Annotated in this window: 42 protein-coding genes (1 of these 42 cut by a window edge); 3 read left to right on the top strand and 39 right to left on the bottom strand. The window is 33.2% G+C overall.

The features are described from left to right. The 10 genes from rho to EV214_RS04985 all read right to left on the bottom strand — a co-directional run. A protein-coding gene (gene rho, locus EV214_RS05030; RefSeq protein WP_132243346.1) for a transcription termination factor Rho crosses the window boundary here: on the bottom strand, positions 1–162 show its start. Its footprint begins 1,191 nt before the window's first position; 162 of the gene's 1,353 nt are visible here — the first part of the coding sequence; the start codon lies at positions 160–162; the stop codon falls past the left edge of the window. Between the two features lie 157 nt (positions 163–319). Further along, positions 320–1,288 (bottom strand): class II fructose-bisphosphatase, encoded by a 969-nt coding sequence (glpX, locus tag EV214_RS05025; protein WP_132243344.1) that lies wholly within the window; start codon positions 1,286–1,288, stop codon positions 320–322. A gap of 14 nt (positions 1,289–1,302) precedes the next feature. Continuing rightward, positions 1,303–2,298 carry a class II fructose-bisphosphatase gene (glpX, locus tag EV214_RS05020; protein WP_132243342.1) on the bottom strand — a complete coding sequence of 332 codons (996 nt, stop codon included), beginning with the start codon at positions 2,296–2,298 and terminating at the stop codon, positions 1,303–1,305. Positions 2,299–2,403: 105 nt separating this feature from the next. Beyond that, positions 2,404–3,042, bottom strand: coding sequence for a fructose-6-phosphate aldolase (gene fsa, locus EV214_RS05015; RefSeq protein WP_132243340.1), 639 nt, complete (start codon positions 3,040–3,042; stop codon positions 2,404–2,406). A 112-nt stretch (positions 3,043–3,154) separates the two neighbouring features. Further along, on the bottom strand, positions 3,155–4,003 hold the full coding sequence (gene kce / locus EV214_RS05010; RefSeq protein ID WP_132243338.1) for a 3-keto-5-aminohexanoate cleavage enzyme: 849 nt from the start codon (positions 4,001–4,003) through the stop codon (positions 3,155–3,157). 41 nt (positions 4,004–4,044) lie between these two features. Next, positions 4,045–4,437, bottom strand: a complete 393-nt coding sequence (gene kal / locus EV214_RS05005) for a 3-aminobutyryl-CoA ammonia lyase (protein WP_330571258.1) — start codon at positions 4,435–4,437, stop codon at positions 4,045–4,047. A gap of 202 nt (positions 4,438–4,639) precedes the next feature. Continuing rightward, positions 4,640–6,754 carry an S-layer homology domain-containing protein gene (locus EV214_RS05000; RefSeq protein WP_132243336.1) on the bottom strand — a complete coding sequence of 705 codons (2,115 nt, stop codon included), beginning with the start codon at positions 6,752–6,754 and terminating at the stop codon, positions 4,640–4,642. Positions 6,755–6,957: 203 nt separating this feature from the next. After that, the gene (locus EV214_RS04995) at positions 6,958–8,490 is read right to left on the bottom strand and encodes a stalk domain-containing protein (protein ID WP_132243334.1); all 1,533 of its coding nucleotides are present in this window, start codon (positions 8,488–8,490) and stop codon (positions 6,958–6,960) included. 133 nt (positions 8,491–8,623) lie between these two features. After that, positions 8,624–11,026, bottom strand: a complete 2,403-nt coding sequence (locus tag EV214_RS04990) for a copper amine oxidase N-terminal domain-containing protein (RefSeq protein WP_132243332.1) — start codon at positions 11,024–11,026, stop codon at positions 8,624–8,626. 378 nt (positions 11,027–11,404) lie between these two features. Beyond that, positions 11,405–13,540 (bottom strand): copper amine oxidase N-terminal domain-containing protein, encoded by a 2,136-nt coding sequence (locus tag EV214_RS04985; protein ID WP_132243330.1) that lies wholly within the window; start codon positions 13,538–13,540, stop codon positions 11,405–11,407. A gap of 293 nt (positions 13,541–13,833) precedes the next feature. On the opposite strand from EV214_RS04985, the gene EV214_RS04980 reads away from it, so the two are divergent. Next, a complete protein-coding gene (locus tag EV214_RS04980; RefSeq protein ID WP_132243328.1) occupies positions 13,834–14,697 on the top strand; it encodes a decaprenyl-phosphate phosphoribosyltransferase in 864 nt (287 codons plus the stop codon). 280 nt (positions 14,698–14,977) lie between these two features. On the opposite strand, the gene EV214_RS19060 is transcribed toward EV214_RS04980, so the two are convergent. Further along, positions 14,978–15,271 (bottom strand): hypothetical protein, encoded by a 294-nt coding sequence (locus tag EV214_RS19060; protein ID WP_243116553.1) that lies wholly within the window; start codon positions 15,269–15,271, stop codon positions 14,978–14,980. 73 nt (positions 15,272–15,344) lie between these two features. Beyond that, positions 15,345–16,706, bottom strand: a complete 1,362-nt coding sequence (locus tag EV214_RS04970; RefSeq protein ID WP_132243324.1) for an ArnT family glycosyltransferase — start codon at positions 16,704–16,706, stop codon at positions 15,345–15,347. A 179-nt stretch (positions 16,707–16,885) separates the two neighbouring features. Here EV214_RS04970 and EV214_RS04965 point away from each other — a divergent pair, with 179 nt between their 5' ends. Beyond that, positions 16,886–17,188, top strand: a complete 303-nt coding sequence (locus EV214_RS04965) for a hypothetical protein (protein WP_132243322.1) — start codon at positions 16,886–16,888, stop codon at positions 17,186–17,188. Between the two features lie 53 nt (positions 17,189–17,241). On the opposite strand, the gene EV214_RS04960 is transcribed toward EV214_RS04965, so the two are convergent. The 6 genes from EV214_RS04960 to EV214_RS04935 all read right to left on the bottom strand — a co-directional run bounded on the left by EV214_RS04960 (position 17,242) and on the right by EV214_RS04935 (position 32,800). Continuing rightward, complete coding sequence (locus tag EV214_RS04960) at positions 17,242–18,843, bottom strand: CTP synthase (RefSeq protein WP_132243320.1); 1,602 nt, start codon at positions 18,841–18,843, stop codon at positions 17,242–17,244. A 213-nt stretch (positions 18,844–19,056) separates the two neighbouring features. After that, positions 19,057–20,484: a S41 family peptidase gene (locus EV214_RS04955; protein WP_132243318.1), complete on the bottom strand. Its 1,428-nt coding sequence runs from the start codon at positions 20,482–20,484 to the stop codon at positions 19,057–19,059. Between the two features lie 199 nt (positions 20,485–20,683). Then, positions 20,684–22,192, bottom strand: a complete 1,509-nt coding sequence (locus EV214_RS04950) for an S-layer homology domain-containing protein (RefSeq protein ID WP_132243316.1) — start codon at positions 22,190–22,192, stop codon at positions 20,684–20,686. 32 nt (positions 22,193–22,224) lie between these two features. Beyond that, positions 22,225–23,895: a S1 domain-containing protein gene (locus EV214_RS04945; protein ID WP_207669625.1), complete on the bottom strand. Its 1,671-nt coding sequence runs from the start codon at positions 23,893–23,895 to the stop codon at positions 22,225–22,227. 2 nt (positions 23,896–23,897) lie between these two features. Then, the gene (locus EV214_RS04940) at positions 23,898–30,140 is read right to left on the bottom strand and encodes an IPT/TIG domain-containing protein (RefSeq protein WP_132243314.1); all 6,243 of its coding nucleotides are present in this window, start codon (positions 30,138–30,140) and stop codon (positions 23,898–23,900) included. Between the two features lie 14 nt (positions 30,141–30,154). Then, positions 30,155–32,800, bottom strand: coding sequence for an IPT/TIG domain-containing protein (locus tag EV214_RS04935; RefSeq protein WP_132243312.1), 2,646 nt, complete (start codon positions 32,798–32,800; stop codon positions 30,155–30,157). 362 nt (positions 32,801–33,162) lie between these two features. Here EV214_RS04935 and EV214_RS04930 point away from each other — a divergent pair, with 362 nt between their 5' ends. Further along, the gene (locus EV214_RS04930; RefSeq protein WP_132243310.1) at positions 33,163–34,284 is read left to right on the top strand and encodes a stalk domain-containing protein; all 1,122 of its coding nucleotides are present in this window, start codon (positions 33,163–33,165) and stop codon (positions 34,282–34,284) included. 35 nt (positions 34,285–34,319) lie between these two features. On the opposite strand, the gene EV214_RS04925 is transcribed toward EV214_RS04930, so the two are convergent. From EV214_RS04925 to EV214_RS19625, 21 genes are all read right to left on the bottom strand, one after another. After that, positions 34,320–35,483: an S-layer homology domain-containing protein gene (locus tag EV214_RS04925; protein ID WP_165916246.1), complete on the bottom strand. Its 1,164-nt coding sequence runs from the start codon at positions 35,481–35,483 to the stop codon at positions 34,320–34,322. A gap of 79 nt (positions 35,484–35,562) precedes the next feature. Next, complete coding sequence (locus EV214_RS04920; protein ID WP_132243306.1) at positions 35,563–36,267, bottom strand: cohesin domain-containing protein; 705 nt, start codon at positions 36,265–36,267, stop codon at positions 35,563–35,565. 54 nt (positions 36,268–36,321) lie between these two features. Beyond that, the gene (locus EV214_RS04915) at positions 36,322–37,281 is read right to left on the bottom strand and encodes a carboxypeptidase regulatory-like domain-containing protein (protein WP_132243304.1); all 960 of its coding nucleotides are present in this window, start codon (positions 37,279–37,281) and stop codon (positions 36,322–36,324) included. Between the two features lie 38 nt (positions 37,282–37,319). Beyond that, entirely contained in the window at positions 37,320–38,459 is a 1,140-nt protein-coding gene (locus EV214_RS04910; RefSeq protein ID WP_165916245.1) for a hypothetical protein, read from the bottom strand. Positions 38,460–38,554: 95 nt separating this feature from the next. Further along, positions 38,555–39,322 carry a lysine 5,6-aminomutase subunit beta gene (kamE, locus tag EV214_RS04905; RefSeq protein WP_132243300.1) on the bottom strand — a complete coding sequence of 256 codons (768 nt, stop codon included), beginning with the start codon at positions 39,320–39,322 and terminating at the stop codon, positions 38,555–38,557. Beyond that, positions 39,322–40,878 (bottom strand): lysine 5,6-aminomutase subunit alpha, encoded by a 1,557-nt coding sequence (gene kamD, locus EV214_RS04900; protein ID WP_132243298.1) that lies wholly within the window; start codon positions 40,876–40,878, stop codon positions 39,322–39,324. Before kamD ends, kamE begins: the two co-directional genes overlap by 1 nt. Positions 40,879–41,057: 179 nt before the next feature. Further along, complete coding sequence (kamC, locus tag EV214_RS04895; RefSeq protein ID WP_132243296.1) at positions 41,058–42,680, bottom strand: lysine 5,6-aminomutase reactivase ATPase KamC; 1,623 nt, start codon at positions 42,678–42,680, stop codon at positions 41,058–41,060. A gap of 2 nt (positions 42,681–42,682) precedes the next feature. Then, positions 42,683–43,717, bottom strand: a complete 1,035-nt coding sequence (gene kamB, locus EV214_RS04890; RefSeq protein WP_132243294.1) for a lysine 5,6-aminomutase reactivase subunit KamB — start codon at positions 43,715–43,717, stop codon at positions 42,683–42,685. Between the two features lie 29 nt (positions 43,718–43,746). Continuing rightward, positions 43,747–45,000 (bottom strand): lysine 2,3-aminomutase, encoded by a 1,254-nt coding sequence (kamA, locus tag EV214_RS04885; RefSeq protein WP_132243292.1) that lies wholly within the window; start codon positions 44,998–45,000, stop codon positions 43,747–43,749. A 159-nt stretch (positions 45,001–45,159) separates the two neighbouring features. Continuing rightward, positions 45,160–46,197 carry an L-erythro-3,5-diaminohexanoate dehydrogenase gene (kdd, locus tag EV214_RS04880; protein WP_132243290.1) on the bottom strand — a complete coding sequence of 346 codons (1,038 nt, stop codon included), beginning with the start codon at positions 46,195–46,197 and terminating at the stop codon, positions 45,160–45,162. A 246-nt stretch (positions 46,198–46,443) separates the two neighbouring features. Next, a complete protein-coding gene (locus EV214_RS04875; RefSeq protein WP_243116552.1) occupies positions 46,444–47,826 on the bottom strand; it encodes a sigma-54 interaction domain-containing protein in 1,383 nt (460 codons plus the stop codon). Positions 47,827–47,945: 119 nt separating this feature from the next. After that, positions 47,946–48,713 carry a DALR anticodon-binding domain-containing protein gene (locus EV214_RS04870; RefSeq protein WP_132243288.1) on the bottom strand — a complete coding sequence of 256 codons (768 nt, stop codon included), beginning with the start codon at positions 48,711–48,713 and terminating at the stop codon, positions 47,946–47,948. A gap of 15 nt (positions 48,714–48,728) precedes the next feature. Beyond that, a complete protein-coding gene (locus EV214_RS04865; protein WP_132243286.1) occupies positions 48,729–49,145 on the bottom strand; it encodes a DUF1934 domain-containing protein in 417 nt (138 codons plus the stop codon). Positions 49,146–49,160: 15 nt separating this feature from the next. Further along, positions 49,161–50,243: a D-alanine--D-alanine ligase gene (locus EV214_RS04860; protein WP_132243284.1), complete on the bottom strand. Its 1,083-nt coding sequence runs from the start codon at positions 50,241–50,243 to the stop codon at positions 49,161–49,163. 141 nt (positions 50,244–50,384) lie between these two features. Further along, complete coding sequence (gene ypeB / locus EV214_RS04855) at positions 50,385–51,749, bottom strand: germination protein YpeB (protein WP_132243282.1); 1,365 nt, start codon at positions 51,747–51,749, stop codon at positions 50,385–50,387. Positions 51,750–51,762: 13 nt separating this feature from the next. Beyond that, positions 51,763–52,470: a spore cortex-lytic enzyme gene (gene sleB, locus EV214_RS04850; RefSeq protein WP_132243280.1), complete on the bottom strand. Its 708-nt coding sequence runs from the start codon at positions 52,468–52,470 to the stop codon at positions 51,763–51,765. A gap of 223 nt (positions 52,471–52,693) precedes the next feature. Next, positions 52,694–53,389 carry a stage II sporulation protein R gene (spoIIR, locus tag EV214_RS04845; protein ID WP_207669624.1) on the bottom strand — a complete coding sequence of 232 codons (696 nt, stop codon included), beginning with the start codon at positions 53,387–53,389 and terminating at the stop codon, positions 52,694–52,696. A gap of 93 nt (positions 53,390–53,482) precedes the next feature. Further along, positions 53,483–54,655: a Ger(x)C family spore germination protein gene (locus tag EV214_RS04840; RefSeq protein ID WP_132243278.1), complete on the bottom strand. Its 1,173-nt coding sequence runs from the start codon at positions 54,653–54,655 to the stop codon at positions 53,483–53,485. Next, a complete protein-coding gene (locus EV214_RS04835) occupies positions 54,648–55,754 on the bottom strand; it encodes a GerAB/ArcD/ProY family transporter (protein ID WP_132243276.1) in 1,107 nt (368 codons plus the stop codon). Before EV214_RS04835 ends, EV214_RS04840 begins: the two co-directional genes overlap by 8 nt. Further along, entirely contained in the window at positions 55,741–57,330 is a 1,590-nt protein-coding gene (locus EV214_RS04830; RefSeq protein ID WP_132243274.1) for a spore germination protein, read from the bottom strand. Before EV214_RS04830 ends, EV214_RS04835 begins: the two co-directional genes overlap by 14 nt. Before the next feature lie 50 nt (positions 57,331–57,380). Continuing rightward, positions 57,381–57,587 carry a CLC_0170 family protein gene (locus EV214_RS19625; protein WP_408631296.1) on the bottom strand — a complete coding sequence of 69 codons (207 nt, stop codon included), beginning with the start codon at positions 57,585–57,587 and terminating at the stop codon, positions 57,381–57,383. Between the last annotated feature and the right edge of the window lie 84 nt (positions 57,588–57,671).

Here is a 57,671-nt window from a genome sequence, read left to right as displayed (position 1 = left end):
TTCTTTTTTCGAAGTGGCCATCACTAGTTCTATTAGTTCATGTTTTTTATACTTCGTGATATTTTTTATATGAAGCTTTTTTGCCATCTCTCTCAGCTCGTCCAACTTCTTTTTTTCTATTTCAAGCAAATCCAAAACCACACCTCCGTTTATGTCTATCATAACCAAGCGATTCGCACAAAATTAATAATTTTGGCTATCTGCTTATACTTGAAGGTTGTATATACAACCTTCAAGTCATCATTCAAAATTTATTTTTTCTAGAACTTCAATCCTTACAATTCTATATGGCATCGTTTTTATTGTCAAGTCCTTGCTATTATTTTGCATACTCTGGTTTTTGATCCAATTTGTGAACAGTTTCTATAAATCTGATTGTGCCTGTTTCTGCACGCATGACAACAGAATGGGTTCTTGCCATATTGTTTCCATAATAGGTAACCCCTTTTAATAAATCCCCATCAGATATCCCAGTAGACGCAAATAACACTTCATCTCCCTTTACCAAATCTTCCATCAGCAATACCGTATCTGTAGGTACGCCCATTCTTTCACATCTTTCTTTTTCTTCTTCTTCGAAAGGAACTAACTTCCCTTGAAATTCTCCCCCTAAACATTTTAGGGCAGCTGCAGCAATAACCCCCTCTGGTGCACCCCCAATGCCAAGCATGATATCTACGCCTCGATCTTCAAAGCATGTAGCAATAGCCGCAGCCACATCTCCTTCTTGGAACAATTTTATTCTTACTCCTAATTCTCTACATTCTTTCATGATTTTTTCATGTCTCTCTCGATCAAGCATTGTCACTGTAAGGTCTGTAATGTTTTTATTAAGTGCTTTTGCAACATTTATCAGATTTTCTTTTACGGGTGCATCCAGAGAAACCACACCTTTTGCTTTAGGACCTACTGCAATTTTGTCCATATACATATCGGGTGCATTTAAAAGATGTCCTTTGGGTGCTATCGCTACTACAGCTACAGCATTTGGAAGTCCCTTTGCAACACAATTCGTTCCATCTACAGGATCTACAGCAATATCTACCTTTATAGATCCTTCTACAGACTTTCCTATCTGCTCCCCAATATAAAGCATGGGTGCTTCATCCATTTCTCCTTCACCAATCACGACTGTTCCATCTATGTTTAATGTATCTAGCATACTTCTCATGCCATCAACAGCTGCTTGGTCCGCGATATTTTTATCGCCTCTCCCCATATATTTTGCAGCACCTAATGCTGCTGCCTCCGTAACTCTCGCTAAGTTTAATGCCAGATTTCTATCCATAAAAATATGCCCCCTTATTTATGTTTCGCCATCGTTTCTATTAATATATCATTCTTATCTAACTTATGAATTGCATCTACAAATCGAATCGTTCCAGTACTCCCTCTCATCACTACAGAGTGCGTTCTTGCTCTATTATTCTCCAAATAAGTAACCCCTTTTAATAATTCCCCATCAGATACGCCCGTTGCTACAAATAATACATCATCAGAGCTTACCAAATCATCTAAAGTAAGTAATTTCGCTCTTTTCTCTTTTGTCCATCCTAACTCCTCACACCTAGCTTTATCTTCCTCATAAAGCGGTATGATTTTTCCTTGCATTTCTCCACCCATGCATTTGATCGCTGCTGCTGCAATCACACCTTCTGGCGCACCACCAATTCCCATAAATATATCAATTCCTGTATCTTCAAAGCACGTAGCAATTGCTGTCGCTACATCCCCATCACTAAATAGTTTGATTCGACATCCAGCAATTCTTGCTTCTTTAATAATTTCTTTATGTCTTTCTCGATCTTGAATCATTAAGGTTAAATCCTGCATCTCTTTATTTAAAGCCTTTGCAACTGCTTTTAAGTTTTTTTCAACAGAATCTTCTAAGTTGATACATCCTTTTGCCTTCGGTCCTACTGCAATCTTTTTCATATATGTATCCGGTGCATGTAATAATGTACCCTTTGGTGCCATAGCAAGTACTGCAATAGCATTTGGAAGTCCCTTGGCAATCAAGTTTGTTCCTTCTAGTGGATCTACTGCAATATCCACTTCTTTATCTAGTTCTTTACACGTTCCTACTTCTTCTCCTATATAGAGCATCGGGGCTTCATCAAGTTCCCCTTCGCCAATCACTACCGTTCCTTTAATCGATACATGCGAAAATGCTTTCCTCATCCCATCTACCGCCGCTTGATCTGCAGCTTCCTTATCTCCTCTACCCATATATCTCGCACTCGCTAGTGCAGCTGTTTCTGTAACCCTTACAATTTCTAAAGCTAAATTTCTATCCATTTTTTTACCTCCAATAAACTGTATGTACGTCATATTAATAAAAGCACAATACTTCCTTTTATCAATATTAATATATCACTTTATATCATTATAACATACTTTTTTCTATCTATTATTCCAATCCGCCTTAAATCTTTCGATTCCTTTATCTGTAAGTGGATGATTTAGCATTTGGTTAAATACCTTGTAAGGGATAGTTGCAATATGTGCGCCTGCTAATGCGGACTCCATCACATGTGCTGTATGACGAATACTTGCTGAAATAATTTCTGTCTCTATGCCATGTAGTTCAAAAATATTTGCAATATCACGTATCAAATCCATGCCAATATTGCCTATATCATCCATTCTTCCTACAAAAGGACTGACAAAACTTGCCCCAGCACGTGCTGCAAGCAATGCTTGGTTTGCAGAAAATATCAAAGTCACATTGGTCTTAATTCCTTTTTGTTTCAATGCCTTTACTGCTTTTAAGCCTTCTGCATTCATCGGAATTTTAATCACGATATTTTTATGTAGTTTGGATAATTCTTTTCCTTCTTTTACCATTTGTTCAGCAGTTTCTCCCATTACTTCTGCACTGATAGGTCCATCTACAATTTCTGTTATTTCTTTGATCACTGTTTCAAAATCTCTTCCTTCCTTTGCGATAAGACTTGGATTCGTAGTTACCCCTGCTAATACTCCCCACATGCCAATTTCTCTAATCTCCTCTACATTTGCTGTATCAATAAATAATTTCATTTTTATTCCTCCCTTATTCTTTTTCCTATTCCTATTATATACAAAATCATTACATGTTAAAAGTATAAAAAAGAACCCCTAAAAAATGGAGTTCTTTTTTGCCTATTTATTTTTAGCTATTTAAAGGTTTTAATCCTAGGATCTCTCTTGCTTCAGTGGGTGTTGCGATTTGTCTACCTAATTCTTTGGCGATTCTAACCACTTTTTCAACAGACTCTCCATTGCTTTTTGCTGCAACCCCTTTTTCAATATAAACATTGTCTTCAAACCCTACTCTTACATGTCCACCCATCGCGATCGCAATAGCTGCCATTTGAAATTGGCTTTTGCCAACTCCTGCTACTGTCCATGTAGAACCTACTGGTATACTATCTACCATAAATGCTAAATCTCTTGCAGTGGCACTCATTTGAACCCCTAGTACAAAATCAAAGTGCATTGGTGTTTTTATGTAGCCTTTTTTATGCATCTTGATCGCAATGTCAATCATTCCCTTATCGAATACTTCAATTTCAGGTTTCACGCCTCTTTCAATCATAATCTTCCCAAAGTTTTTGATCGTATTATCTGTATTTACAAATACTTCATCTCCACCAAAGTTGCAAGTACCACAATCAAGCGTTGCCATTTCAGGATGCTTTAGTCCTAATGCTAATTCTTCAACTTCTGTAGACTGAAGTCTCTCAAGGTCCGTCATCCCTACAGCGCCACCTGTTGAAGGCTGAATGATTGCATCTGGACAAATTTTTCTAATGGCATCGATGCATGCTTTAAATCTGTTTTTATCTTGTGTGGGTGTGCCGTCATCTTCTCTTACGTGTAAGTGAATAATGCTCGCTCCTGCTTTATAAGCAGTATGTGCTTCTCTTGCTATTTCTTCTACTGTATAAGGAACATTTGGATTGTGTTCTTTTGTTACCTCTGCGCCACATATTGCAGCTGTAATAATTAATTTTTCCATGCTTGTGTCCACTCCTCATCTTAAATTTTTTTTCTTCTAACTTATTTTCTTTGAGAATCCTTTGGTGTAACACAAGTTCCAATCGCTGTACAAACAACGATTGGCTCATCTAATACATCCGCTGCCGACGCACTGATATCTTTTCTTGAAATCACTACTTTTCTTGCTTCAAACTTCATTTTTCTTGAAGTATTTCCTTCTTTGATGATTTCTCCAACGACTTCAATATAGTCTCCTGCATAAACAGGTGCTAAAAATTTAATTTCTTCGTATCCTGCAAATAACCCCTCGTCTCCATCACGCATGATTAATAGCTCTGTCGCCAAATCTCCAAATAAATGTACCATATGCGCGCCATCTACTAATTCTCCACCGTAATGTGCGTCCTTTGCACTCATTCTCAATCTTAATGATGTTTTGATTGTTTTTTCCATTTTATATTCCTCCTAATATCTTTATGTTTTTTATAAAGATATTGAAAGCCTTGCCCAAAAGTAAATCATGCCCATATCATTATATCATTAAATGGGAGGTTGGGACAATGTGTAAATACAAAAAAGAAACCTAACTAGGGTATTTTCCTAGTCGGGTTTCAAATATACTTTTACTATATTTTAGAAATATTAGCCATAAAAACTAATCAATTACCACAATTCTACTTGCCTTAAACATATCCTCATCTTCAAAACGCCCATTCATCATAATCTCATCATCTTCATCTAAATTTTTTAATCTTGTCTCTTTCCCATCTGAACCAATAATCTTTGCATCATCCTCTAAAAATACAGAAATTTTATCGTCTTCACGATCTTTTACATTGAAAAGTCTTACGCTAATAATACTACCATAGATCCTTATAATCTCTCCTGTAATTCTATCTGTACTCGCCTTTCCTTCTGCTTCAATCTTATTAACCTTTCCGTTATCAAGACGAAGTCTCACCTCATAGCCAATTTCTAAGTCTTTTAATTCTTTATTCTTATCTTTTTTACCATCTTTATCTTTTATTTCAACCGTTATCCCCCTTTTTATTTCATATTTTAAGGTTTCTTTATCATCTGTTTTAATAGTGATACTTGAAGGATCACCCCGCGTAATTTGTTTAATAACCCCATCTACTTTACTTCTTTTATCTGTACGTTCTATGGCTGTAATTTCTGTCACTTTTCCATACTCAACTTTTATCGTAACAATATCTCCTTCTTCTAGTAAATCTAATTTATCATCTCCATCACGATCAATATCTACATCATCATCTACTGTAAATTCTTTAACATCGCCACTGTTCATTTGCAATTTTAAAATTGGTTCTTTTTTAAATAGTATTCTTGAATCCAAAATTCCTTGATACGTCTTATCTTCCTCGTCTATTTCTATTTTTATAGCACGGTCTCCTACATATTTGATATAAATATCCATGCCTTTTACTAGTTTATCTGCATCTACATCGTCTCTATCATATTCAATCTCTGTATCTTTATCAATTTTCAATTCTTTTTTTATAATTAAATTAGTTCTATCTCGGGCCATTAATAAATACGTCTTATCATATTTATCAATTTCTTTTAAGCTTTCTACACGACCTTCCATACTTGTTACTGTATCATCTACTTGGATTTCATCAAGTTCTCCTTTGTTATCAAAAATAAGCTTGATGCCATCCCCTTTATTTAAGTCATCAATATCTTTTGATCTTCCACCAATTTTGATACGAACCCCTTTTAAATTATAAACTTCAGATTTGCTTTTTTTATTTTTTACAATAAGTAATTTTGCATCTTCATCAATATAATCAATAATTCTTGTTTTATCATCTGATCCCGTTGTAGCATTTGAAGATACTTTTACCTCTATTCCTTGCACATCACCACTTGTGTTAAATGTTAATTTTACAGTATCTCCTTGTTTTAGATCATTTAAAGTAATATATTTACCATCTTTTCTAACATATGTAGTTTTTAATGTATAAGACTTTTTATCACCTTTCGTATCTTTTACAATAAGCATTTTTGCATCTGATGACACATAATCGATGGTTCCTTCTAGGTCACTTAATACAGGTGTACTTGGTGATACAACTACAGTTGATTCCTTTACTATTAGATCATAAGTATTTGAACACATAGTCGCCATTACTGCTCTATTTATAATGCTATTTGGATTAAATTTATTTTGTGTATCTCCATCAACAATTTTATTTTTTTTCAAAAGATCTACATATGGAAGCGCTGCTGTTTTTATGGTTTCAGCATCTACAAAATTAAGTACTGGAAGGGCTTCAAGTTTCATCTCCAAAGATTTCCCAATGAATACAGCTACATCTACCTTTTTTGCATATACCGGATTTCCATTTTTTACAAATGCCTTTACTTCATCTTGATGCAAAATACCATACTCTACGCCATAAGCTACTGCTTCATGTGCCCAAGTAGGTATTTTATTTGCATTTAATGCTGCTGCATATTTCGTTGCAAGTCCTGTAGTAGACTTTAGCTTATTTGCTGCTTTTAACGTATTGTAAATCATTTGCATTGCTTCTATGTAACTTACACTTTTGTCTGGTTTAAAGGTAGCCTTTAAGGTATAATCATCAAAATACCCACTAATAATTTTTTTATCTGCCATCTTTGTAATAAAATCCTTTGCCCAATGGTTGCTTGGTACATCCGAAAAAGATACCGCTGCAAAACTACTAATGGTACTCAATACAAACATCCACACAACAAGTACAAAACTAATTTTTCTTTTCATTGTATATATTTACCTCCTCATATCTACATTTTTTATTCATTTTCGCATTTTGTGTATGTATTCTATATATAACTAAAAAATCCTTTTAAAAATAGGAAATGTAATAAAATAGTAATATATCAAAAAACCAACCAAGATTTATCTTAGTTGGTATGCAAACTTTGTTAAACGATAAAAATATTATTTTTTTGAAGAATCATTCTCTATTTTGAAAGCGCCAACCAAGGTTTTTGATATAAAGTGGCTTTATCATTATATTCCATGATAATTTCATCTCGTTTATTTTTCAATTCCTCTACTTGTATTTCAGCAACTTTTACTTGCAACGCAATACCATTTCCAACCGCATAGTTAAGCTTTTCAACTTTTAAATCCTCTTGTGCTTTTTCTAGCGCAATCTGCGTACTTTCATATTTTTTTTCGAGTGTTTCAAGACCTGTATGCAGTTTTCTTAGATTTTCTTCATAAGCTTCTTTTAAGCTTGAAAGATCCACATCTAAAGTATTTCGATCAATTTTTGTCGCTTCATAATCCCCATCACTATTAAATACAAATAAATCAAGCCCTAATTGAGCTAAGTCAATTTTTTGTTCTAATGCCCATATTTGTGGACTTTTATTAATCATTGTAGGAATGTGGGTATTTAGATTTAGATCTACTTCTGGTATTTCATCAAATACGATATGATCTTCTAGAATATACCTTTCTTCAGGTTTAAAGCCTACTGAATAGTTTAAACCTTCGTATACTAAATCTAATGCTTTTTGACTCATTTCATAGGTTTTTTTTGCTTCTTCATAATCTCTTTTTGCTTTATTTTTTTCAAATTCACTGGTCATACTTTGCTCATATTTTAAATTGGCATGATTCATCTTTTCACGCTTAATTTCTAAGCCTAGTGCCGCTAGTTTTTTAGTTTTTTCACTTTTTAATACATTATAATAAGCATTTTTTACATCATAAGCGATTTTTTCTTTCATGGTTTCTACATCTTTTTCTGCTACATTTAATGCTATTTGCTGACCTCTATAGTTTCTATAAACTAAATTTTTCTTACCCGCTACTTTAGGATCTGATGTCATATTACTAGGAATTTCATTAACTGATTCAAAGCTTTGAGTAGCATCATCCTTTAATTCTTCTGCTTTATCTAAAAGCATTTTGGTTTTTCTTAAATCTTTGTTGCTTTTTAAAGCTTTTTCTAATAATTGATCATAATTGTAATCCCATGTAATTTCCTTTTCTTTCGTAGGCTCTATTATATCTTTTTGTGTCACTACCGTAATAGTATTTTGAATGCTATTCCATTTTATTTCTATATCTAAAGCTTTTGCGATATAACTTACTGGCAACATGGTTCTTCCATTCATAATCTCTGGTGCAGCTTCCATCACCATCTGTTTTCCATTTTTCACCAAAATCTTATTCCCGACTGTCATTTGGATAATACTATTATCCTTAAAAAGGGTAACGGTCTTACTTTTTTCATCCCATGTAATATCTTTTTCATCTACACCGATCACTTCTGCTGCATATTTTATTGGCAGCATAGTTCTTCCATTTTTTATGTACGGTATGACATCTATATTTTTTTCCGTAGCTCCTATTTGATACTTGGGCTGTCCAATAGTGAATTTTACTTCCATCAAAGATACGTCCTCTGCTACAGCAATGCTTCCCATAAATAGCGTAAATATAGTCGCTCCAATACTTATTTTCTTTAGTCTACTATCCATTTTCACATCTCCTCCTATTTTGTTATTATACCATAATAAAATAGAAATCAGTTCTTAATTTTTTATGAAATTTTTGTGATGTCATGAAATAAATAAAAAAGAACTTCCCTAAGGAAAGTTCTTTTTTATTTCATTACTTAATAGTAACTGTTCTTGTAGCTCCATCCCACTCAGCTTTTGCGCCTAGAGCTGTTGCTACATAGCTTACTGGTAAGCAAGTTCTTCCTTCTTTGATTTCAGCAACTGTATCCATAGGAATTTCAACTGCTCCAACCTTTAAGATGTTGCTTCCAATTACTACTTGTGTATAAACATTACCTTTTCTGATTGTAACTGTTCTTGTATTTCCATCCCAAAGAATATTTTCTTGAGGAACACCTAAAGCTTTTGCAACAGTACTTAATGATAACATTGTTCTACCATCTTTGATGTATGGAGCAACATCAGCAGTTTCTACTGTTTCTCCAACTTGGTATTCAGCATTTCCGATTACGAATTTAACTGCTTCTGCAGTTGTAGTATTTTGATCTGCTGGAGTGATTACGTTAGCAACTTCTACTTTTGCATAGTAGTTGTTGTTGAAGAATCCATAATCATCTAGTAAATCTTTTTTAGTATTGTTTTCATGTGCGTCTTTGTCATAGCTATTAGCCATGATTGCATTACCTTTTACTTCTACTTTGATAGATCCTTCTGCAATAGCTCTATCTACTTTTACTCTTGATTTAGTGATTTCAATTGTAGATGGTTGTGTACTTTCTCTATCCACAGGAATGATTAAAACATTTTTATCATTTTTGTCTATTTTTATATCATCTTCATCGATCTCTAAGTCACCTTTAGTTACTTTTACTACTGGCTCATCATCCCAGTCCATATCTGTATCTAATTCAAGAACGATATTTTTATCTTCTTGGATTGCACCCGCTTTTACTTCTGTCATAGTGATTTTTCCAATTTCTTGGTCTCTTACCCCTGCTTTAATTTTAGCAACTTCACCTTCAACTTTTACAGGACTCACTGCTTTTCCAAGAACTACTTTTTCTTCTTTATCTAATGCTCTTCCGCTTACTATTGCTTCGATATCTCCTTCTTTACCGCCTTCTACAGATACATAGAAAGTTAATTCTAGCTTTTTCTTTTTATCATTGTCTGTGCAACCACCCATATTGAATTCATATTCATTTTTATCTATATCTGCACTTTGCATAAAATTGTAATCTTCGCCTCTCTTAACAGAAAGGATTTTAACCCAACTTGGGAATGTAATTGTTACACTCTTATCATTTGTCCAAGCACCTTTTACTTTTTCATCAATGATTAATTTTTGTAATTCGTGTGCTTCATCAGAAGTTAAAGCTAAATCTGTCGCTAAATCAACTGTGTTACCTGTTCCTATTTTTTTCTCAGGGTCTATATTTGTTTCATATCTTCCACTAAATACTTCTTTTGGTTCTCCATCCGCGTTAATATTTACTTTGTAATCAGCATATTCTCCAATTTCAAGAGTTTTTGATTCAATTTCAGTAACGTTTGAAGTGAAACTAATATTTACTTTTCCTTCTTTTGCATCTTTACCAGGATTTACTTTCAATCCAGTAATTTCTAGTTTTTCAGCATACTTAGAGTTTTGTAATTTTATAGCACCTAGATCGTTACCGTTTGTAATATAGATTCTTAATTCTTCTTTATCACTAGAAAGTTCGCAGTTTCCTCCATTTACATTACCGCTACCATCTTTTGTGATTTCCGCAAGTGTTCCATTACTTGCCACTAAACTACCTTGAACTTTAGCAGCACTTATATCAAATTTAAAATCTTTGTTTAATTTTAATTTGATATGTTTTCTTCCGCTAAAATCACTTAAAGCTCCTACAGAATTTTCTTCTACGAAAATATCTTTGATTTTTTCTATTTTAGAAAATGTTTTTGTTCCTTCAATCCACACTGTTGTGTCTCCAGTACTTCCTGAACCAATTTTATAAGTACCTTCTGTAATTCTATCAGTCTTAGAATCAACTTGTACTTCAGCTAGTTCTCCATCCATGATTACCCACATAGGAATTTGTAACACAAGATCTTTTGCAATTTTAGTTCCACTTGGTGCTTCTGTCGCAGTATTACCAGCAACAGTTGCAGCTTTAACAGTAAGTTCAATTCTTGAATCAGATCTTCTGTAAACTGTAGCTATTACTGTGTCACTTCCCTTTTTACTAAGGTTTTCAATCTCAGTTGCTAGATCATTTGCAAATGCAGGATCCGCACCATATCTAACTGTTGGATTTTTACTATAATTTGTATCATCTTCCCCTAACCAATCACCATTTTTTACAGTAAGGGTAACTGTTTCTTCATGACCAAAGTTTCCCTTGTCATTTTCAATGTTTAAAACAGGTACTGCCATTGTTGTTAAGTTTGCGTCTTTTTTCGCTTTCGCTGGACCATTAACGTAGTTGTCAGATGCAGCAAATGCGCTCATTGGTACTAATGAAATGATTAACGCCAGCACCAATAATAATGAAATTCTTTTCTTCATTATAAATTTCCTCCTTTTAATATTGTTTTTTGATTTTTAAGGATAGTCCCTTTGGATCATTATCCTTTGAAAACACATTATATTTTAATGTGCTTTCAAAGAATAATTCTCTATAATACATGACTGATTATACCAATGTTTTCTTATGTAGTCAATATTTTCATACTATCTGTAATATAAGTGTAATAAATGTATATTTTAATTTATTATATATTTTTTTCATTTATAGGTATATTTTTCTATATGTCAAAATCTATACTTATTATATATAAAATAAGTATAAATTACCATTACAGCGATGTTACAAATCATTACGATTATCTTACAAAAAATAAAACAAGAGCCTTTTGGCTCTTATTTTATTTGAAAATATTTCGATTATTTAATTGTTACAGTTCTAGTTGCTCCGTCCCACTCTACTTGTGATCCTAAAGCTTTCGCGATGAAGCTTACTGGAAGCATCGTTCTTCCATCTTTTATTACTGCTACAGTATCCATAGGGATTACTGCACCGTTTACAAATAGTTTGTTGCTTCCGATTTCTACTTGCGCGATTCTATCACCTTTCAAGATTGTTACGGTTCTAGTAGCTCCGTCCCAGATGATGTTGTGATCTTCTACACCCATCGCTTCTGCAACATATCTTAATGATAACATCGTTCTTCCGTCTGTAATATATGGTGCTACATCAGCAGTTTTTACTTCTCCATCTACTGTGTATTCAGCATTTCCGATTACAAATTGGACTGCTTTTGCAACTGAAGTGTTATTGTCAGCTGGTGTAATGACACTTGCTACTTCTAATTTTGCATAGTAATCTTTGTCAAATCTACCGTTGTCTAATTGAACTGTTTTGCTGTCTGCTAAAGTTTTGTCATATCCATTTTGGATTAAAGCATCACCTTTTACTTCTACTTTTACTGCACCTTCTGCAATAGAACGATCTACTTTTACTTTTGCATTTGTGATTTCGATTGTAGAAGGCTCTGAGCTTTCTCTTTCTACTTTGATTGTTAATACATTATCTTTTACATCAATATTGTCTTCATCGATTTCTAAATCACCTTTTGTTACTTTTACTGTAGGTTCTCCATCCCAATCTAAATCTTTGTCTAATTCAAGGATAAGATCTCCTTTTTTGATTGCATCTTCATCTGTTTCTGCAATAGTAATTTTTCCGATTTCTTGATCTCTTACACCTGCTTTAATCTTTGCTACTTCTGCAGTAATTGTTGCTGGTGCTAAAGCTTTACCTAATACTACTTCATAATCTTCATCTAATCCTCGGCTCTCTACTTTTGCAGTAACATCTCCTGTTTTACCTGCTTCTACAGATATGAAGAAAGTTAATTCTACTTTTTTCTTTCCTGTTGTTTTTGTGATATCAAATTCAAATTCATTTTTATCAGTATCTTCGTTTGTAATCGTATCTCCTGATTTTGTTACGTTTAAGATTTTTACCCAGCTTGGAAATTCTACTGATACAGTTCTTCCATCTAACCAAGAACCTTCTACTTTTTCTTCGATGATTAACTTTTGAAGTTCATGTGCATCATCTGTTGTGTTCACACCTTCATATCTACCACCATAGATTTCTTTTGCTTCTCCATCTGCTTTTACTTCTACATCATATTCAGCAAATTTACCCATTTCTAATTTTGTAGTTGAGATTTCAGAAACGTTTGATTTAATTGTTACATATACTTTTCCTTCTTTTGCGTTTTTGCCAGGGTTTACTGTTAAACCATTAATCTCTATATCTCCACGAATTCCTAAGTCACTTTTTAATGTACCTGCTGCAAAGTTGATTTTGATGATATTATCATCAATTTTTTCAACAGCTGTAGCATCTAATGTTCCATTGATTAAATCTCCTGTTACTGCAATGTTGTCATATTGTAATTTGAAATCTTTATCTAATTCTACTCTGATGTATTTTAATTTTGCTACATCAATAGCACCTACTGCATTTTCTTCGATTTCAATTGGCTCGATTGCTTTAACGTTTGAGAAAGTGATTGTATCGTCAATTCTAATTGTTGTTGAAGCATTTACTGCTGTAGCAAACTTATAAGTACCTTCTGTTACTACACCACTTTTTGAACTTACAATTACTTTTGCTTCTCCATCGTTTAACACTTTTACATGTAAAGGCATATTGATTACATCATCTTTAATTGCATTTTCTACTACTAATTCTACTCTTGTATCAGATTTTCTATATACAGTTGCTGCCACAGTTGAAGTTGCAGCTTTATCAAACTCAACTGCAAATGTTTCGTCTACTTCATCTAACCATTCTGCATTTTCTAATCTTAATTCAATAGTTTCTTTTGTTCCGAAGTCCCCTTTGTTATTCTCAATTCTTAAATATGGTGCATCTGTGTCTATTTCTGTATCCGCTTTTACTGTCATAATTTTTGATACAGAATTGTCACTTGCCGCGAACGCACTCATTGGTACTAATGTTAGCATTAATGCTAGTACCAACAATAATGAAATTTTTCTCTTCATCTTAATAATTCCTCCTCTTAATTTTGTTTTGTTTTGTCGAAGTTTGTAACTAACTGTTACATGAAGTATTATATCGGCTTTGCTTTATCAATTCAATGCATTTAATCGTTCTGTAATATTAGTAAGTTTTTCCTATGTGTGCTTTAGTAGGTTTGAGGGGGTTTTAGGGTTAGCATATTACATAGATGTTACATAGATATTGCATACTTTTATCATGCATACTGTGTTAAAATGTTAGTATCGATCAATAGGTTGAAGGTTGAAATTTCGATGTTTAAGAAAGGGGTTTTTTTATGGAAATGCTGGTTGGGTTATTGAAAACCATGCGACCAAAGCAGTGGACAAAAAATCTTGTGTTGTTTGCAGGCATATTATTTTCTAATAATCTATTTAATGTGGATTTGCTCAAACTGAGTATAGTTGGTTTCATCTTGTTTTGTATTTTTTCTGGAAATGTTTATATTGTGAATGATATTGTTGATAGGAAAAAGGATCAATCACATCCTAAGAAGTGTAATCGCCCCATTGCATCAGGTAAGGTAAGCGTAATACAAGCTATTCTATTTTTATGTATCAGTATAGTTTTTTCATTTTATACGGCTTATCAAATGAATCTTTTGTTTTTTGTTGTTGGCCTTTTTTATTTTATTTTGGTTACTTTTTATTCATTTATTTTAAAACATGTAGTCCTATTAGATGTAATGACCATCTCTATTGGATTTATTTTAAGAGCTGTGGCAGGGGTTGTCCTTATAGATGTAGCTATTTCTCCTTGGCTTTTGTTATGTACTTTTTTATTATCCTTATTTTTAGGTCTTCATAAAAGGAAGAGTGAAATGGCGCTAATGAAGAGTGGTCATAAAACAACAAGAAAGATCTTAGAAGAATACACCCCTGATCTTTTAAATGATATGTTACATATTGTTACTTCTTCAACGGTAATGGCGTATTCTCTTTATACCTTTACAGCAGGACATTCTATTATAATGATGTCCACCATTCCTTTTGTGATCTATGGCATCTTTCGCTATCAATATATTGTACATAAAAAGGGAATGGGGGAAAATCCTGAGTTGGTTCTCCTTAGTGACAAACCTTTGATTGTAGATATAATGCTTTGGGCAGTTAGTTGTATTGTGATATTGTATTTTATATAAAAAGGAGGCTAAAACTTGGATTTTCAAAAGTTAAAGAAAATTGTGTATTTATCGTTTCTTTTTCTTTTATTGTCGGTGCGATCTCCATGATGCCTGGGGGATTATTTGCCGTTGAGGGGAGTGTTGTGGGTCTTCTTATGATGATGCATCTTACGAAGGATGTATCTGTGGCTACTACTATTATTACACGTTTTTCAACACTTTGGCTTGGGGTAGCCATTGGACTTGCTGGTTTTGTACTATATACAGAAATAAGAGAGTGGATACTTAGTCCACTCTCTTATTTTACAACCTGTAAAGCGCTTACTTTTAATTCTTGTTTTTCTACTTTTTCAGTTAATTTATCTATTTTATTTCCCAGTCTGTTTATTCCTTCGACACTTTGTTTATATCCATCGTATAACGCACTTATATGCTTGTCCATTTTGTTTTCTAAGTTGATAATAGACTGTGTGTTTTTTTCTATAGCTTCTCTGTTTTTTTCTATAGCTTCACCATTTCTATTTACTGCATCTTCTATACTAATCATCTTATTATACATTTTTTCCATAAACGCAAACATCTTTTGTTCCATCATAATCACTCCTCATGTCTATTATATCATGTATATTAACCCCTTCACACCATTTTTTCATTTGCAATATTTTCTACGATTTTACTTTATCTTCAAAAGCTTTCATAACCACATCGATCATTATGCTCATGCTCATTGCAAATAAGAAAAGGAGTGGAAAATTATATCTTGTTTGCCCTTCATATACAAAATCGATGGCTATAAAAAAGGCTGTATTGATAGCAGGAATCAATATTTCATATTTTAGTTTATGGTCTTTCTTAAAGAGTGCCTTCAGTATCACTTTACTACTGATAAACATGTATATAATCCCAAAGCTATTTAAAATATATACAAACATATCTCTCATTACCTTTGAGAAATTTTTATTTCTTGTATAGAAAGTCTGCTTTTCTTTATCCCATTTTGGATAGGCTTTCTCTATTTTTTCCATATCATTACTTGTCCAAGCATCTAAATCCCAAGTACCACTAAAGAATGTCTGCTGTAGTCTTAAGCATCCAAGCTTAAAAAATTCTACAGGATTATTTAAAATCCATTTCTTTGCTTGTTTTTTAATGATCGGCTCTATTTCATGGGCGATCTTTACATTCTTTTTCTTTAAAATATCTGCCACTTCTTGTTTTACTTCTTTTGGTGCTGCTACATCTTTTAGTGGCATCCATGCACCTGTTGTATTGTATCCGTTGTTGTTGATATAAAGCACGTATCCTGAATTATAGGATATAGGAATCAATCTCCCAATTTTTTTATAATTGCGATAAGTCCATGGGGAAATAACGCAAGCCATTATCATAAAAGTAACCAATAATAGGATAGCTGCTTTTTTTATTTCTTTATTTTTCAACCAATCAATAAAAGCAAGTACAACTGGGTATGCCATAAAAAATGGTTTTGTAAGGGCCGAAATGCCAATAACAATCCCTAGTAATGAGTATTTTATCCTTCTGTCAAAATCATATACTTGTATAAGAATAATACTCGCAAATAAAAAGGTGAAAAACACTTCTGTTCCAACCACATTATTATACGCAATATAATTTGGAAGCAACGCAGCAATTGTATAGGTTGTATAGATTACAAATTTTCTTTTTGTGATTTTGATTAATATAAAATAGAGCATAATTAATGTAAGCATGGAACAAAACACATTGAATTTTTTGGCAACCATTACATCTGCACTTTTAAAAAAGCGATAAACGTATCCTAATACTGTGGGATACCCCATCCCTTGAAATGCGATAGGTTCTCCTCCTAAAGTATGTCCACAGCGCCAAAATATGTTCATAGCAATTTCTTGATAGGCTTTAAAATCGAATACAAGGTGGGTCGATACATTTTGTATGTATTGAATACGTAAGTATAGACCTATTAGGAATATTGCTAGTATATATATAAGTCCTATTTTCTTTTTCCAGTTTATATTTTTCCTCATACTTTTCTCTCCCTCTAAAATAATCAAATCCCGAACATCCTATCGCATTATAAGTATATCTATATTGTTTTTTGTTTTCAAGAAAAGTTTTTCTTTTATTAATTTTCATGTGACTAAAAACCTTTCTAATGATAAAATATAAATATAAACAAGCGCTATCCAAAGAAAGGATGAATATTATGGAAAAAACTTTAAATCTTATCTTAGAAAAACTAGATTCCATGGATCTTGAAATCAAAACCATTAACCACCGTCTTGAAAAACTAGAACAAGGTCAAGCCAAATTAGAACAAGGTCAAGCCAAATTAGAACAAGGTCAACAAGAAATTAAAGATCATCTTACACAGCTTGATATAAAAAATGCCGATAGACATAGAAATATCAATCATAAGATCGACAACTTATCAAAGGATTTATCTAGTGTCGAGATTATCACCTCAAAAAATTGGAACGATATTGCACTATTAAAAGCTGTAAAATAGCAGTAATACAATCAATAGCCGAGCAACGGCTCGGCTATTTTAGTATATATTGATTATTTTCTATTTTCAATAGAAGCTTTTACAAAATCTCTAAATAATGGATGGGGTCTTGTAGGTCTTGATTTAAACTCTGGATGGAATTGTACGGATACAAACCAAGGATGATCCTTTAGTTCTACCATTTCTACCAATCGTTCATCTGGCGAAATACCACTGATTATAAGTCCTGCCTTTGTTAATTGATCTCTATATTGATTATTAAATTCATATCTATGTCTATGTCTTTCGTAAATCAAATCTTCATGATATGCTTTTTTTGCTAATGTATCCTCATAAACCTTACATGGGTAAACCCCTAGTCTCATAGTACCGCCCATGTCCTCTATATCCTTTTGATCTGGCATAAGGTCAATAACTGGATAAGGTGTTTCTGGATTGATTTCTGAGCTATGCGCATCCTTTAGCCCTACAACATTCCTTGCAAATTCTATGACTGCTAGCTGCATCCCTAAGCATATGCCAAATAGCGGTTTCTTATTTTCTCTTGCATACGAAATGGCTTCTATTTTTCCTTCTATCCCTCTGTCACCAAAACCTCCTGGTATCAATATACCATCAGCATCTTTTAGGGCATCTTCTACATTTTCCTTTGTGATCTCTTCAGATTGAATCCAATCAATCTCTACCTTTGCATCATTGCTAATCCCTGCATGTTTTAAGCTTTCGGCTACAGAAAGATACGCATCATGAAGCTCTACATATTTTCCAACTAATGCAATCTTTATGTGATCCTTTAGATTTTTTTCTTTTTCAACCATGCTTTTCCACGCTGTTACATTTGGTTCACTGCAGTTTAAACTTAGTCTCTCACACGTAATCTCTGCTAATCCTTCTTTTTGTAACATTACTGGTACTTCATATATAGAATCCACGTCCATATTTTGAATCACATGCTTTTTATCCACATTACAGAATAGGCTGATTTTATCCTTCACTTCTTCTGACATTGGAATCTCTGCTCTACAAACAATAGCGTCTGGTTGAATCCCAATTTCTCTTAGTTCTCGTACACTATGCTGGGTAGGTTTTGTCTTTACCTCTCCAGCTTTCCCAAGAAATGGTAGTAGTGTTAAATGAATATACATAACATTTTCTTTTCCAACATCATATTTAATCTGTCTGATGGCTTCTAAGAATGGCTGACTTTCTATATCCCCAACCGTTCCTCCGATTTCTGTAATCACTATATCCGCATTGGTTTGCTTACCGGCTCTTAATATTCTTTCCTTTATTTCATTGGTGATATGGGGAATTACCTGCACGGTTCCGCCTAAGTATTCTCCCTTTCGTTCTTTTGTAATAACAGACCAATAAATTTTCCCTGTAGTTACACTGCTATATTTGCCAAGATTGATATCTATAAATCTTTCATAATGTCCTAAATCTAAATCTGTCTCTGCCCCATCCTCTGTTACAAACACTTCCCCATGCTGATATGGACTCATTGTCCCTGGGTCTATGTTGATATAAGGGTCAAATTTTTGAATCGTAACCTTTAGTCCTCTTGCTTTTAGTAATTGACCTAATGATGCAGCCGTGATTCCTTTTCCTAGAGATGAAACCACACCTCCTGTAACGAAGATAAACTTTGTCATTTGTAAATACTCCTTTCGATATTTTTATTTGATTTAGTTTGCCCTTAAAATCATTTTTTCAAAAAAAGAGAGGTCACCCCCTACGGGTGACCTACCTGTGTCCGTACTATCTTATATGGCAGGGCACCCATGGTAGGGTGCTCGTTTTTTATTTTTTAATAACTTTTATAGTATATCTCATTCATCCGTTTGCGTCAATACAGTTTATCGTTTTTATTTTTCATTATTTATTCTATCATTTAAGATTTCTATTCCTCTTTCCAACTGTAAATCTTTTTCTTCCCCATTATACATTTCTTCTACTTTCTCATTCAACTTATCTCTTGTTTTTTTATCTAATATACCATCTATAGCCAATCCATTTAATTGCTGAAATTCTTTTATGGCGTTAGATGTAACCCCATCTAATAGTCCTGTAATTTCAATTTTTTCATACCCTAAAAACTTTAATCTTTGCTGTGCGCCATATACATTGAGTCCTTTGTCTCCTAATGTAGCATTTTCATCTTCTATCATGTTGTTAAATGTTTTTATATCTTGTCTATTGATATTTTTTGTATTCTTTACAACAATATCTGGTTGAATCCCGATGCCATCAATCCTTCTCTCACTTGGTGTTAGATACTCTGCAATGGTAAGTTTGATGCCGCCACCATTTATCATAAGATTTGTATGTTGAACGGTTCCTTTTCCATAAGTCTTTGTTCCTACAATCACACCTGATTTCGTATCCTGAATAGCCCCTGCAACAATTTCTGATGCACTTGCAGTAAGTTCATTTACTAATACAACCAAATGCATATTGACTCTTTCTTTTTTCGAATAAAGCGTTTCCCTTTTTTTGTTTTTATAATCTATATGTACAACGGGTCCTTTTGGAATGAATGGATCTGCTACATTTACTGCTTCGTATAATAATCCCCCTAGATTGCCTCTTAAATCTAAAATCAACCCTTTTATATTTTTATTTTGAAATTCTTTTAGTACTTTTTCTACATTTTCACTGGTATTTTTATTAAAGGTATCAATTTTAATATACCCTATATTACTGTTTAGTATTTTAGATACTACAGGATTTACTTTTATTTCTTCCCTTACGATATCAAAATTTAGTATATGCGCTTGTTCTTTTCTTTCTATTCCAAGTTTTACTTCTGTTCCTGGTTCTCCAAAAAGTAAATCTGTAGCCTGTTTTAGCTTGTATTGCTTTATATCTTGGTCATTTATAGATCTTATTACATCACCTACCTTTAGCCCTGTTTTTTGAGCAGGACTCCCTGCCATGGTTTCTGTCACTACTATTTTGCCATCATTTATACTTATCGTAACGCCAATTCCTCCATAAACACCTGTATTCTCTATCGCAAATTGTTCATATTCATCAGGCTTAAAATAATTGCTATGAGGATCTAGTGCTTCAAATACCCCTTTATACGCGCCTTCCATCAGCTCTTCTTCTGTTATTTCACCCTCATAATTTTTTTCGATATACTCGATAACAGACTTTAAATATGCCATTCTCTCATCTAAATTTTTAAATTTTTTAAAATCTTCATTCGCATAGGTAAAGCTTGTGAATATCATCATTAATGTAAGTATACAAAGCATCAAACGATAGATTCTTCTAAAAAACTTATCCATTCCCCACACCCCTTTTTCAACCTATGAAAATAAAACATGATAGACCAGAATTTTCTACTAAATTAAGGATTTTTTCTTCATTGTTCATCGTATTTTTTCCTTTCCTTTAGAATATATTTTATTCTATTATATCATTAATTCCTCTGTTTTTTTATAAAATGATAGAGACAACTATTTTGTCTCTATCATTTATTCATGATCAATGAAAGTTTATAATATTTTCTCGATAATCTTTTTGTAGATCTTTTTGTAAAAATTCCAAGAATCTTACAAGCATTTCCGATGTCTCTGCTCTGGTAATAGTCTTGTTTGGATTAATCCGATTCATATTATCTCCATGAATCAAATTGATTTCTTTTGCCACATAGATACTATCCTTTGCCCAATTAGGAATTTTCCCGTCATCTGTAAAGGAAGTATAAAACCCAGGTGTTGGCGCTTTACTTTCAAAACCTAAAGCTTTTATTAAAATCGTTATCGCTTGGGCTTTTGTTAGCGGTTGATCTGGCGCAAACAAATCATCAGAAACGCCTGTTATGATTTGTTTCTCTAATCCATCTTTTATATATTTATAATCCGTATCTTTTACTTCTACATCCTTAAATGGGGATATTTCTTCAGGATCATTTCTTCTTCTGCGCCGTGTTTTTGTTTCTTCTTCTAAAGAAGGTCTAATGTTACACGCTTTAATCACGCCTTTTATAAATTCTGCTCTCGTAAAAGGAATGTCTGGCGAGAAGAACGTGGATGGTTCATCAAACACATCTAAAGAATAAAGTTTCTTTATATACTCTTCTGCTGGATGACCCCCAATATCTCTAAATTTTGGTATAACCAATCTTTCTACTTTCGGTACCATCTTTTGTCTTAATTGCAACCTTCCAATTGCTCGTCTTCTATCATTTATTGCATCATCTTCTACTCTTGGAAGGTTATATTCATACCTTGATACCATTTCGCTATTTGTAACCCTTACATGTCCTCCATAGAAGCTTGAAAAATCAGCTTCGTTTTCTGAATACTTAAGGGTCTTTGTCAAACTGTCTGAAACTTGCACTTTTACTGTCCCATGCCAAAAATTTGTATCTATATCTCCATCTTCATCTTCCGTATTTCTTTTAGAAGTAATATTATAATCTAAAATTTCTGTTTCTGTACTTCCCCAAAAGTTTTTATATCCTGCATTCCCACCACTGATGTCAACAATTACTTCGCCTTCATCTTTATTGATGGTATAGTATTTTCTAGCCTTTAGATTGCCAGAATAAAAATCTGAAGCAGGTCGATTATCTGTTACATTCGATTTTGATAATTCGTATCCCCCATCTTTAGCAAGCTCATATTTATCTTTTTCGATTGTCAATGTTTCCTTATATTTATCTACCACTGTTTGTCCTATAGTTTGTCCTTTGTCATCTCTTTTTGTATAGGTTGTCAAAAGTGTAATATTTCGATCTAACTTTCCATCTATTGTCTTATCTTCTGGTGTTAATTTAAATTTATAGTCAATTGTCTTTTCATGATCTTTCTCTTTTTCCTTTACATCAACGGTTCCTACAAATTTAATCGGCTCTCCTGTTATGAAAACGACTTCTTCGTATTCATACTCATTATTTACGCCACCAGAAAATCCGGGGGGTGTAGCCCATGCTGTTACAGGACTTATTGCTAGGAAAAATACCATCAAACTTACTATCAACTTCTTCATTCATTTTCCCCCTTATCAATCTTTTTAATTACCTACTTTACTACCACTACTTTTCCTGTAAAATCATCTCTTACAATATACAGTCGATCCCCTGCTTGTAATTCCTCTGGACTTATTATTTTTTCGTTCTTTACAATCATTGCTTTTTCCAAGTTTACTCGAATGGTTGTGTTTTTTGCCATCCATTTTTCGTGTCTTTGGCTATAATCTTTCCCATCTGTTAAGTAAACAGTCCAGCCAACGAGTTTATCATCTTCTGCCTTTTGAACCACACCATTTGTAACTCTTTGCCGGCTCAAGGTATCTAATTTTTTCTGAACTATAATACTTGTGATCCTGTCTCCATCTGTATAGATATATCCATGCCAGTCTTTTAAGTGATTCTTTTCAATCCGATCATCATCATCTGTCTCTTCATCCACCGCATAATCGCCTGCAAAGAATTCTTTTGGTAAAATGTATTTTTTATTTTCTAAATCATAAATAGTTGTATCATTGTCATAGAATAGTTCTTTCTCATCACTTTCTTTTCTTGTTCTAAAGGATTCCCAATCATGCTGATTCAAAAGATAAAAATCCTTTAAGTAAACCTTGTCTTCAAATATTCTACCGAGTCTTCCTGCATATATATAATTTTGACCTATATTTGAGTTGTTCAGATCTTCATTATAAACATTGATCACATCTGCATAAAGATCATTTCCTCTCCCATCAGCTACAATAAATGCATCTGCATTTGGATTTATAGATTCTTTGTCTACCAATCTTCCATTTTTTATAACCATGGTTCCATCAGAAAAGCGAATATTTTTATGATTCGCTAATTCAAACGTATCTGAATACCAATTGATTTTTTCTATCTTATCTGAATAGGTGCTTTCATATTGACTTTTTACAACCATCTTTTCTATTTTGTCTGAGCCAAAGAAATCCTTTACTGCCATATAAACCGTTTTTCCTGTATAATATTTTAAATTTTGATAAGGTATTTTCTGTCCTCCTACATAAAGCGGGAGCTCTGTTGTATAAGGGATCGCTATACTATTTTTATCTTCTTGCCATTTTCCATTATGAAATGCTTCCACATTTCCAAGGATAATCTCATCTTCTAGTTGGTCTGCCCTAGCAAGCTTTCCTCGATAAAGGTCTTTAATAAGAATAGAGTTTCCTTCTATATTCATTCTACTAATAGATGTTGTATCTACTTGGTCAAAATATAGTTTTACCCGATCTCCTGCGTAAAGGGTAGAAGCGCGCACATTTTCCCCTTTTTTAAGAATCATTGTGGCTGGAGATATAAAATAGGTTTCTTCTCCTAATGGGGTTTTTACACTAATTTGATCTCTATCAATTCTTTTGACAATCCCCGACCGAACCTTTCCACCAGGAGGAATATATCCCATATTTTCTGTTGAGTAGCTTTCTAGGTGATTTAGTCGTCTCCCTCGAAGTTCTCCATAAACCTCCATCCCTGGTTTAAAGTCATTCAAACGAACCAAAATATCATCAATCTTTAGAATTACTTTTTTATCTAGATTCAAAAGATGCACAGTACCATCATATTCTTCAATCTGTATTTGATTGTCTACGATCTTTTTTACATATCCTTCAATAAAACCATCTCTATAGGGACCATTTACATCCCCATAAGATACGATTGAAGTGAATAGTAATATGCAAAAAAACATACAAATTTTTTTCATGATTACTTCCTCCTGCTTCCAATGATTGCAATTTTTCCTAATTTGTCAGTAATGCCCGTAATGGCATAGCTATCACCATTTCCATTTGCAATAGGAATCCATTCCCCTTCATCTTCATCATAATAACTTAAGTCCATATATTTTACTCTACGCAAATCTGATTTTTGTCTATCTACATCTAAACTTACTTGTACATAGGCTGGCAAATAAGTCATTTCTGTACTGTTTTGATCTACATAAACAGAAGCTTTTAACAAATATTGCTTTGACAATACTATTTGCCCTTGTTTGGTGCTTACTATATTTGTATCCCCTTCTATAGGCTTCATCACAAAACGTACACCAGCATTTCTTTCTCTTTTGTGTTCTCTTACCTTTTCTGAGTAGAAATTGTTTGGATTGAATTTCACCACAAAATCTTGTCCAGTAACTGTAACATCTTTTGCGTCTAAGCTTGCTACTACCCTAGATGGTATACTTATAATCACCTCTTTTGATCCTGCTAAAGCACCTCTTGTTAAATCTATGTTCATCTCTTTGTCATCATCATCCTGTCCAATAATGATATTTGCAGTGTTTCCAACTTTTTTAATGCTTGTTTTTTCACCTAACTCGCCGTCTTCATCCTTTGGTCCCACATGACTTCCTGTTCTTACTTCATTACTTTCCATAGAGTATTTTGAAGATCCGTATTTTCCAATAGCGGTCACAACGAATTTATATTTTGTGTCTTTTTCTAAATCTTGGTAAATAAAGGACGTTAACTCTGTATTTCCAACTAAATATTTTTCGTGATCATCAATGACTACATGAATTTCATATTCTGCTGCATCTTCTACGGCTTTCCAATTTACTTTGATGTATCTGTCATAGATCAGTTCAGCTGAAACTTCTGTAGGTACTGAAACCTCTGGAAGTCCATATTTTATCCCTTCATATTTTTTACTTGCTCCTTGATCTGGGTTAATCACAATAATTCCTATTGCATCTAATTTCCCTTCTGGTGTTTTTACAATAATTGTTCCATCATCAATTACCTTTACATCTGTTCCTTCTTTTCCTTCTATCAAATATAATTTTTCATCATATTCTCCATTTTTATTCTCATCAAAGTATATTTCTTCCCCTTCGTCTTCCACGCCATCTTTTATATTAGGACTAAATAGCACTCTTGCTCCGTCAAGAAATCCAGACCCTTTTATTTTTATTTCCTGTCCTCCTTCAACAGAGATTGTCTCCATAATACTTGCTTCTGCTGGGTCTTCTGGGTCAACCACTGAAATGACCGTAGGGGCACTTATGTACGTGTATATCCCCATAGGGTCAGAGATTTCGCCATCATGGTTTTCTATTTTCACTTCGTACTTTCCTGGTTCATGTGGCGGTGTCTTAATCTTCAGGGTCTTATAGTCCACTATTGTTAAATTTTGAACAGGAACATCTCCAATAAGTACTGAAAGTCCTTCCCTAAAATCCTTCCCTCTTATTGTAACGGTTGTCCCTCCAGTTGCTGGCCCTTGATCTGGTTCAATTTGGTTTACAGCAGGAAGTGTCTCTCCTTGCGTAAACTGAATATAAATAGGTGGATTTAATTCATTAGAAGCTGTACTTGCACCATCTTCATTCACGACAACTACCCTATGTGTACTGCCTACTTGATCTTGTGGTACAGATGGCATTTTAAATGTCATTTTGTTTGGCAACTGATAGGTAATGTCATTTGGCTTGATTGTCAGTACATCTCCAATTTGAATACTCGCATTTTCCCTAAAATCAGCACCTATTACGGATACCATATTTCCACCCTTATAGCTCATTTTCGAAAGCTTTACGGATTTACCTTCTAATATTTCTTCCTCAGGATTTCTTCCATCCTTTGTAATATTTGTAATCTTAGGACTACTGTCAGGATTTTTATATTCAAATTCCCCTTTTGCTTGTCCATCATCTGGGTTGATCACTACAACAGGCACTTTTCCTACGGTATAATAAGAAGGTGTTTTTACAATTATATGGGAAGCATCTATATATTCTACTTCTGGCGCATATCCTCTTTCTACAATCAACCTTCTATCCTCAATATATACACGAATCAGTTCATTTCCTGCATAAGCATTTCCTTCATTGTCCTTTAACATACTCACTGGAATATATATTTCTGTGTCCTTATAATTTGTAATCCCTCCAGGAATTTCATACACCTTATTATTGACTTCAATGATCGGTCTTAATGAATCCGTATCCCCATTATATTCTATACTTAAATTTCCCAAAAGCTTTACAGTTGTTCTTCCGCTATTGATCAGCCCTGAGTTTTCTTCTTCTCTTGGAATATTCTTATTCGTGATTGCACCAAAATTTACACGAACCATAGACGTTGTAGCACTATGTCCATAAATTTGCATATTGGTTTTTGTAAAATTTTGACCAAAGATTTCTACACTATCTCCTCCCTGCTTTCTCCCTTCAGCAGGTACGATACTTTTTATAGCAGGATTTGAAGCTTCATAAGTAAATGATATCTTATTGGAAATTCCCGAGTCATTATTGACGATATAAACATCTACTCCTCCAGCATCTCCATCAGGTGTAAGCACTTTTAAATAGCCTTTTGAAAATTCAACGATTTTCCCTTGTTTTTTTCCAAAATAAATTTTCGGTAACACAGAAGATGCATAGTAATGGTCATAAAGCTTATGCTCTAGGGGCTTTGGTTCTGACCAATCGTTACCTGTTCCTATTTGCGCTTCATTGTTCCACTTGCCATCTTTGTTTACATCTTCATAAGTTTCTCCTTCATCCTCATCTAATGCTTGGTCTCTATTCAAATCATTAAAGGGCTCATAATATCTAAAATCAAATCCTGTAATCTCTACAACATCTCCTCCTGCAGCATTTCCTTTTTGTGGAACAATCTTTGCTATTTGAGGATTACTGGTAGGAACAACATATGTAAATCCATCTTCTTTGCACGCACTTCCTCCATCTGGATTTACCACAACAATAGGTACAGTCAATCTGTCTGTATCCTCATCTTTTCTTAAATCTCCTGTATACGCTGGTACCTTTACCGTTATTGCAGTACCATCCACATTCACTGTTACATCTTGATCTGACACTTCTATTCCATTAATAATTATTTTTGTTTTACGTACACTATCATCCATGAAATCTTTACCATATATGATGACATCATATCCACCCTCGGTAGACCCCTGTGGTGGATCAACATCATTAATTTCTGGATTTGATTGAGGCTGTCTGAAATAATAAAATCCTTCTTTGTCTACTTTACTGTCTCTTTTCGTATCTGGATTGACAATTGTTACATCATAGTATCCATCCGCTGATAAGATCGGTACCCAAAAATATATAGTATTTTTTCCCAATACTTTTACCTTATCGCCAATGATCTTACCTTTTACTATAGTCATGTTGCTTTCACCATCTGTTATAAACGGTGTTTTAATTCTAAATGTTTTTCCATCTAACGCAATATAATCACTTGTTCCATCACTATCTACATTTACAGGCAAAACGCCACCTGTATTTTTTTCTGCTTTTATAATTCCTTCATCTAGTTTTAATGTATAATCATACTCTCCTTTAGCAGAAATATAAATATTTCCTTGTGTATCCTCTTCAATTGTATAAAATCCATCTTCTATTTCATCATAAAGAACTACACTATGATAGTAATCTTGAAGTTTTAAACTTTGTTTTCCATCTTTATCTTCAATTTCTAGTATTTCTCCCGCTGTATCACTTGCTATATAATTTTTGAGAATAATCTTCTTTGTATCTGGATTTAGATTGTATTCATTTACATCCATTTCTTCTAAAAGCACTCTTGTTCCTATAAGCTTATAGATACTGTCTTCATTCGCAGTAGGGTCAGGCTTTAGGAAATTATCTCCCTTAATGACTACAAGAGTACCCGTATTTCCTTCTTTTGGGTTAAAATCAATAATCTTAGGATCTGTATATGTTTTTACATAGGTGAAAAGATGTACATCCATCGCCCCTTCAGGGTTCATTACTTGAAGCTGTGTTTCTCCTTCTCTTCCTGGCGGTGCTTTAAATTTGATTTTCTTTCCATCCTGTGATCTTTCTATTCCTTGGACTTCTGCGCCATCAATAAATACCCTTACGCCACCCTGAAAGTTATTTCCAGTGATCGTTACATCTTCTCCACCCTCCACCGTAACAACATCTGGTGTGACCTTACTAATAATAGGTACTTTGCTTGCATCTGGTAAAACAAACGCTATCGCATTGCTCAGTTCTCCACTAAGCCCCATATTCATAGAATTACGGATGGGATTTCTTATTCTGACAAAAGTTTTTCCTAAGTTTTTTATTGATGCATCTTTTGGAATTTTAACAAGTATTTTACTCCCTACCTCATTTCCTGTTGTTCCATCAAGTTCATTTCCTTTATTATCAAATATTTTAATATCTATTGTTTCATCACTGTTTTTATCCAAAATAATATCTTTTCCAAATTGAACAATAGGATATCTGGTTACTTCTTTTCCATCATCATAGACAAACTTATGCACTGTAAAATTCTCTCCATAAATACCTACGAGGGTATCTTCTCCTACTTTCAGATCAGCATCTACTTGGATTTTTTCTGGAACTACCTTTTCAATCGTTGGTGCAAGTTTACTTGGTATATATGTATAGGCATCTTTTAACGTTGCTCTTTCTTTAATAATAATATTCTGTTTGGCTGTTCCATCATCTTTATCTTTACATCCACTCATGATCGTCTCTATTTCTATCACAACGTCCTTTATAGGATCTGTAGCTGCATCCGTAATTTGTGGTGTAAGTACATTGATTACATCTAAATCAGCATCAAATTCTACATCATATTCATTATCTTTTTGTTTATCAATAAATGTTGCCTTATCACCTATAATCACTTTCATCTTTCTTTCTACAGAAGTAACCGTTGTTGTTTTATTATAGATTCCTCCAGAATAAGTAATTTCTAACGTTTCTTTATCACTATCTGTATCTGGCTTTTCGACTTCTAATAGATTAGCATTGTCTGGTTGAAATTCTGGAATCTTTAAGCTTCCTAAAAATTGTCCTGTAATGGTCACTTCCTGCCCTGTATCGGGTCCACTGTTTGGCTGTATATCGTGAATAATCGGCTTGGTTTTTCCATCAGTTACTGTAAATTTGTCTTCTGAAGAAGTTGGATCACTGTTGTTTACTCTTACAACCCATACTTGATTGACCTCTTTCATAGGGTCCTGATCTGCTTTAACTGGATTTGTAAGCACTACATAATATTCTCCAATATCAATATCTGGAACCTCTACCGTCAAAACATCTATCTTATCTCCATCCCCTACTTGAAAAGTCTTATTTTTTCCTTTGTTTTCATTTGTATACGGATCTGTTCCATCGATTGCTTTTAAAAAATACACATCATATTCTTGCAATATTTTCGCTTGAAAATAAACTTTATCTCCCTTTTCTCCTCTATTTGGAAACATTTGTAAATCTTCAACATCTTTAATTTCATTTAAGAATTGGAATTGATCTTTATAAGTATAAGCCACGCTAACCTTCACTGTAGTACCAGGATTTAAAGGAAAATCCTTCACTATACTATCTTCTCTTTGAAAAATCATGTGTTGGATTCCAGGGGTACCTATTGGTTTTTCTAGATTCCATTTAGTTGAATCAGTGGTGTCTTCTGTAAATTTATTTTTATCAAAATCCACTGCTCCACCCTCATCATGTTGATACTTTGCCGTAATTTTAACATCATTTTTAATATTTTCAAGGTTTGATCCCTGCAAAACCAAATCCTCACTTCCCATTTTTACAACTCTATTCACGCCCGTAAGAATTGGCATAGAAGCTTCATCAATAGGAATACTGATACCTTCTATCTTCACTTCATTTCCAAATTGCCCATCTACCAATTCGAACTGCAAAACACCTTCAGAATTAACCGTTCGATGTGGTGTAAGCGATACATATCCATCTGTATATGTCATCATCCCTGTTTCAGCGTCTTTCAAATTCATCCCTTCAACGGTTAGAATCTTCTTTTCTGCAATTCTATTTCGATCATATACCCTTAATATGGATACAGAATCTACTTTAAAATTAGCAGGATCAAATGCATATACAGTTATATCCTCCCACGGCATCATCCCAAATACCATTGCAAATATAATGCAAAACACCATACATTTCTTTAATAAATGATTCACCATTTTTACACCTCTTTCTAGTTTCCTACGACTACAAATATTCCTTTGTATGGACTTAACATTTCAATTTTTTTATCTACTAGATTTACTGTAAATCTGTTTTCATAAAAGCTTCTTGTATCTTCGTCATATCTTAAAACCTTAATGTTTTTGCCATTACTATATTTAAGAGACATACTAATTTGTATGTTTTTCATCTTATAATTTTCTCCTGTAACCTGTATAAATTCTGATTTTATTCCTTTTCCCCTAAGCTTTGTCTTTAACATTTTCGTCACGGAAGGTTCAACTCTTCCAATTCGAACCATAATTTCATCATTCTCTGCATAAGGATCAAGGGTTAAACCATAAAGCGTTATATCTGCCCATTTTGATTTTGTTTTTAACATCCCTATGTTATACCGTTTATCTCCTTCATACTGGATTTTTCGCGTAAGCACTTCTGTCCCCATTATTTTATCTAAATCAATTTCTAATTCCCTCTCATTAATATCACTTGGGGAAATGAGTAGCGTATCTTCACTCATTTTCAAATTACTTCTGACTTCTCCAATGCTTCCATCTTCTTTAATTTTGTATTCCTCATTTGGAATATCTTCTTTGTCTCCTGACTTGATAACAGATATAGACCCATTTACAGTTCTTTTATGATTTTCATCATTTTGAACAATAATATCATAAATACCTGGGTCTAAACGGTCGCTTCCTTCTGGAAGAAAAACCTTCAATTCATTCTCGCTTACCACCGTTACAGACTCCGCTTCAATATCGTTAAAATATACCTTTATTTTACCGCTATCACTACTGAAAAAATCTCCATAAATGTATAAAGGCTCATCTTCATCATAATCCTCTGGAATACTCCCTACTGAAATTTCTTTCACTAAAGGCTTTACATTTGTTGAAAAAGTCCAATCATTAATGGGAGCATTTCCTTCATAGATATCTTCATAAAATACAATGTCTGGTGAAATAAACACCTGATAGGTTGTCTGCGCTCTTAAAGCTTTTACTGGAATATACAATGTTGCCTGCTGTCCTTCTTTTTTAAATATATAATTTTCTTTATAAGTTTTTTGTTTTTCACTAGACATTTCTAATATATCATTGATAAACTGTGTATCTACTACATTTCCAGCACCACCTACGGGTCTGACAATACAATTTGTCAAATTATCTATATTTGAAAAAGTTAGTTTGTTATCAGAATCATCAAAAATAAGCTTGATGAAATATTTATCTTTCGTAACATCATCTAATGTATCATGTTTTAAAGATTTTTCATCTATATTCTTTGACGTTGGAACCCATCCTTTTACGATTGGTTTTCCCTTTCCTATATGAAGATAAAGCTTATCTTCTTTATCCGTTCCATTATAAGAAGAATCGTGTACACTGCTTATTGTTTTATAAACATGATCTGCCACTGTTAAGGGTGCATCATCAAATGTAATGCATACTTCATAGTCTCCTATATAATCATCTTGTGATAATTTATTTTTCACTTCATTTCGGATATGTACATCAATCCTTGATGGATCTTTGAATGTTACATCTTGAATATCTAAGGGTTCTTTATTGCCCTTTTTTAAAGTTGCTTTTACAACCTTATGATGAAAGTTTGCTCCTTTTACAACAAAAGTTTTTTCTTCTTTCTTTAAATCTTCTATGCTCATATAATGATCTTCTAGATACGCAATTGTTTTTTCTATAGTAGGATCAGGTTCTGTATAAAGATTTAGTGTTAAAGCTTCTAAAACCTTTCTTCCTCTTGTTTCAAATGTTCCTTGTGGAATATATAATTTGTATAATTTCCCACTGTCTAGCTTTTCCTTTAAATATTCTCCTGGATTATTCGGATCTCTATAAGCGGGATATAACTTTATCTTTGTTTTTTCATCTATATATTCTAGCTCATATTTTTCAATGCCTACTGGCTTTGAATCATAGCTATCTTCTAAAGTTATGTTCTTAAGTGCGCCTTGATAAACTTGATCTTCTAAAAACATTTGTGAATCTACATTTAAAAGCACTTCTCCCTCTACATATAATATAATCGGTTGATTATTCATGTTATATATTGGAACATCTGTCAAAGTATATGATTTTGTATCTGACTGCGTATCTTCCTTTTTATCCCTAGCATCCATTTCATTTACATTCCAAGTTGGAATTATGTTTTCTGATGCGCTTTTTGTCCAGAAGGTAGTAGAAATATCATCTTCTATCATCAACTTATATTCATTTAAAGGAATTAAATCTTCTTTTGGATTGATTTCAATGGTATCTTCGTTTCCTTCTACTATTTTGGCGTCCATATCTATTTCTTTCATTATATTTATCGTATTTTCAGAAACATATTTATCTCGACTATAAACATAAGAAAAAACAGTTGTATTAGGATTAAGTTTATTCTTTAATACTTCATAAATATAAATTTTATCTTTCAATATACCTTCAATATCAACTTTTTCTGGGAATTTAACAAAAATATTATCTCCAACATCTAGATTATTATTTTCGAGTGTTTTTATATCATCCGTTCCATTTAAACTTGAAGTAAATTTAATCTGCGTGATATCCGCATAAGCACTTTGAATCGGTATCCCCATAAAAATCAAAATCGTTACCATAAATAAACAAAATAATTGATGTTTTCTCATATTATTTTCTGCATAATTATGCAGCTGTCCCCCTTTTGTAGTTTGTAATTTATCTTTTATAAATATTTACATATGCATTTCTATTTGTACAGTCCATGCATAAAACCCTACAACTTTTGACCCTTTTCTATAAATACACCTTAGTAAAAGTATCGGTCAAATTTCAACTTTTCTTTATCTTTTTCCCTCCCTATCATTCTACCAAATATTTCCCATAAATTTTATTTCAATTTCATTAAATCTATAAATGTGGTTCTATATAATCATTTTTGTCAAATGGTTGAGTAATAAGGTACTTTTATGATAAGATTAAGTAAAGATATGGTAAATAATGATATGCGCAGATATGGAGGTATCACACTATGAAGAAAAAATTTATCACTACACTTGTTTTGATTTTTATTTTTAGTACAATCATAGGTACTAGTGCTGGGTACAGCGAAAAAATCACAGCTTGGTTTTACGATATTAAAATCAATCTTGATAGCAAGCCCTTAGGCTTTTACAGCAGACCTTTTATTTACAACGGCCAGGTTTATGTTTCAATCAATGATATTGCTAGTAACATGGGTTTTGGCATTCAGTGGGATGATAAGAATAAGGTTATGAATTTATCCTCTAATGACAATAACCGTTTTAGTATTAACACCCTTCAACACGAATTAGACCAAAAAAACTTAGAAATTGCAAACTTAAAATTTCAATTAAGTCAGAAAAAAGTTGAGTTAGATATTTTAAGAAACAATAAAGTTTCCAATAGTAGCAGTAGTAGCAGTAGTAGCAGTAGCCAATTCCATGATTTAGAAAAGCTGTTAGAAGATGATTTTGATCAGCATCGCAATAATAGCAGAACCTTAGAATTTAATAATTATGAATTAAGTGAATTATCCAATGATAGCGTTCGCGTAAAAATGTATGGAAACTTCGAACGGACATCTAGATACTGGAAGGATCGAGATAAATCAGATTTCGAAGACTTCATAGAAGATATATGTGAAGAAGTTGATGAACATTTTAGTGATGATATTGAAGTGATTGTCTACGACGAAGATAGTAAGCGAACTGCTGAATATACATACGATGTTAGTAAAGATGACCTCACTGAAGAATATGTTTATGACGGTTCAAGCAGCAATGATGATGACGAAGATCTTGATGATTTAGAAAAATTATTAGAAGATGATTATAAAAGTCATAAAAACGATGGCGGAACCATGTATTTTTCTGATTATGAATTAAGCGAATATAGTAGCGAAATTAGCGTGAAAATGTATGGAGATTTTGACCGTACAGATGATGAATGGAAAGACCGAGATAAGAAAAAGTTTAGGAATTTTATAGACAATATTTGTTCTGAAATTGATAAAAAATATAACAAAGATATTAATATATACGTTAAAGATAAAGACAAAGATCGAACTGCTGACTATACTTATGACGATAGTGCTAATGAAATTAAAAACAGTTACGATTATGAGTATTAAACACAAAATCTGCTAGTAAAAAACTAGCAGATTTTTCATTCTACTTCTACATATATAATTTCCCCTTGATTGTTTATAAAATATTTTACATAATCATCAGTTTCTATGTCTCTTGGTAAACCTAAATATCCATATTTATATACTAAAAATCCTTTATTAAATTCTTTACAGCTTGATTTCTTTGCTATTATTGTAGAATAGCTGTCATCTTCATTATTGACTGTAATCACCCTATTTTCAACCCCTATAAACTTAGTTGAAACAATATCCTGTTCAGTTGTAACATAGTTTTCAACATTCTCAACAGTTCCTGATATGATTTTATATCCTCTTTTTTTAAGCATATTTTCAGAAGCTTTATCTAATAGTGCTGCCATTTCTCCTCGCGCAATAGACGCTTGAGGTCTAAAATATCCTTTTGTGTTCCCTTTCATAATCCCTTTTTGTAATACTGCTTCGATCACAGGAATCGCCGAGGTTTCTATGTTTTTCCAATCTTTCATTGTATAGATCATCTGTTGTTCTTCTCCATTAATAGGTTCAAGTTCTAACACTCTTCCTATCCATAACGCTATTTCTTCACGATTTCTTCCTTGTTTCCATGTATAATCTCGCTCTAAGTTTTTGCGTATACTATTTTCTATATTTTTAACTTGTGCTTCTGTAAGATCCTCATCTTGTGCATAAGCTAATATTTTTTCACCCACTTTGTCTTCTATAAGATCTTTTTGTTTATCTGATAGTTCTACTATTTTATCTATCTCTTTTTTTGTAATGATATTCTTGCTCTGTGCTATTTTTATGTACCCCTCTACCCAATGATCTTGAGATGAAGCAAATTGGTATTTTCCTGTATCTATTTCCTTCATAAGCTTTTGACCAATAACTTGTGCCTCGTCCTCTAATCCCATAAACCGAACCAATAAAATGATTGCTTGTTCCTTTGTTAATGTCGCATTCGGATAAAACTTATTATTTCCCATTCCCCTTATAACAGAAAGGGCACTCATCTTTATAATGGGTTTCTTTGCCCAATGATTTCCCAAATCTGAAAACGAACAGTTTTTGTACAGAGACTCATAATTACTTACCCCCTCATAATCCGTTCCTATTCCATAGCTAAAGTATGCTTCATTAAATAGAGGATTTAGGAGGATAATCATCATAAGTATACAAATAAAAGAAAGTTTTTTTTTCATCGTACCACCTCTTTGATTTATTATTTTTCTATTATATGTTTCGTCAAAATACCGTTCTTTGTTGAATATCTTTTTAGCATCACCAAACATCAAGAAGTTCTAATACTTTGTATAAAAATTTGATTGTCTCAGCCGGTATAATTAGGATATTTGATTTGCATATTTTATCCTTATATTCTTCTATTTTGTGGATATCTATGGCTTGAATTTTTATATTATCCACATTTTCATCTTGTATATTCACATATACACCCTTATCACTTGCACTATTTTCAGTATGGTCCTTGCTTTTCTTTTTTCCACTCTTTTCGTGGGCAATAAAAATTTCTTCATGTATTGAGATAACTTTTAACTTTTCTCCATTTTCATTCAGTAGTTTTAAAGCATCTATTGTAACCCGAGTAGTACCATCCTTTAATGCTTTGAATGGCGCATAAAAGATTCTACTACTCTTTATTTTTTGTTCTTTTCCAAGCAAAGTCCCTACCAATACCATTTCTCTATTATTGATCTTATTGGTAACAATAAATAGATCTTTTGTTAGTAACCCTTCATCTAAACATAGTGTTTTTTGTAGCGGCATCAAAAATGAATCATCGTAGTGGATATACATTTCAAATCCATAAACCTCTTCTAAGCCATCCATATAAAAGCTTAAAGTAAAATTTTCATTCTGTTGAATCTTTTCTTTATCTGTCTCTAATCTTGCAGTTCCATGCGATGCATCTACGTGTATAAACGCCAGATTGAAAAATATGAGTGAAATACATATAACCTTCTTCATTATTTTACATTTTCCTTTCTAATTATTTTTCTATAGGATCCTATTTAAACATTCTTATTCTAAAGTTCTACTAATAAATAGAATATCTCTCATATCAATAATATGGTCTTTATTCACATCTGCGTCATCATGCCATCCGGCTTCATCTTTTTCTAACCCAAATCTCGAAGCCATAAAAACCAAATCTTCTAATTCAATCTTACCATTTCGATCTATATCTTCTTTGATCCTCTGAAGTTCAAAATCTAATAAGAAATTTTGCCCCGCTACTACCATGATGTCTTTTTGAAATGTTTCATAGCCTTGTTTCTCAGCAATAATTGTATAGCTTCCATCTTCTACATTTGTAAACATATATGTATTATTTTTTAGTGTAATAGATTGTAGTTCGGTAGCATCTTTCAATAGCTTGATTTTCGTATTGTCTATATTAAATCCATCACTTGTTGAAACATTTCCACTAATTTTTCCTTTATTTTCAATATAGATAATTGTATCTTCCTGTTGTATTTTTGGATTTGTATAAACATAGTCTAAAGCACCATTACTATTTTTCTCTTGAATCAATTGACTTTCTATTCCTAAAGCAATTCTTCCTTCTCCTACCTCTTTTGCTTTAAATATAAAGGTTGCCAAGGCCTTTTGTTTCTCATTGATCAGTGCTTTATTTTTCTTAAATCCAAATATAATTTTACTTGTTCCCTCTCCATCCTGCAATTTGTCTAAATCCTGTAAATCCCTATTTGCGCATTGTATATTAATAATATTTTCTTCTTCCAACAAAATCTTCTTTGTTATTAATTTCATTTTTTGACCATCATAATTTATTTGAATATTTGCGCCTGCAATATTTTCTGAATTTTCCGCCATAATATTCACAAGTATTTCATCCTCTATAGCTACTTTTTCTTTATTTACTTTTAATGTAAGTTCGTTTTCTTGTGCATATGAAAATATAGAAGTACTGAGTAAACCTATCAAAATTATGCACATGCTTTTTACAATTTTTTTCATTTAAAAAACACCCTTTCTGATCCTTCATCATTTTATATTTATTCTATTTCTCGAATAACCCCAATAACATCTAATAGATTAATGCGATCATCTTCTTTCATATTATAAATCCAATTTTCATCATCGATTGTTTTCCCCATTTCCTTACAAGCTTGTCCCAAATCCTCTAAGGTATAAGGGTCCTCTTCAAATCTTTTGAAGTTTTCAAATAATGCCCAATATCTACAATCTATATGTTCTTTATCTATAAGCTCACTAGCGCCTGTTTTACTTCCCCACCAGTTATGGGTAAAATCTGCTTTCCCTAAACCCCTATAATATATTGCATCTTTAAAATCTTTCAGTATTTGGTTTCTATTAAAATGGATATGGTCACTATCTGTTTTTATAAATATCTTTCCCTCTTTTCCAGAAAAAACATTATTCTGCATATCCACTTCTATTGCTTCTCCTTTTTTAAACACAACAGAAGTACAATCTATTGTATTATCGTATCCATACACATTCGTATTTTTAAAAGTGATTGCATTGTTCAAATTTTTTTTCACTTTAAATGTGTTGTTCACTAATTTTATGTTGTTATTTCCAACAGAAGGATTTATATCTATTCTCCCATCAATTATTGTATTTCCTTCCATATCTATATTATAATCTTTACCCCGTGTGATGATGATCGGATTACATAGAAAAAATTCACTGTCTTTTATATAGATTTTTTCTGCATGTCCTGTTATTACACTCGATTTCATTAATCCTGAAATATGAACACCTTCCATTTTAAAGTAAGCTGCATCTTCTAATTTAAATAAGAGATCATATTTGTTCTTGATTTCAATATGACTCCCCTTTAAAGGGAAAGATATTATATGAATAGCTTTTGAGAATTGCATAGGTTTATACACAATGATATCCTTGCCTAAATAGATCGTTCCTCCCTCCTTCACATATTTTATGGCCTCATTTAAACGTGAAAAATGATCTTTTCCACATTGATCGTCTACATATACTGCTTGATATACGGTTTCACCTATTTCCTCATCTACTATGTTATTCATTTCTTCATACACCTTTCCATACACAGCTTGCGCTACGGTTCCATTGTTGCATAGTACTTCTCCATAAAAACATCGCGTACCTCCTAGTATCATCATTAAAATGAAAAACGCCCTGCATTTCACTTCATCTTCTCCTTTTTGCTTTTTATTAGCCATTTTTGCCAAAAACGAAAAAAAATACTCACGGCAGTCTGCCTTAAGTATTTTTTTATTTTTATCTATCTACTTATATCCACAAGTCCTCTATCGACAATTTCATTCACTGCAAAAGATGCGACATCTTCCGCAAAGCTTCCTGAACCAAAACCTGCATCAAATCCTAATTCTTTTGCAAGTTCATGATTGATTCTAGGACCTCCACAAATTAGAACGATTTTGTCTCGAATCCCTTCTGCTTCAAGTAATTCTACTAAGTTTGTAAGATTTTGAATGTGTATGTCCTTTTGTGTAACCACTTGAGAAATCAATAATACATCTGCTTTTAATTCAATGGCCTTTGCAATAAATTCTTCATTTGGCACTTGGCTTCCTAGATTGATTGCTTCTACACCTTTATAACGTTCAAGTCCATAGTGTCCTGCATAGCCTTTCATATTCATGATCGCATCAATGCCTACAGTATGGGCATCTGTTCCAGTACAGGCACCAACGATCACAACATCTCTTTTGATATTTTCTTTGATGAAGTCTTCTACGCCATATTTATCCATTACCTCTACATCTACTTTTGGTACTTCAATTACTGTATAGTCTACTGTATGTTGGCATTTACCATACATAACAAACATGGTATAGCCTACACCAAGGTCTTTAGCATCTACTACTGCTGGTTCTTCTAATCCCATTTTTGAAGCAAGACGTTTAGCAGCTTCTTTTGCTTCTTCTCCACAAGGTACTGGTAGCGTAAAGCACAGTTGCACCATTCCATCATTCATTGTATCTCCATATGGCTTTATTTTTGTTAAATCTACTTGGTTTATTGCCATTACCTTGCACCTCCTAACATCAATTCAATAAATGGGTTGAAATATTTTTCTTGTTTTAATGTAACGCCTTCAAGGCCTTTTCCACCATCCATCGCTCTTTTTACACCTGCAAATTTTCCTTGTGCGATGGTTTCAAATAATCCTTCATTTTCAATTTGCTCTAGCATATCTGCTGCATTTGCCAGTACTTCCTGTGCCCGCTTTTGAATAATGCCATCTTTTTTAAATTCTATTTCACTAGATATATCTCTTGCATTGTTGAATACATATTTTGCATTTTCAATAGATAATGCACGATCTTGAAGCAGGGGTGTATGGATTGCTTCTGTTAACATTCCTAAAAGCTGTAAGCTTTGGTTTGTCATGATTGCAACCATATTAAACAATGCATCTTGGATATGTCCTTTGTAAATATTTCCTGTCATATATTTTGTAGGCGGCATATATTTAAGCGGTGCATTTGGGAATATCTCCCTTGCCATTTGTGCTTGCGCAAGCTCCAATAAAAATCCATTTTTAAGATCTGGTGTCATTTCAAACGCATGACCTAGTCCCATTTGCTCTTCTGGAAGTCCTGCTTTGAGTGCAAACTGCTCATTGATAAATTGAGAAGCAAGTACTGTATGGGCTTCTTCTACTGCATCAGAGGTTGTTAAATAGTTATCTTCTCCCGTATTGATAATAACCCCTGTAAAACCATTGATAATTCTTGAGAAATATTGGTCTACTAATGTTCTTTGAATATTAATGTCTCTAAATAAAATACCATACAATGCGTCATTTAGCATTACATCTAATCTTTCCATCGCACCCATTGCTGCGATCTCTGGCATACATAATCCTGAACAATAGTTACATAGTCTTATATATCTTCCAACTTCATTACCTACTTCATCTAATGCTTTTCTCATGATTCTAAAGTTTTCTTGTGTTGCATAAGTTCCACCAAAACCTTCAGTTGTCGGTCCATATGGTACATAATCAAGTAAACTTTGTCCTGTCGTTCTAATTACCGCAATAATATCTGCACCTTGTTTTGCAGCAGCTTGTGCTTGTAGTACATCTTCGTAAATATTCCCTGTTGCAACGATTACATATAAGTAAGGTCTAGGGCCTTCTCCTAATGTATTTAAAAATTCATCTCTTTGTTCTCTATTTTTTCTAATTCTTTCTACCATTTTTTTCGCAAGTACAGTTACCTTTTCTTGTATCTTTGTATAATCTGCAACAGGTACTTTTGTTAAATCAATTTCTCCTGTTGAAACCATTTGAGCAATTTCTTGTGGATTCTTTCCTGTATGAATCATCGCATTACCCATCCAGTAAGATGTTCCGAGTCCTAGTCCTCCACCTTCTTTAATATTGTCTACTACAACATTTGGAAGCGGCGTATCGATTTCATCTACATCATCTATTTCTAAAAGTCTAGCAACCGTTCTTTCTACTGCTACCGTTGTATGTTTATCAATAAAAAACTGTGTATCTTCTGCAATTTGTCTCGCAGAATTTCTTGCCTTTTCAATAAGGCTTTGGTCTAGATTTAGTTTACTCTGCATTATTTTTCCTCCCTTTATAAAAGATTCGCATGCAACTATCGTAGCTACTCAGATCATTAACGAAATTTCCGTTGCTCAAAAGTTAGCAGTTAGCCATTAGCAGTTACCCCTAATAAAGCGCTAACTTTAGACATTATCATCTATGTTGGACAAATGCTAACGGCTAACCGTTAACCATTTTACAGATAGCTTTCTGCTTCTTTTAACAATTCTTCTTGTAGTCCCATCAATCTTGCAATATTAATTGCATCTCGTGGCACTTTATTTCTATTTTTTACTTCAATCAATCGATAGTCCATATATTTGTGTACGATTTCTATCCCTATTTGACAAACCGATTCTATTTCTTTTTTCAAGTTTTCGTAATCGATGCCATCAAGGCCTTTTACCTGAAGATGATACACCCCTTCATCATCTGTCAAACCATCAAAATGAGAAGTAATCACTGTAATATTCTTTTTATTTTTTAAAAAATGAATCAGTGCTTTTGATATGGCATATCCTTCTGCTGGATTTGTTCCTCTTGCCAATTCGTCTATTAAGATCAGTCCTAATTCACTTGATCTTTCAATAATTTTTTTAATCTCTAATATTTCTGCACCAAATGTACTAAGTCCCATATCTGTTGACTGTAAATCACCTAAAGAGAAAAAGATATAATCCTTTAATGAAAAAGTCATTTCCTTCGCTGGAACAAAAAGTCCAAATTGTGCCATAGCACTTAATACGCCAATTAATTTAAGAGATATTGTCTTTCCTCCCATATTAGCGCCTGTAATACAAGTTACCCCTTTTCTTAAGTTTACAGAAATAGGTGTAAATATTTTTCCCTGTTTTCGAAGCGTGTCAGATACTTTAACATGTCTTCCATCTACAATCGTAAGGTTTTCTTCATCTAAAACTTTTGGTTTTACACCCTCTATACCTACCGCAAGATACCCTTTAGCAACGAGCAAATCAAGCTTTCCAATGGCTCTTACATTGTCATAAATCCCCACTATTTGCTTTTTAATCCACTCTGTTAAGGCCTTTCTTACAGTAAATTCTTCTTCTTCTTCTTGAAGTTTTAATTCGTTTAATTGTTTGAATTTTTCATCCATGCTTTCATCTAACTTCACCTTAAAAGTGATATTCATATAGGTTTCTGAACTATACATAAGTCCAGGGCATTTCTCGAGTTCTTTAATCTTATGCACATCACTTTTATTTGCTGAAATTTCACCATTTGGTCTTATCTTCACATTCAACGCTTTTTCTAAATCTTCTCTCAAGTTTTTTTGGGAACGCTTTATATGGCTTTCAATATCTTTCATTTGCTTTCTTAATTTTTGTAGTTTTTCAGAATAAGCATCATATATATAGAAAGTATTGACACCATTTTTTTCCGGATCTAATAGATCTGTCAACCTGGGCATAGGCATGATTTTTAAATCTTTTGGCACGTTCCACTTTAACTTCGTGACGATTTCATCAAGCTTTGAAAGTAAAAATAGAAAACTTTTTATTTCAAACAATTCCACAGTACTTAATACTTCATTCTCTTCTATCCTTTTAAAAGAACCTCTTAAATCCTTAATATGTTTAAAGATATTACGCATTTCTACTAAAGTATATCTATGCTTTTTAATCAGCATGGCTACTTTTTCAATCCGCTCATATTCTTCTAAAAGCGCTTCTTTGTTCTCTTGTAAAAAGGGCTTCATCTCTTTTTTACATTGCTCTCCGAAAGGCGTATATACCGTAATCCGAGAGAAAATATAATCAAGTTCTAGATTTTTAAATACACGATCGGATAGAAACATATTTATTCACCACCTAACACAACATCAAAAACAGGGATTGAACCTAAAAATTGTTTCATTTTTTGTAAAAATTCTTCTGGTTGATAGTAGTAACCTTGTGGTGCATAGGGGTTGACTGTAACTGCTAATGGTTCAATTTTATCTACCACATAAATCTGAATGCCAGCTTTTTTAAAAAACATCCAATCCTTTGATGAAATAAATATTCTTGTCGCATCTTTTACAACAAAGATGACTTCTTTGTATTTTCTTGTGCTACACATGATCGATTTTAGTGTATTGGTTACCAAAGATCCTCCAATGACCACATATCTTGTATCGTCCTTTATGGCTCTTCCAATAATTTCTCCACTATTTAGCGCTGTTTGAATAGAAAGGGATGTTACATCATTTTCCTCACCAATCATCGCATAGCCTTTCTCATCAATAATCATCCCTGATAGATTTCGAATCTCGTCATCTTCTACTTTTGGCAAAGAAAACAATTGTATCTGGTGCATCGTCTTTTCTATAACCTTATTCATGTCGCGACTGATTACTGCTCCCGTAGCCAATATCGTAGCCTCCGTTACGGATGGAGAAGCAGACGAAATACGATCAATCGCACCATCTACAATTACTAACTTTGCTCCATATGTTAAAAGTTTGTCACATACACTTTTAATTTCACGATTTGTATTGGGCCCTGCAATCTGTACATATCCAGAAGTTTTTGCTTGAACAATAATAATTCTTCCCATAGAAGTATTCACATTTGTTACTTCTAAGATTTCTAGCTTCGCTTCTGTATATTTAAGGGTTCCCTCGGTCGTTGCAATGAGTGTTCCCTCATCTACATAAATCATAGGTTTTTCTGTATTTGTGACGAGATCTTGATTTTCTCCATCTCTTCCTGTGGAGGTAATCCCTATTCGAATATTTCTTTCCATGGCTTCATCAATAACGCGATTGAGTGTTACTGTTTTTCCAGCATTCTTTGCCATTCCCACAATAGAAATGACTTTATGGCGATTTTGTATCATATCCATTAACTGCATGCAGTCTTCCCCCTTGAAAACATTAGCTGTTACTCGTGATGTCCTCTTTCTCTTCTTTCAAGATCTACTGGCTCAAGTGCTACTTGATTTCCTTGTAACAATCCTCCTACACCAGTAATTTTGTGCGCTCTTTCGGCTTTACATACTGGGCAATTGCACGCTTCTTTATATGGCTCAGGCTCAGTATAAGTTGTGATAACACCTTCAAAGTTTCTAAGTACCACTCTCTTTGGTGATTGTGTAATGACATATTGAGGCATTACAGGTGTTTTTCCACCACCACCAGGTGCATCTACAACAAATGTTGGTACTGCATATCCTGAAGTATGTCCTCTTAATGCTTCGATAATCTCTATTCCTTTAGATACAGGTGTTCTAAAGTGCTCAATACCCATTGAAAGATCACATTGATAGATATAGTAAGGTCTTACTCTCATTTTAACAAGATCATGCATTAATTTTCTCATTACATGCACACAGTCATTAACGCCTCTTAAAAGTACAGATTGATTTCCTAGTGGTACACCCGCATCTGCAAGTAACGCACAGGCTTTTGCTGCTATAGGTGTTACTTCTTTTGAGTGATTAAAGTGTGTATTTAACCAAATTGGATGGTATTTTTTTAACATATTCACAAGTTCTGGTGTAATTCTTTGTGGTAATACAACAGGTGTTCTTGATCCTAATCTTACGATTTCAACATGTGGAATTTCTCTTAATTTCTTGATGATGTATTCTAATGTCTCATCACTAACTAACAAACAATCTCCGCCTGATAATAATACGTCCCTTACCCCAGGTGTATTTCTAATGTATTCTATCGCCTTATCAATTCTTTCCATAGGCATTGCATCATCATTTTGTCCTGCGAATCTTCTTCTTGTACAGTGACGACAATACATTGCACATTGATCTGTAATTAAAATAAGTGCTCTATCTGGATATCTGTGTGTAAGTCCAGGAACTGGAGAATCCCCATCTTCATGAAGTGGGTCTTCCATGTCTGCATCTGATTTATGTGTTTCAAGGATTGTCGGTACTGCTTGCTTTCTTACAGGACATTCCGGATCATTTGGATCCATTAATGATGCATAATATGGTGTAATACTCATTCTTAATGTTTTTAATGATTCTCTGATTCCTTCTTCTTCGTCGTCTGTAATGTTAATAACTTTTTTCAGATCCTCTACAGTAGTAATTCTATTTCTTACTTGCCAATGCCAATCATCCCATTGGTCTTGTGTAATATCTTTCCATAATTCAATCTCTTTGTAATTTCTCATACTATAAAACCCCCTTATGATTAATTTCTCAAAATCATTTTAGGGATAATCAAAATAAGTGAATGATCCAACAAAGCCATTTATTTTTTTGATTATCCCTTATTTATATGTACATAGCTATTATACTGTATTTTTAGAATACCTACAAAACCTTACTTATTATGCGTATAGTTCTTCGTAAATTTCTCTTAATTCTTTGCTTTCTCTCATGATTTGAAGCGTTATTTCTGCATGTCCTCTTGTATAACCATTTCCAACGATCATTGCAACATCAGAACCGACACCTTCTGCACCTAATGCAGCTTTTGTAAAGCTTGTTGCCATACTGAAGAAATAGATTACCCCATCATTTTTTGTAGCCAAAACACTTGTCATTTCAGTATCAGGAATATTTACGTTATTGATTGTTACATCAGCCATTTCTCCGTTTGTAAGTTCTTTTATTTTTTCCATTACTTCAACAGGCTTTGTTGCATCAATGCTTACATATATATCTGCTACATTGGCTCTTCTTGCATTGTCTAAGCTTTTTTGGCTACGTCCTGCACAGATTACTTTGCCTGTAACCCCTGCTCTTCTCTTTGCTTCGTAGCAACATAACATACCTGATTTACCTGCTCCTCCGATAATTAGCACCGTATCTCCTGGTTTTACTAATTTTGCAGTTTGCGCTGGTGCCCCTGCTACATCTAATGCCGAAAGTGCAAGATTTTCTGGAATATCATCTGGAAGGACTGCATAGATTCCTGATTCGAATAATATTGCTTTTCCTTTAATATCTACTTGATCAATATTTTTTCTTACTGCTAATATTTCATCTATTCTAAGTGGTGTCAATGAAAGAGATACTAATGTAGCAATTTTATCTCCTACTTTAAGATCAATTTTTCCTTCAAGTGCAGGTCCTATTTTTTCAATCGTTCCGATTAGCATACCACCTGAACCTGTCACAGGGTTTTGATGCTTTCCTCTTTCAGCAATAATGTTTAACATAATCTCTTTAATTTTTTCTACATCGCCATCTGCTTGACTCTTGATTTGTGTAAAGCTTGCTGAATCAATATTCAAAGTTTGTACATCAATTAAAATTTCATTGTCGTAAAGCTCCATTGTGTTGTCTATTTTTTTTGCTGGTTGTGGTAATGCTCCTTTTGGCTCTATTACTCTGTGTGTTCCGTAAGGACATCCTTTTTTCATCTCTAATTCCTCCTCATATTTTTATATCATTTTTATTTTTTCACTATTTATTCATCGCTAACATATAAAGCAATCATCGTGCCAAAGTTGTTTTATATTTAACAAGAAAACATAAAAAAAATGAAAACCACTATATAGCTTACATTCATGACTTTCTTAATTTTATAGATTGGAAAAGGTTTTCTCGAATTTATCGCAAATCAGAGATCTTTTTATTTTTAAATGCCAAATTTCCGGCACTTACTTTTATTCTCTCTTTATTTTGTACTTCTTGATTTTATATTGTAGGGTTTGCCTCGGTATTTCTAGACCCTCTGCTGCATGGCTAATGTTTCCATTCCATTCTTTCAGCGTTTTTCGAATCATTTCTATTTCAAGATTCTGCAGCGCTGTCTTTAAAGGGACATTTTTTATATCCATTGTTTTTTCTAAATTCTTTCTATTATATTTTTCAAAATGCATAGGCAAACAATCAACAGTAATCTCCTCTCCATCCATTAAGTTCATCGCCCCTTCAATAATATGCTCTAATTCTCGTACATTTCCAGGCCAATCATAGTTTTCAAATATTTCAACAACTTCATCCGATACCTTTTTCACCGTTTTATTGAGTTGATTGTTAAATCGATCAACAAAATATTTAACCAAAATCGGCATATCTCCACTTCTTTCTTTAAGTTCTGGAAGTCTTAATCCTACAACGTTTAAACGATAATAAAGGTCTCTTCTGAGGCGTTTATTTTCCACAGCAACAAAAGGCTCTTCATTACTAGCAGCTACAATTCTTACATCTACTTTCCTTGTTTTACTATCTCCTACCCTTCTAATCGTACCATCTTGAAGCACTCTTAATAACTTTACCTGCAATTCTAGCGGCATTGAATTAATTTCATCTAAAAATAATGTACCGCTATTTGCTAATTCAAATAATCCTGCTCTATTATCTGCTCCTGTAAAGCTTCCCTTTATGGTTCCAAACAATATACTTTCTAGCAAAGTACCTGGCAATGCGCCACAATTTTGCGCAATAAAAGGTTTATTTCTTCTCGTGCTAGCAGTATGCATCGCATGTACAAACAATTCTTTTCCAGTCCCTGTTTCTCCATAAATCAATACAGGAGAAGATGTTTGTGCTGCTTTCATTGCTAATCCTTTTACTTTTGTGATCTCTTTGCTTTTTCCAACAATATCAAAAAATGTATATTTTGCGCTGTCTCCTTCATCCTTTTTCTTTCGATTTTTCCCCTTACTTAATAATTGTTCTTGAAGGGCTACTACTTTTTCTGATAATTCCTTTACATCTGTAATATTTTTGGATATTTCAATGGCGCCAATAATTTTTTGTTTCACTTTTATTGGAAAAGATGAGTTAATCGTAGTAATTTTCTTGCCCTTATAGTTTAAGAAGGTTTGCTGTATATCAAATGTTGGTATCCCCTTTTGTATAGCTCTCAATAATGTACTTGTTTCTGGCGCTAAAGAAGGATATATATCTAACATATATTTTCCTATTGCTTCCTCCCTTCTAATATCTTCATACTCTGTAGCTGCTTTGTTGAGATAAATAATACGTCCTCTTGCATCAATCATCTCGATGCCTTCTTCTACATGATCTAAAATTTTTTCCATATTCTCCTTTGAAAAAATTAAATCCATTCCCATCACCATCCAATGCCAGATTTTCATCAGTAAGTGCCGAATTCTTGTCACTTAATTGAAAATAAAGGCAGCTTTCGCTGCTTTATTTTTCACATTTTATTAGGTGCATCTATTTCAACATTATTTAGTATTTCCTTGATCATGATTCTTATATGATCTATTATATTTAGCGTAACAGATAACCTATTTTTGTCAAGCTTTCTAAAAAATGTTCTTTCGTGAAATTGATAAAAAAGTCCACTCAGTTCTAACATATACGTGATCATTTCATCTGGTTTTTCACATGCGATTGCTTGTTTTATTACACAAGGATAATCTATTATTTTTTTTATCATCCTTTTTTCAAAATGGTCTACTTCATAATTCATTGTATCTTGTGATCCTTGTACAGAGATACCTTCTTCTTCAAATATTTTAATAATAGAACAGATTCTACTATGTACATATTGTGCGGATTCTATTTCATTTAATGTTAATTTACTTTTAATGTTATATCCTTTAAGTAATTTCTTCAAATGTATTTTATTTAACGTTGCTTCATCGTCATCCTTAAAGTTTAAAAGTGTCCCCCACCCATCGGCTTCTAAAAAAAAGTTAATGAATCCCGGATTTACAATCTCTATTTTTTTAAAGATATTTTCTTTCTTCTCCATCTCATTTAAGATTTTCTTTCCTAAATCCATAGGTTTTTCTTTGCATATTTTAGACATATACAATGCTATATTGGTGGTATAATCTCCGTGTTCTTCTTTCTTCGTTGATTCTACTTGGATAGATTCTATAGGCATTTCATATTGAAAAAGAAATAATAGTATTTCTTTTATGCTCTTTTTTATTTTTTGTCTTATATCTTGCATCACGCTTCATCTCTCTTACATAATCATTATATTTAACTTATTTGTACTTTCTGCCATTCCTTGTAAACTCACAAAATACTCTATAGACACATTCCCTTTATTTGCATCTGTAATGGTATAGCCCATATCCTTTGTCAACACTTCCATATCCATAACGCCATAAGGTGTAGGATAATTTGTAACGGTTCTTTTCCCCTTCTCAAATACAATTTCTGATTTTAATACACCAAATCTTTTCATGGATATTTTGTCTTCAGATAGCTTAACCGTTGTCGTGCATCCTTCCATTCCAGAAATTTCTGTTTCTTCATATACCAAATATATACTGTTTCCTTTTTCATAAAGTTTTCCTTCTGTCACTAATTCAATGCTATTTTCTTCTCCGTCCAAGCTTGTTTGCAACCCTTCTATTTTTAACATTACATGCTTCATTTGTGCACCTCATTCTTATCTATTTTCATACCGCTCTATTGCGAGTCCAATCAATTGATCAATTAGTTGGTCATAAGAAAGTCCTGTTTCTTTCCATAGCAACGGATACATACTATATTTTGTAAAACCTGGCATGGTATTTACTTCATTAATGTATATTTTCATTGTCTCTTTCTCTAAAAAAAAGTCCGCTCTTGCAAGCCCTGAGCAATCTATGGCCGTGTATGCTTTTACAGCCATCTCTCTAATCTCTAATTCTTTCTCTTTAGGAATATTTGCAGGTATCACTATTTTTGAATTACCATCATCAAAATATTTTGCATTGTAATCATAAAACTCATGTGAAGGTAAAATTTCACCTGCTACAGAAGCCTTTGGATCATCATTTCCTAAAACTGCACATTCGATTTCTCTGCCATTTATAAAAGTTTCCACTAGCATTTTTCTATCGTGTTTTGCTGCCATTTCCAAACCCTTGATCAATTCTTCGCGGTTATGGGCTTTGCTTATTCCTACACTTGATCCTAAGTTGGCAGGCTTTAAAAAAATAGGATATTGAAAATTTTCTTCAACCAATCGAATAGCAGTTTCTTTATTTTCCCTAAAATCTTTCCTCATAATCACTATATATTTTCCTACAGGTAGTCCTGCTTGCTTAAAAATTTGTTTTGTATAAACTTTATCCATTCCTACTGCAGAAGCTAACACACCTGCACCTACATAAGGAATATCTGCCATTTCCAATAAGCCTTGAATGGTCCCATCTTCACCAAACGGACCATGTAATACAGGGAAAACTACATCAACAAGTTCTGCCAATTTCGATTTTTTCCCTCCTAATGGCATAATGGAAAGTATGTTATTATTTGGGTTTTGTTCCAATTGTTTTTTTGCTGCCACTTCCCATTCTCCTGACTCAATTTTTTCAATCGGTCCATTGTATATCATCCAACTACCTTCCTTTGTAATGCCTAAAGGAAGAACATTATATTTTTTTTTATCTATAGCTTTTATGACTGAAGTTGCAGACATAAGGGACACTTCATGTTCTCCTGATTTACCCCCAAATATAACAGCTACATTTATTCTTTTATTCATTATAAAAACCCCCAAATTGAATTATTTTATTTAATTCATTAATATTCTATACTTATGGGATTTATTAATCAAATCATTTTTTATTATTTTTTCATGAAAAAATATGTAGCTTTAGTACAGAAGTACTGAAGCTACATGTTTTTATATCATTAGTGTACCATTTTCACTTTTGATAAGTTTTAGAATTTTTTCTTCTTCTCCCGTGTTCGCATTAATATAGATTAAAAACTGATCGCCTTTGTAGCTTGCTTCAAATTCATAACAATAAATTTCTCCAAAAGAACTTGTAGGAATAATACAAAGCTGTGGATCTTTTTCTACTTGTGCACGCAAGCTTATTTTTTCTCTTGCCTGCTTAGCTGTTTGTTTTGGTTTTTTGATATCTCTTTTATAGTTTGTTGTTAGAAAGTGTGTTGAATCAAACCCTACAATTTCTCCATTGTCTAAAGCTACCTTTACTTTTATTAAGTCAGGATACATGAAAACATCTTCTTGTTTGTATACATAATTGACCAATACAACGCCATCGTATCTTACTGTATACGTAGGTTCCATGTTTTTAAACCCTTTCTCTTCTAAAAATTTTGATGCATATTTTATAGCTTGTTTTGGTGAAATATTTGTTTTTTTTACTTCTCGGTTATTTAATATCCATGCAACATATCCATTTCTTTGCGTAATATCTATATATACTGAATTTCCCTTTCCTGATTCCTGATTTTTAGGTATGACCTCAAAGCTGTATGTATCAATTCTTCCTTTTCCATTTGTCGTTTTTTCTACTTTGTCAATTTTTCCTCCGCCTAAAAATTCAATGACTTTTTTCTCCGCCTCTTTTTGTGTGATTTCCGGTCCTTTTAATCTTGGTCGAACACCTTCAATAACATGTTCTGAAAAAGGGCCATCATAAATAAGTTCTGGATACTCTACCATTCTTTCTTCAAATTTATTAAACTTCAATTGAATTGGATTTTCCTTTTCTGCTTCTTGATTCAATTCTTTACTTCCTTTTTTTCTGAGTTCCCCTTTCCATATCGTCCCTTTTAATGCTTTCTTCTGTAGATCCTGTAGATCCTGTGATAACTTCAACGCATAATTATGCAATTTTTCTAAATTATCAATCTCTTTATCTCCCAATGGCTTATCACTAATGCTTATTTTTGCCATAGCAAAGGTATAATCACCTAATTGACTTAGAAATTTTTCTGTCTTTGTGATATCTGCATGTTTGATAGGAAGTTGCGACAGTTTTTCTTGTGCATTGTATGCATTTTGCCATATATTTGAATATAGTACAATATTCTCTTTTGTTTGAGAAGAGACCATTAATTTTGATAAATCTGTTGTAATCGTTTCTACACTTCCTGTTAAATCATAATACATTCTTTGAAACTGATTGTCTAAAAATATATAGTACTCATTTTTTTCTTTATATTGATTGTATCCCCATATGCCAGTAGTTAATAAAGCTACAGTAAGAACAATGGGTAAGATATACTTTTTCATATTGTTCACCTCCTCAATTACCAAACCAGTGTTTGCCTATTTTTTTGATTACTTTCCTAGACCAAATCCATTTACTTGTAGCGGTCGCAGGATTCCAATAATATCTACATCCTCCCGTTGGATCCCATCCATTTAATGCATCCTGTGCTGCTTTTACACAACTCTCAGCAGGCGCTAAATTAATTTGTCCATCACTTACTGCTGTAAATGCTCCTGGTTGATAGATCACCCCTGCAATCGTATTGGGAAACGAAGGATGTCTTGTTCGATTTAAAACAACAGCGCCCACAGCAACTTGCCCTGTGTATGGCTCTCCTCTTGCTTCCCCTGTTATGGCTTTTGCCAATAAACTGATTTCATCATTTCTTGCTGCACCTTTACTACTAGGTTGATATGTAGCTTCCTTCGCTTCGTTTTTTGTAGGAATGCCTAATTTTTCTGCTGTCGCTGCTCCTACTACGCCATCCGCTGTCAATCCATTTTTTGTTTGAAATTTTTTCACTGCTTCAAAGGTTCCTCCCCCAAACACACTGTCAATCGGCCCATCATAATATCCCCAGTTCTTTAGTTTTGTCTGTAGCGTCTTTACTTCTGATCCACTAGACCCCCAATATAGCGTCCCCTGAGCAACGCCTATATTAAAATAGCTATCAACAGCTAAAGAAAAACATAGGGAAACAATAATAAGTAATAGGCTTATGCAAAATGTTTTTCTTTTCATCTTCCTTCCTCCCTTCATTTCGCTATTAGCAAATCATCTTTAGTGATGAACTACTAACGTCTTAGTTTTCTTTCAATACAATAAATACTTCTGATACCTATTTTTAAGTTCTTTTTGTATGATTTTATTTTTCATCAGTACTGCATCAATTATACAAGAATAAGATATATGTTTTTTGAAAAACAAAATACTGAGGGTCTATCTTTCCCTCAGTATTTATTAATTATTTCATCCCTACCACTTTATTCAATTTCAATTTTGCTTCCTCTAAAATCTCTACCGTTTTAAATTTTAATTTTATAGGTATACGATCCTCACTTTTAGCTGTACTAATCATTTTAAATTCTTCTTCTGTCAATACATTCATCATTTCTTTTTTTGTTTTCTCATTGGTCAATCCATTCTTTGTATCTATAAAGCATAGTGGAGGAAACAACACACACCACCAATTTGCGCCTTCTCCTTTTCCGATGACCACTCGGAGTGCTTCATAATTTCCAGCAGGTAATGTAATACTTCCATAGTTTTTCGTTGGAAAATCAACTTCTGCCAATGTTGCTTTCACTTCATAATCACGATTATCTTCCTTGATTGTATCCATGGCAATCACTTCTATATTTTTAATATTTCTTTTAATAATGCCTCTTGTTTGATCTAAGCTCTTTGATCCTTCAAACTTAGGATTCATTTCCTCAATAATACGATCCCTTACCTTTAACTTCAATGCTTGATCCTGTGGAGAATCACTATTCGCAAGCACATGAAATCGAATCATTTGTTTCTTGTAACTCTTTTGATTTTCATATACATCATGTGTAAAAAAATAAAATCCAACGGTTATAAATGTTATCAATATAATTCCTATCACAAAGTTCATTTTTGCTTTATGCACACAGATATTTTTCAAAAACTTTTCCATAAAAACCCCCCGATTGCTAATCTTTTATTATACTTTCAGTATTAACAAATAGGGGAAATTTTAAACTCATTTATATATATTTTTCCTTGGGAATTATTGGGTAACACCGATTCTTCTTATTTTTATGGCTACATTTACCTTTACTTTTGTAGTAGGAAAGATTTCATCCCAATCTTTTTCAACTTTTTTCCATGTATCTGGTTCATGTTTTCTCAAATATTCACCAGCCTGCACCAAATCTGCCCCAAAATCTTTTTGTATCTTTTTATAAGTTGCTTCTATTTGTTTTTCAAAAGTTTTGGATGCGATTTTTTCTACCTTTTGGATATATTTATTATCAAGGGGTTGACCTTTTACTTCAAACATATGCTGTTCTAAATCCCCTTCTGCTTCTATGTCGAAGGAAGTATATAATTCTCCATCCTTTTCAAATACTTTCATTTTTGTTTTTGAGTCTGTCATTCCTATTGGAATAATCAAATCGTCTACCTTTACATTAATTACAGTACTCTGAATCTTATCAAACATAAACATTACATTTCTTGTTTCTAATTCTCCTAACTCTCCAACCATTTTAAAATTTTTCAACACAGCAGATCCTGCAATTTTAAATTGATCCTTTGAAGAAAGAATCCTTGGTGTAATTGCAACCTTACTTTCATGTAAACTTCGTAGAATATATCCAAAATCTGCATCCGCCATTCTTGCAGATCTCTTACTTTGCTCCATCAATTCTCGAATAAACAGTCCAAGAACAGGCTCATCTTTTGTTGACGTGTTCAGTATTTCTTTTGCTTCTCCTGGTGTAATCATCAAATTTATCTTTCTACCTATTTCAGGGCTTCTTTCTATAGCATCTAATACTTCACGTAGCATCTTTTCGTCACTCGCTAAAGCCTTTCCAAGAACAATGGCTTTTGTATGGCGAAAGAACATTACCCTCGCTATTCTATTATTTAAACTGCCCAATATATCACGTATATTTTGTCCTACAGAAGCATATATATATTTAGATTCTCCCTCTCCTTTTCCTGCAATTACCCCTGTATTAGGATATGCAATCGTAATGACATATTTGTTTCTTGAAATATCCTGAGATTCCTTTGTTTTATCTGAATCTTTATTTTTTTTACCATCTTTACTATCAAATTTATCTATCCCTATTAGCGCAACAAACGCTCTTTTTTCAATTTCCACTTTATCCCAGCACCCTGTAATCAATAGACTGCTGATGATCCCAATGCAAAGCATTCTCCATTTACGCACCCGTCTTCCCCCCTTTGCTTTTTTTTAAAACACTTATAATCAAAAACAAAATAGGCAACAGAATTACATAAACTGGCACCAAATAATTTGAGAATTTATCCATATAATCTCCTGCCTGTGCAATATTATCGGGGATCAAAGCAAGATAATAGATAAGGGGTAATATCGGTAAAACAAAGTAATTTTGCTCCTTCGATCCTAAAGCACCACTTAACAGTAAACTAGCACCAAAGTACGCTCCTGCTAATGTCATAAATACTGAAAAAATCCATATGGCAATGATAAAAATTTCAATATTTTCTATGAAAGCACCTGGTAAATCCACAGTCTTAAAAATTTCTAGTGATGGCCATATAGTATGGGTAGTTTCTATGATTCCAAATCTGCCAACCGTCACAATAAGTATACACATATAGATGGCTAACACCATCCCTACCGTTAAACAAGCATGTTTTTTTATATTTTTTTTATCTATTACAAATTGTGAAAATATAAGTATTAATTCTATTCCTATGAAACTAAAAAAACCAATGGGAATCGCTTTTAAGATTTTAACCAGTGGTGTCTTAAACACAGGAAGAAAATTACTCAAATCAATTTCTGGAATAACAGGTAATATCATTCCTATCGCAATAACAATGACCATAGGGAAAATAATCTGTGCCATTCTTGCAATAGGTTCTATTCCACTTCTAGCCAAATAGGAAGCTGTAAACAATAAAGTAATCATCAATATCTCTATAGGGGTATGCAAAAGTAAATATGCTTTTACTATTTCTCCACAAATTCTTGTTTCAATAGCTGCAAGAATAATAAGGTAAATACAAAATCCAATCGAGATGATTTTACCTAAAAACTTCCCTATCAACGAACTGCTTATTTGCTCAATGCTTTTCTGAGGAAACTTTTTTACGAGTTTTGCCATCAATATGCCAATGACTAGTGTCATAAAACCACCGATTAAAAGAACAATCCATCCATCAGGCCCCACTGCTTCTGTAAGTACCCTCGGAAGAGTTAAAATTCCTACCCCAATAATGGTAACAGAAAGAATCATTCCCAATTGTACACTTGAAATCTGATCATTATTCCTCTCCATTACTATCACCACCCTCTATTTTTATATCTTGTCTCATTTTTCCCAATCGATCACTATCACTTCTATGCAAAAATTCTGGCCTTTTTTTCATCATACGAAGGGGTACTCTAACAAACACATCCTTAAAGTCTTTCATGGTCATCTCGCTCGCTACAAAAGGACTTAGATAAGGTACTCCAAAACTCTTTAAATTACATAAATGCGTGAAAATAAGAATTAAGCCTAAGATAATCCCATATAATCCTAGAACGCCTGAAAATATCATCAAAACAAATCGTAATAATCGGAAAGATATAGCAATACTATAATTCGGTGTCGTATAAGCTGCTATTGCAGTAAGGGCAACCACAATCACCATAAGAGGACTAACAATACCTGCTTGTACTGCAGCTTGACCTAGTACAAGTCCTCCAACAATACCAATTGTACCGCCAATGGCACCTGGTAACCGAACCCCTGCCTCTCTTAATACTTCAAAGGCTGCTTCCATAATAAAAGCTTCTATAAAAGCTGGAAAAGGTACATTCATTCTGCTTCCAGCTACATATAACGCTAGATCTGTAGGTAACATGCCTGGATGATAGGAAGTAACAGCAATATAGAAACTAGGTAATAATAGCGCGATAACGATACTCAAAAATCTCAATATTCTAATAGCTGAACCAATAAAAAATCTTTCATTATAGTCTTCTGGAGATTGCAGTAATGTAACAATCGTTGCTGGTACCAATAATGAAAAGGGCGTATTATCAATAATGAGTGCAATACGTCCTTCATAAAGTCCCGCTGCCACAACATCTGGTCTTTGTGTATGCTGGATTTGTGGAAAAGGAGATCGCCAGTCATCTTCTATGAGTTGTTCTACATAACCACTTTCTAAAATAGCATCAATATTTATTTTGTCCAATCTCTCCTTCACCATTTTTAATATGGATTTATTAACAGTCTCTTCTATATACATAATGGCTATATCTGTTTTAGATCTTTGTCCTAACTGCATTTGCTTGATCTTAAATTTAGGATCCCGAATTCTTCTTCTTACCAATGCTGTATTTATTCTGAGTGTTTCTGTGAAGCCATCACTCGGTCCACGGATAACCGTTTCAGTGGAAGGTTCACTAACCCCTCTCATCGGCCATCCTTTTGAAGCAATCACTAAAATTTTATCCCATTTGTCTAAAATCAATACCGTATCTCCTGATAAAATGCTATCAATACCCGCATTAATATCATCCACTTCCTTAATATCTGATACCGCAATAACCCCATCCTTTACGGCTTCATATATTTTTTGTTTTACACTACGAAATTCAATGTCTGTATCTAGAGATAAACCCATTATATTTCTTAATACGTAATCATTTAATAAATTTGTATCTATAAGGCCTTCCGCATAGATCGCTACACATTTCAGTTTTTGCTCTTTCGCCATATTAAATTCTCTGTAGATTACATCATCACAACTACCCAATATTTCTTTTATCTTATCTAAATTTTCTTGATAATCCTTTTTAACAGGCATTTTTATTCTCTCATCTTCCTTTTTATCTGCAAATAAATCTTCAAAAAATCCCATAGCATCTCCTCCTTTACTTAAAGATCCGCTCCTGCTAAATTACCATTTCATCAAAATATACGAAAAATTATATATACCAAGACACCACCTATTATGTATGTATATCCTATCCCTTTACAAATTCGGGCTTCTTTTCTCAATTTCTTTTTCTTTAAATATCTATAATCTACAATCAAGCAAAATAAACCAATGCCTATAGCCATAAATAACAAATATAGGGTATAGAATTCTTTGATCTCTTCATAAAAAATAATCATCCATTTTGACAAAGCCTTATCACCTTCTTTAAAAATAATGTACTTAATATAATGTTCACATATTTAGGTAAATATATACAAAAA

This window comes from Marinisporobacter balticus (assembly GCF_004345705.1).
GTDB classification, from domain to species: domain Bacteria; phylum Bacillota; class Clostridia; order Peptostreptococcales; family Thermotaleaceae; genus Marinisporobacter; species Marinisporobacter balticus.
This window is presented reverse-complemented; position numbering and strand designations above follow the sequence as displayed.

Coding starts and splice junctions, on each gene's coding strand:
- glpX (WP_132243344.1), bottom strand. CDS start 1,288: ATGGATAGAAATCTGGCATTAAACTTAGCGAGAGTTACGGAGGCAGCA.
- glpX (WP_132243342.1), bottom strand. CDS start 2,298: ATGGATAGAAATTTAGCTTTAGAAATTGTAAGGGTTACAGAAACAGCT.
- fsa (WP_132243340.1), bottom strand. CDS start 3,042: ATGAAATTATTTATTGATACAGCAAATGTAGAGGAGATTAGAGAAATT.
- kce (WP_132243338.1), bottom strand. CDS start 4,003: ATGGAAAAATTAATTATTACAGCTGCAATATGTGGCGCAGAGGTAACA.
- kal (WP_330571258.1), bottom strand. CDS start 4,437: ATGGAAAAAACAATCAAAACATCATTAAGATTGAGAATGAGTGCAAAG.
- EV214_RS05000 (WP_132243336.1), bottom strand. CDS start 6,754: ATGAAAAGAAAAATTAGTTTTGTACTTGTTGTGTGGATGTTTGTATTG.
- EV214_RS04995 (WP_132243334.1), bottom strand. CDS start 8,490: ATGGATAGTAGACTAAAGAAAATAAGTATTGGAGCGACTATATTTACG.
- EV214_RS04990 (WP_132243332.1), bottom strand. CDS start 11,026: ATGAAGAAAAGAATTTCATTATTATTGGTGCTGGCGTTAATCATTTCA.
- EV214_RS04985 (WP_132243330.1), bottom strand. CDS start 13,540: ATGAAGAGAAAAATTTCATTATTGTTGGTACTAGCATTAATGCTAACA.
- EV214_RS04980 (WP_132243328.1), top strand. CDS start 13,834: ATGGAAATGCTGGTTGGGTTATTGAAAACCATGCGACCAAAGCAGTGG.
- EV214_RS19060 (WP_243116553.1), bottom strand. CDS start 15,271: ATGGAACAAAAGATGTTTGCGTTTATGGAAAAAATGTATAATAAGATG.
- EV214_RS04970 (WP_132243324.1), bottom strand. CDS start 16,706: ATGAGGAAAAATATAAACTGGAAAAAGAAAATAGGACTTATATATATA.
- EV214_RS04965 (WP_132243322.1), top strand. CDS start 16,886: ATGGAAAAAACTTTAAATCTTATCTTAGAAAAACTAGATTCCATGGAT.
- EV214_RS04960 (WP_132243320.1), bottom strand. CDS start 18,843: ATGACAAAGTTTATCTTCGTTACAGGAGGTGTGGTTTCATCTCTAGGA.
- EV214_RS04955 (WP_132243318.1), bottom strand. CDS start 20,484: ATGGATAAGTTTTTTAGAAGAATCTATCGTTTGATGCTTTGTATACTT.
- EV214_RS04950 (WP_132243316.1), bottom strand. CDS start 22,192: ATGAAGAAGTTGATAGTAAGTTTGATGGTATTTTTCCTAGCAATAAGT.
- EV214_RS04945 (WP_207669625.1), bottom strand. CDS start 23,895: ATGAAAAAAATTTGTATGTTTTTTTGCATATTACTATTCACTTCAATC.
- EV214_RS04940 (WP_132243314.1), bottom strand. CDS start 30,140: ATGGTGAATCATTTATTAAAGAAATGTATGGTGTTTTGCATTATATTT.
- EV214_RS04935 (WP_132243312.1), bottom strand. CDS start 32,800: ATGAGAAAACATCAATTATTTTGTTTATTTATGGTAACGATTTTGATT.
- EV214_RS04930 (WP_132243310.1), top strand. CDS start 33,163: ATGAAGAAAAAATTTATCACTACACTTGTTTTGATTTTTATTTTTAGT.
- EV214_RS04925 (WP_165916246.1), bottom strand. CDS start 35,483: ATGAAAAAAAAACTTTCTTTTATTTGTATACTTATGATGATTATCCTC.
- EV214_RS04920 (WP_132243306.1), bottom strand. CDS start 36,267: ATGAAGAAGGTTATATGTATTTCACTCATATTTTTCAATCTGGCGTTT.
- EV214_RS04915 (WP_132243304.1), bottom strand. CDS start 37,281: ATGAAAAAAATTGTAAAAAGCATGTGCATAATTTTGATAGGTTTACTC.
- kamE (WP_132243300.1), bottom strand. CDS start 39,322: ATGGCAATAAACCAAGTAGATTTAACAAAAATAAAGCCATATGGAGAT.
- kamD (WP_132243298.1), bottom strand. CDS start 40,878: ATGCAGAGTAAACTAAATCTAGACCAAAGCCTTATTGAAAAGGCAAGA.
- kamC (WP_132243296.1), bottom strand. CDS start 42,680: ATGTTTCTATCCGATCGTGTATTTAAAAATCTAGAACTTGATTATATT.
- kamB (WP_132243294.1), bottom strand. CDS start 43,717: ATGCAGTTAATGGATATGATACAAAATCGCCATAAAGTCATTTCTATT.
- kamA (WP_132243292.1), bottom strand. CDS start 45,000: ATGAGAAATTACAAAGAGATTGAATTATGGAAAGATATTACACAAGAC.
- kdd (WP_132243290.1), bottom strand. CDS start 46,197: ATGAAAAAAGGATGTCCTTACGGAACACACAGAGTAATAGAGCCAAAA.
- EV214_RS04875 (WP_243116552.1), bottom strand. CDS start 47,826: ATGGAAAAAATTTTAGATCATGTAGAAGAAGGCATCGAGATGATTGAT.
- EV214_RS04870 (WP_132243288.1), bottom strand. CDS start 48,713: ATGCAAGATATAAGACAAAAAATAAAAAAGAGCATAAAAGAAATACTA.
- EV214_RS04865 (WP_132243286.1), bottom strand. CDS start 49,145: ATGAAGCATGTAATGTTAAAAATAGAAGGGTTGCAAACAAGCTTGGAC.
- EV214_RS04860 (WP_132243284.1), bottom strand. CDS start 50,243: ATGAATAAAAGAATAAATGTAGCTGTTATATTTGGGGGTAAATCAGGA.
- ypeB (WP_132243282.1), bottom strand. CDS start 51,749: ATGAAAAAGTATATCTTACCCATTGTTCTTACTGTAGCTTTATTAACT.
- sleB (WP_132243280.1), bottom strand. CDS start 52,470: ATGAAAAGAAAAACATTTTGCATAAGCCTATTACTTATTATTGTTTCC.
- spoIIR (WP_207669624.1), bottom strand. CDS start 53,389: ATGGAAAAGTTTTTGAAAAATATCTGTGTGCATAAAGCAAAAATGAAC.
- EV214_RS04835 (WP_132243276.1), bottom strand. CDS start 55,754: ATGGAGAGGAATAATGATCAGATTTCAAGTGTACAATTGGGAATGATT.
- EV214_RS04830 (WP_132243274.1), bottom strand. CDS start 57,330: ATGGGATTTTTTGAAGATTTATTTGCAGATAAAAAGGAAGATGAGAGA.
- EV214_RS19625 (WP_408631296.1), bottom strand. CDS start 57,587: ATGATTATTTTTTATGAAGAGATCAAAGAATTCTATACCCTATATTTG.